The organism is Salinivibrio sp. ML323, from assembly GCF_001995745.1.
Taxonomy (GTDB): domain Bacteria; phylum Pseudomonadota; class Gammaproteobacteria; order Enterobacterales; family Vibrionaceae; genus Salinivibrio; species Salinivibrio kushneri.
Genome location: NZ_MUES01000013.1, coordinates 1 through 57,328 on the forward strand (window position 1 = coordinate 1; position 57,328 = coordinate 57,328).

At 51.2% G+C, this 57,328-nt stretch carries 55 protein-coding genes, 4 tRNA genes, 2 rRNA genes and 1 pseudogene (1 of these 62 cut by a window edge); 43 read left to right on the forward strand and 19 right to left on the reverse strand.

Annotated features, from left to right (window positions below; all coding sequences use genetic code 11):
- From BZG13_RS15360 to BZG13_RS09360, 4 genes are all read left to right on the forward strand, one after another.
- Positions 1–164, forward strand: a 23S ribosomal RNA gene (locus BZG13_RS15360); the annotation flags it as partial.
- Positions 165–251: 87 nt separating this feature from the next.
- Positions 252–367: ribosomal RNA gene (gene rrf, locus BZG13_RS09350) — 5S ribosomal RNA — on the forward strand.
- A 342-nt stretch (positions 368–709) separates the two neighbouring features.
- On the forward strand, positions 710–1,090 hold the full coding sequence (locus BZG13_RS09355; RefSeq protein WP_077486437.1) for a thiol-disulfide oxidoreductase DCC family protein: 381 nt from the start codon (positions 710–712) through the stop codon (positions 1,088–1,090).
- Between the two features lie 8 nt (positions 1,091–1,098).
- Positions 1,099–1,740, forward strand: a complete 642-nt coding sequence (locus BZG13_RS09360) for a flavin reductase family protein (RefSeq protein WP_077457632.1) — start codon at positions 1,099–1,101, stop codon at positions 1,738–1,740.
- Here the strand turns inward: BZG13_RS09360 and BZG13_RS09365 are convergent.
- Together BZG13_RS09365 and epmB are read right to left on the reverse strand one after the other, a co-directional pair.
- Positions 1,737–2,225 carry a GNAT family N-acetyltransferase gene (locus tag BZG13_RS09365; RefSeq protein ID WP_077486438.1) on the reverse strand — a complete coding sequence of 163 codons (489 nt, stop codon included), beginning with the start codon at positions 2,223–2,225 and terminating at the stop codon, positions 1,737–1,739. The genes BZG13_RS09360 and BZG13_RS09365 overlap by 4 nt on opposite strands.
- An 86-nt stretch (positions 2,226–2,311) precedes the next feature.
- Positions 2,312–3,334: an EF-P beta-lysylation protein EpmB gene (gene epmB, locus BZG13_RS09370; RefSeq protein ID WP_077486439.1), complete on the reverse strand. Its 1,023-nt coding sequence runs from the start codon at positions 3,332–3,334 to the stop codon at positions 2,312–2,314.
- 33 nt (positions 3,335–3,367) lie between these two features.
- Between epmB and efp the strand changes: the two genes are divergently transcribed.
- Positions 3,368–3,934, forward strand: a complete 567-nt coding sequence (gene efp, locus BZG13_RS09375; RefSeq protein ID WP_069361567.1) for an elongation factor P — start codon at positions 3,368–3,370, stop codon at positions 3,932–3,934.
- Positions 3,935–3,998: 64 nt separating this feature from the next.
- On the opposite strand, the gene frdD is transcribed toward efp, so the two are convergent.
- From frdD to frdA, 4 genes are read right to left on the reverse strand one after another with little or no spacing between them, the layout of a single operon-like run.
- Positions 3,999–4,361 carry a fumarate reductase subunit FrdD gene (gene frdD, locus BZG13_RS09380; RefSeq protein WP_077486440.1) on the reverse strand — a complete coding sequence of 121 codons (363 nt, stop codon included), beginning with the start codon at positions 4,359–4,361 and terminating at the stop codon, positions 3,999–4,001.
- A gap of 8 nt (positions 4,362–4,369) precedes the next feature.
- Positions 4,370–4,753 (reverse strand): fumarate reductase subunit FrdC, encoded by a 384-nt coding sequence (gene frdC, locus BZG13_RS09385; protein ID WP_077486441.1) that lies wholly within the window; start codon positions 4,751–4,753, stop codon positions 4,370–4,372.
- Positions 4,750–5,505, reverse strand: a complete 756-nt coding sequence (locus BZG13_RS09390) for a succinate dehydrogenase/fumarate reductase iron-sulfur subunit (RefSeq protein WP_069361570.1) — start codon at positions 5,503–5,505, stop codon at positions 4,750–4,752. The genes frdC and BZG13_RS09390 overlap by 4 nt, the downstream gene beginning before the upstream one ends.
- Complete coding sequence (frdA, locus tag BZG13_RS09395) at positions 5,502–7,307, reverse strand: fumarate reductase (quinol) flavoprotein subunit (protein WP_077486470.1); 1,806 nt, start codon at positions 7,305–7,307, stop codon at positions 5,502–5,504. The genes BZG13_RS09390 and frdA overlap by 4 nt, the downstream gene beginning before the upstream one ends.
- Before the next feature lie 317 nt (positions 7,308–7,624).
- On the opposite strand from frdA, the gene epmA reads away from it, so the two are divergent.
- Positions 7,625–8,593, forward strand: a complete 969-nt coding sequence (gene epmA, locus BZG13_RS09400; protein WP_077486442.1) for an elongation factor P--(R)-beta-lysine ligase — start codon at positions 7,625–7,627, stop codon at positions 8,591–8,593.
- Positions 8,594–8,655: 62 nt separating this feature from the next.
- On the opposite strand, the gene BZG13_RS09405 is transcribed toward epmA, so the two are convergent.
- From BZG13_RS09405 to rsgA, 5 genes are all read right to left on the reverse strand, one after another.
- Entirely contained in the window at positions 8,656–10,533 is a 1,878-nt protein-coding gene (locus tag BZG13_RS09405) for a methyl-accepting chemotaxis protein (RefSeq protein WP_077457622.1), read from the reverse strand.
- 181 nt (positions 10,534–10,714) lie between these two features.
- Positions 10,715–12,601 carry a methyl-accepting chemotaxis protein gene (locus tag BZG13_RS09410; protein WP_077486443.1) on the reverse strand — a complete coding sequence of 629 codons (1,887 nt, stop codon included), beginning with the start codon at positions 12,599–12,601 and terminating at the stop codon, positions 10,715–10,717.
- 239 nt (positions 12,602–12,840) lie between these two features.
- Positions 12,841–14,247 carry an SLC13 family permease gene (locus BZG13_RS09415; RefSeq protein WP_077486444.1) on the reverse strand — a complete coding sequence of 469 codons (1,407 nt, stop codon included), beginning with the start codon at positions 14,245–14,247 and terminating at the stop codon, positions 12,841–12,843.
- Positions 14,248–14,446: 199 nt separating this feature from the next.
- A complete protein-coding gene (gene asd / locus BZG13_RS09420) occupies positions 14,447–15,310 on the reverse strand; it encodes an archaetidylserine decarboxylase (RefSeq protein ID WP_077457620.1) in 864 nt (287 codons plus the stop codon).
- A 92-nt stretch (positions 15,311–15,402) separates the two neighbouring features.
- Positions 15,403–16,455, reverse strand: coding sequence for a small ribosomal subunit biogenesis GTPase RsgA (gene rsgA, locus BZG13_RS09425; RefSeq protein WP_077486445.1), 1,053 nt, complete (start codon positions 16,453–16,455; stop codon positions 15,403–15,405).
- Between the two features lie 79 nt (positions 16,456–16,534).
- On the opposite strand from rsgA, the gene orn reads away from it, so the two are divergent.
- From orn to BZG13_RS09450, 5 genes are all read left to right on the forward strand, one after another.
- Positions 16,535–17,080: an oligoribonuclease gene (gene orn, locus BZG13_RS09430; RefSeq protein ID WP_069361577.1), complete on the forward strand. Its 546-nt coding sequence runs from the start codon at positions 16,535–16,537 to the stop codon at positions 17,078–17,080.
- Between the two features lie 132 nt (positions 17,081–17,212).
- Positions 17,213–17,288, forward strand: a tRNA-Gly gene (locus BZG13_RS09435).
- A 38-nt stretch (positions 17,289–17,326) separates the two neighbouring features.
- Positions 17,327–17,402: transfer RNA gene (locus BZG13_RS09440), tRNA-Gly, on the forward strand.
- Between the two features lie 30 nt (positions 17,403–17,432).
- Positions 17,433–17,508: transfer RNA gene (locus tag BZG13_RS09445), tRNA-Gly, on the forward strand.
- A gap of 18 nt (positions 17,509–17,526) precedes the next feature.
- Positions 17,527–17,602, forward strand: a tRNA-Gly gene (locus BZG13_RS09450).
- A gap of 470 nt (positions 17,603–18,072) precedes the next feature.
- On the opposite strand, the gene queG is transcribed toward BZG13_RS09450, so the two are convergent.
- Positions 18,073–19,200, reverse strand: coding sequence for a tRNA epoxyqueuosine(34) reductase QueG (queG, locus tag BZG13_RS09455; RefSeq protein ID WP_146005620.1), 1,128 nt, complete (start codon positions 19,198–19,200; stop codon positions 18,073–18,075).
- An 80-nt stretch (positions 19,201–19,280) separates the two neighbouring features.
- On the opposite strand from queG, the gene BZG13_RS09460 reads away from it, so the two are divergent.
- From BZG13_RS09460 to rlmB, 14 genes are all read left to right on the forward strand, one after another.
- A complete protein-coding gene (locus BZG13_RS09460) occupies positions 19,281–20,753 on the forward strand; it encodes a bifunctional ADP-dependent NAD(P)H-hydrate dehydratase/NAD(P)H-hydrate epimerase (RefSeq protein ID WP_077486447.1) in 1,473 nt (490 codons plus the stop codon).
- Positions 20,754–20,820: 67 nt separating this feature from the next.
- Positions 20,821–21,291, forward strand: a complete 471-nt coding sequence (tsaE, locus tag BZG13_RS09465) for a tRNA (adenosine(37)-N6)-threonylcarbamoyltransferase complex ATPase subunit type 1 TsaE (RefSeq protein WP_077486448.1) — start codon at positions 20,821–20,823, stop codon at positions 21,289–21,291.
- Between the two features lies 1 nt (position 21,292).
- The gene (locus tag BZG13_RS09470; RefSeq protein WP_077486449.1) at positions 21,293–22,981 is read left to right on the forward strand and encodes a LysM peptidoglycan-binding domain-containing protein; all 1,689 of its coding nucleotides are present in this window, start codon (positions 21,293–21,295) and stop codon (positions 22,979–22,981) included.
- Between the two features lies 1 nt (position 22,982).
- Entirely contained in the window at positions 22,983–24,998 is a 2,016-nt protein-coding gene (gene mutL, locus BZG13_RS09475) for a DNA mismatch repair endonuclease MutL (protein ID WP_077486450.1), read from the forward strand.
- Entirely contained in the window at positions 24,991–25,932 is a 942-nt protein-coding gene (gene miaA / locus BZG13_RS09480) for a tRNA (adenosine(37)-N6)-dimethylallyltransferase MiaA (RefSeq protein ID WP_077457608.1), read from the forward strand. The genes mutL and miaA overlap by 8 nt, the downstream gene beginning before the upstream one ends.
- Before the next feature lie 77 nt (positions 25,933–26,009).
- Positions 26,010–26,288 (forward strand): RNA chaperone Hfq, encoded by a 279-nt coding sequence (gene hfq, locus BZG13_RS09485; protein ID WP_046074381.1) that lies wholly within the window; start codon positions 26,010–26,012, stop codon positions 26,286–26,288.
- A gap of 28 nt (positions 26,289–26,316) precedes the next feature.
- A complete protein-coding gene (gene hflX, locus BZG13_RS09490; protein WP_069361584.1) occupies positions 26,317–27,609 on the forward strand; it encodes a ribosome rescue GTPase HflX in 1,293 nt (430 codons plus the stop codon).
- A gap of 49 nt (positions 27,610–27,658) precedes the next feature.
- Positions 27,659–28,819 carry an FtsH protease activity modulator HflK gene (gene hflK / locus BZG13_RS09495; protein WP_069361585.1) on the forward strand — a complete coding sequence of 387 codons (1,161 nt, stop codon included), beginning with the start codon at positions 27,659–27,661 and terminating at the stop codon, positions 28,817–28,819.
- A gap of 2 nt (positions 28,820–28,821) precedes the next feature.
- Positions 28,822–29,712, forward strand: coding sequence for a protease modulator HflC (gene hflC / locus BZG13_RS09500; RefSeq protein ID WP_069361586.1), 891 nt, complete (start codon positions 28,822–28,824; stop codon positions 29,710–29,712).
- Positions 29,713–29,804: 92 nt separating this feature from the next.
- A complete protein-coding gene (locus tag BZG13_RS09505; RefSeq protein WP_077486451.1) occupies positions 29,805–29,990 on the forward strand; it encodes a DUF2065 domain-containing protein in 186 nt (61 codons plus the stop codon).
- A 117-nt stretch (positions 29,991–30,107) separates the two neighbouring features.
- Positions 30,108–31,406 carry an adenylosuccinate synthase gene (locus BZG13_RS09510; RefSeq protein ID WP_069361588.1) on the forward strand — a complete coding sequence of 433 codons (1,299 nt, stop codon included), beginning with the start codon at positions 30,108–30,110 and terminating at the stop codon, positions 31,404–31,406.
- 203 nt (positions 31,407–31,609) lie between these two features.
- Positions 31,610–32,245 (forward strand): flagellar protein MotX, encoded by a 636-nt coding sequence (gene motX, locus BZG13_RS09515; RefSeq protein WP_077486452.1) that lies wholly within the window; start codon positions 31,610–31,612, stop codon positions 32,243–32,245.
- Between the two features lie 217 nt (positions 32,246–32,462).
- Positions 32,463–34,958, forward strand: coding sequence for a ribonuclease R (gene rnr / locus BZG13_RS09520; RefSeq protein ID WP_077486453.1), 2,496 nt, complete (start codon positions 32,463–32,465; stop codon positions 34,956–34,958).
- A gap of 3 nt (positions 34,959–34,961) precedes the next feature.
- Complete coding sequence (gene rlmB / locus BZG13_RS09525) at positions 34,962–35,696, forward strand: 23S rRNA (guanosine(2251)-2'-O)-methyltransferase RlmB (protein WP_077486454.1); 735 nt, start codon at positions 34,962–34,964, stop codon at positions 35,694–35,696.
- 78 nt (positions 35,697–35,774) lie between these two features.
- On the opposite strand, the gene BZG13_RS09530 is transcribed toward rlmB, so the two are convergent.
- A complete protein-coding gene (locus tag BZG13_RS09530; RefSeq protein WP_077486455.1) occupies positions 35,775–36,503 on the reverse strand; it encodes an Ig-like domain-containing protein in 729 nt (242 codons plus the stop codon).
- 309 nt (positions 36,504–36,812) lie between these two features.
- Here BZG13_RS09530 and rpsF point away from each other — a divergent pair, with 309 nt between their 5' ends.
- From rpsF to rplI, 4 genes are read left to right on the forward strand one after another with little or no spacing between them, the layout of a single operon-like run.
- Positions 36,813–37,241 (forward strand): 30S ribosomal protein S6, encoded by a 429-nt coding sequence (gene rpsF, locus BZG13_RS09535; protein WP_069361595.1) that lies wholly within the window; start codon positions 36,813–36,815, stop codon positions 37,239–37,241.
- Between the two features lie 8 nt (positions 37,242–37,249).
- Positions 37,250–37,552, forward strand: coding sequence for a primosomal replication protein N (gene priB, locus BZG13_RS09540; protein WP_069361596.1), 303 nt, complete (start codon positions 37,250–37,252; stop codon positions 37,550–37,552).
- Between the two features lie 16 nt (positions 37,553–37,568).
- Positions 37,569–37,796, forward strand: coding sequence for a 30S ribosomal protein S18 (gene rpsR, locus BZG13_RS09545; RefSeq protein ID WP_021023493.1), 228 nt, complete (start codon positions 37,569–37,571; stop codon positions 37,794–37,796).
- 32 nt (positions 37,797–37,828) lie between these two features.
- Complete coding sequence (rplI, locus tag BZG13_RS09550) at positions 37,829–38,278, forward strand: 50S ribosomal protein L9 (protein ID WP_077486456.1); 450 nt, start codon at positions 37,829–37,831, stop codon at positions 38,276–38,278.
- 56 nt (positions 38,279–38,334) lie between these two features.
- Here rplI and BZG13_RS09555 read toward each other — a convergent pair whose 3' ends face one another.
- On the reverse strand, positions 38,335–39,081 hold the full coding sequence (locus BZG13_RS09555) for a DUF481 domain-containing protein (RefSeq protein ID WP_069361597.1): 747 nt from the start codon (positions 39,079–39,081) through the stop codon (positions 38,335–38,337).
- Between the two features lie 177 nt (positions 39,082–39,258).
- Here BZG13_RS09555 and BZG13_RS09560 point away from each other — a divergent pair, with 177 nt between their 5' ends.
- Entirely contained in the window at positions 39,259–40,650 is a 1,392-nt protein-coding gene (locus BZG13_RS09560) for a replicative DNA helicase (protein WP_046074366.1), read from the forward strand.
- Positions 40,640–41,770 carry an alanine racemase gene (alr, locus tag BZG13_RS09565; RefSeq protein ID WP_241824793.1) on the forward strand — a complete coding sequence of 377 codons (1,131 nt, stop codon included), beginning with the start codon at positions 40,640–40,642 and terminating at the stop codon, positions 41,768–41,770. The genes BZG13_RS09560 and alr overlap by 11 nt, the downstream gene beginning before the upstream one ends.
- 40 nt (positions 41,771–41,810) lie before the next feature.
- On the opposite strand, the gene BZG13_RS09570 is transcribed toward alr, so the two are convergent.
- Complete coding sequence (locus BZG13_RS09570; protein WP_046074364.1) at positions 41,811–42,245, reverse strand: secondary thiamine-phosphate synthase enzyme YjbQ; 435 nt, start codon at positions 42,243–42,245, stop codon at positions 41,811–41,813.
- A gap of 229 nt (positions 42,246–42,474) precedes the next feature.
- Here BZG13_RS09570 and pgi point away from each other — a divergent pair, with 229 nt between their 5' ends.
- Positions 42,475–44,130 (forward strand): glucose-6-phosphate isomerase, encoded by a 1,656-nt coding sequence (pgi, locus tag BZG13_RS09575; protein WP_077486457.1) that lies wholly within the window; start codon positions 42,475–42,477, stop codon positions 44,128–44,130.
- A gap of 89 nt (positions 44,131–44,219) precedes the next feature.
- Here the strand turns inward: pgi and BZG13_RS09580 are convergent, their stop codons facing one another.
- Positions 44,220–44,684 carry a chemotaxis protein CheX gene (locus BZG13_RS09580; protein ID WP_046074362.1) on the reverse strand — a complete coding sequence of 155 codons (465 nt, stop codon included), beginning with the start codon at positions 44,682–44,684 and terminating at the stop codon, positions 44,220–44,222.
- A 29-nt stretch (positions 44,685–44,713) separates the two neighbouring features.
- A complete protein-coding gene (gene zur / locus BZG13_RS09585) occupies positions 44,714–45,157 on the reverse strand; it encodes a zinc uptake transcriptional repressor Zur (protein WP_077486458.1) in 444 nt (147 codons plus the stop codon).
- A 282-nt stretch (positions 45,158–45,439) separates the two neighbouring features.
- On the opposite strand from zur, the gene azu reads away from it, so the two are divergent.
- The 3 genes from azu to BZG13_RS09600 all read left to right on the forward strand — a co-directional run bounded on the left by azu (position 45,440) and on the right by BZG13_RS09600 (position 48,299).
- Positions 45,440–45,886 carry an azurin gene (gene azu / locus BZG13_RS09590; RefSeq protein WP_077457588.1) on the forward strand — a complete coding sequence of 149 codons (447 nt, stop codon included), beginning with the start codon at positions 45,440–45,442 and terminating at the stop codon, positions 45,884–45,886.
- 189 nt (positions 45,887–46,075) lie between these two features.
- Entirely contained in the window at positions 46,076–46,981 is a 906-nt protein-coding gene (locus BZG13_RS09595) for a glycosyl transferase family 90 (protein WP_131825396.1), read from the forward strand.
- A 112-nt stretch (positions 46,982–47,093) separates the two neighbouring features.
- Positions 47,094–48,299, forward strand: a complete 1,206-nt coding sequence (locus BZG13_RS09600) for an IS256 family transposase (RefSeq protein WP_077486460.1) — start codon at positions 47,094–47,096, stop codon at positions 48,297–48,299.
- 270 nt (positions 48,300–48,569) lie between these two features.
- Here BZG13_RS09600 and BZG13_RS09605 read toward each other — a convergent pair whose 3' ends face one another.
- Together BZG13_RS09605 and BZG13_RS09610 are read right to left on the reverse strand one after the other, a co-directional pair.
- On the reverse strand, positions 48,570–48,950 hold the full coding sequence (locus tag BZG13_RS09605) for a type II toxin-antitoxin system PemK/MazF family toxin (RefSeq protein WP_274532382.1): 381 nt from the start codon (positions 48,948–48,950) through the stop codon (positions 48,570–48,572).
- An 87-nt stretch (positions 48,951–49,037) separates the two neighbouring features.
- Positions 49,038–49,524 (reverse strand): annotated as a pseudogene (locus BZG13_RS09610) (tyrosine-type recombinase/integrase); the annotation flags it as partial.
- 251 nt (positions 49,525–49,775) lie between these two features.
- On the opposite strand from BZG13_RS09610, the gene BZG13_RS09615 reads away from it, so the two are divergent.
- The 8 genes from BZG13_RS09615 to cysI form a co-directional block, all read left to right on the forward strand.
- Positions 49,776–50,147 carry a hypothetical protein gene (locus BZG13_RS09615; protein ID WP_131825165.1) on the forward strand — a complete coding sequence of 124 codons (372 nt, stop codon included), beginning with the start codon at positions 49,776–49,778 and terminating at the stop codon, positions 50,145–50,147.
- A 674-nt stretch (positions 50,148–50,821) separates the two neighbouring features.
- On the forward strand, positions 50,822–51,850 hold the full coding sequence (gene dusA, locus BZG13_RS09625) for a tRNA dihydrouridine(20/20a) synthase DusA (protein WP_077486462.1): 1,029 nt from the start codon (positions 50,822–50,824) through the stop codon (positions 51,848–51,850).
- Positions 51,851–52,008: 158 nt separating this feature from the next.
- Entirely contained in the window at positions 52,009–52,272 is a 264-nt protein-coding gene (gene pspG, locus BZG13_RS09630) for an envelope stress response protein PspG (RefSeq protein WP_069361642.1), read from the forward strand.
- A 161-nt stretch (positions 52,273–52,433) separates the two neighbouring features.
- Positions 52,434–53,087: a TIGR04219 family outer membrane beta-barrel protein gene (locus BZG13_RS09635; RefSeq protein ID WP_077486463.1), complete on the forward strand. Its 654-nt coding sequence runs from the start codon at positions 52,434–52,436 to the stop codon at positions 53,085–53,087.
- A 216-nt stretch (positions 53,088–53,303) separates the two neighbouring features.
- Complete coding sequence (exaC, locus tag BZG13_RS09640; protein WP_069361644.1) at positions 53,304–54,812, forward strand: acetaldehyde dehydrogenase ExaC; 1,509 nt, start codon at positions 53,304–53,306, stop codon at positions 54,810–54,812.
- A gap of 123 nt (positions 54,813–54,935) precedes the next feature.
- Positions 54,936–55,163, forward strand: coding sequence for a thymidylate kinase (locus BZG13_RS09645; protein ID WP_077486464.1), 228 nt, complete (start codon positions 54,936–54,938; stop codon positions 55,161–55,163).
- 140 nt (positions 55,164–55,303) lie between these two features.
- Positions 55,304–57,112, forward strand: coding sequence for an assimilatory sulfite reductase (NADPH) flavoprotein subunit (locus BZG13_RS09650; RefSeq protein WP_077486465.1), 1,809 nt, complete (start codon positions 55,304–55,306; stop codon positions 57,110–57,112).
- Positions 57,112–57,328: the start of an assimilatory sulfite reductase (NADPH) hemoprotein subunit gene (gene cysI, locus BZG13_RS09655; RefSeq protein WP_077486466.1), read on the forward strand. It continues 1,499 nt past the right edge of the window; 217 of the gene's 1,716 nt are visible here — the first part of the coding sequence; it begins with the start codon at positions 57,112–57,114; the stop codon falls past the right edge of the window. Before BZG13_RS09650 ends, cysI begins: the two co-directional genes overlap by 1 nt.

Consider the following 57,328-nt stretch of genomic DNA (forward strand, 5'->3'; position numbering starts at 1 on the left):
GCTGCTGAAAGCATCTAAGCGCGAAGCTGGCCCCGAGATGAGTCATCCCTAGAGCTTCGAGCTCTCTAAAGGGTTGTCGTAGACGACGACGTTGATAGGCAGGGTGTGTAAGCGCTGTGAGGCGTTGAGCTAACCTGTACTAATGGCCCGTGAGGCTTAACCATACAACACCCAAGAGGTTTTGGGTTGGACTCGAAATAAGCCAGTTGATTGTGGCGAGAACGAACAGCTTTCTAGATTACAAAATTTTGCTTGGCGACCATAGCGCTYTGGACCCACCTGACTCCATGCCGAACTCAGTAGTGAAACGAAGCAGCGCCGATGGTAGTGTGGGGTCTCCCCATGTGAGAGTAGGACATCGCCAGGCTTGCTTTCTTGTTTTCAGATTTTTGGAAAAATCTGAAGGCAAAAACGCTTATATTGCTGATTGCTCGATGCTTTTGATAACGATGATGCTCACGTATTGGCATACACTGTGCTTATCGCTTCAAAACTCCCTACGCATAACTCGCAATTTAAGCATCAAAGCAAATAGATGTAAGACTTTGATGAGAAAACACCAAGCCCTGACCTCACGGTCGGGGCTTTTTTGTGTTTGTCATTTTTGTACTGAGCTTTATGCTTTCCCTTCCTGCTAGCTTTTCTACCGTGCGTTTCTCTGATCTTCTTTTCCCTTCTGTCCGTAGTCTCTACGTCAGGAGGTGTGACTATGGTGACTGTATTTTACGACAGTATGTGTCCTTTATGCGTGAAAGAAATGCGTAAGCTATCTCGCTGGGATACCGAGGGTGCGTTGCAGCTGGTTGATATTCATCAAGGCGATTTTTGTGATCGGTTTCCTCATGTCGATCCCAGTGCCGCCAATCGCATTCTGCACGCACAAGATAGCAGCGGGCAGATGGTGTATGGTTTAGATGCAACTTATGTAGCTTGGCGGGCTGTGAATAAAGGATATTGGGTGAAGTGGCTACGCTGGCCTGGTATTGCTTGGTTTGCTGATAAACTGTATCTGTTCTTTGCCCAACACCGTTATCGCCTATCCGCGCTGTTAACGGGGCAAGCTCGCTGTCAACAATGCCAACTTAAGTAAGGATGGATATGGCTCTGAGTGTGTATGAGAGAGACGATATACTGGCGATGGAAAAGCGTTATCGCGCGGCGTTCGTGAATAGCCTGTCCGGCTTTAAATCGGCGAACCTGTTGGGCACCAGTGACTCAAATCGACAGACAAACTTGTGCATTGTGAGTTCTGCGTTTCATCTAGGGGCCAACCCAGCGTTAATGGGTGTGATTATCCGCCCTGATACCGTACCGCGTGATACCTTAGAAAACATTCGCGAAACCGGGGTTTATACACTCAACCATGTTCAAAAAGAGATGGTTGTCGCGGCGCATCAAACGTCAGCACGCTACCCACACGGGGTGTCTGAATTTGAGCAAGTGGGGTTGACGCCCTTATGGCGTGAGCGAATCAATGCGCCTTATGTTCAAGAAGCGGCAATACGTCTTGGTCTCATTCTTCGTGAGGAGCATACCATGGCCATTAATGGCACCCACCTATTAGTTGGTGAGATCATTGAGGCGCATGTTCCAGATAGCTGCATCAGCCATGATGGTTTTGTCGATATTGAGCAAGCAGGCACCGTCGCATTGAGTGGCTTAGACAGCTACCACTGCACCGACCGTGTGGGACGGCTCAGTTACGCTAAACCCGACAGCATGCCTGAGTGGCTTGATTAGCGGGTACGCGACATATAATAGGCATCAACAAACTCGCCGTTACGGAACGCAAACTGTTTGGCGGTGCCTTCAATTTCAAAGCCAAATTTTTGATAGAGGCGGGTCGCAGCAGCGTTATCTGTATAAACGGTCAGCTCTGTCCGTGATACGTTCAACCAGTTTTCGGCTAAATCGATCGCTTTTTCCATGAGCGCACTACCAATGCCGCGGCCTTGATAGGCATCGTGAACGCCCATGCCAATATCTGCAACGTGGCGACGGCGAGGATTCGCGGCAATGACCAAGCTGAGGTTGCCGACCACTTTCCCCTCCAGCTCAGCAACCAATGGGTATACGCCATCAGGTACCTGATTAAGTCGCTTTTCCCACATGGCAAGGCTCGGCATCGGCAATTGCAAGGTGCCCGCTTGGGCCTTGGGTTGCGCATAGATGTCACGTATCGCCGGAATGTCGTCGGCGTGGTATTGACGAATAATCAGAGACATAACACATCCTTGTGGTGAGTTTTCTTTTAATAAGCCATGGAATTAATAATAAATCAACAGCTTATATTGAATAAGTTTCTGATTATTCACTCTAAATGGAGATCCAGCGGCGTTTTACTTGCTCGGCCACCGGTTTCCCGTGTCAGTCGAGGGACCAAATAGCCGGAGAGCTGCTCGATAATCTCCTGCATTAAGGTGCGCGCTTCATCGTCTGAGACTAAAAAGTGAGCGGCGCCCTGGACTTTATCCAATACATGCAGGTAGTAAGGCAAAACGCCAGCCTCAAACAGTCGTTGGCTCAGTGCCACCAACGCATCCGCACTATCATTCACGCCTTTGAGAAGCACGCTTTGGTTAAGCAGAGTGATACCCGCTTGTCGCAGCATGTGGAGTTTGTCGCTTAGCTCGTCATCGACCTCATTGGCATGGTTGATGTGGGTGACCATCACCACTTGTAAACGCGAGTGCGATAAGCGCTCGGTCAGCGCTGAGGTGATGCGTGCGGGGAGCACGACGGGCAAGCGAGAGTGGATACGCAGCCGTTTAACATGTGTTATTGGCTCGATAGCACTGATGAGCCAATCGAGCTCCTCATCTTTGGCCATCAGCGGGTCGCCACCCGATAAAATCACTTCGTCTATCTCTGCATGAGCGGCGATATAATCCAGCGCCCCTTGCCACACGCGTTTGCTGCCTTTGTTATCTTGATACGGGAAGTGGCGGCGGAAGCAATAACGGCAATTTATTGCACAGCCTCCCTTAACGATCAGCAACACACGGTTGTGGTACTTGTGTAACAAACCAGGAATCGCATTGTCTTGCTCTTCCAGTGGGTCAGCGCTGAACCCGTCAACCTCATTAAATTCTTCCGCAATCGGCAGTACTTGCTTTAGTAATGGATCATTAGGGTTGCCCTTTTCCATTCTGGCGACAAAACTGCGTGGGACACGCTGTGAAAACAAACGGCGCGCCTTAAAACCGGATTCCCATCCCTGTGGTGAAATATCAAGCATTTGCAGCAGTTCATTGGGATCTGTGATCGCCTCTGCGAGTTCTTTGATCCAGTTTCGCTCAACAGCAGGTTGGATTCGGGTTATGATGTGCGACATTTGTGAAAACTCGAAGATGTTAAGAGGATCAAGATGGCGTCTTTCAGCACTAATGAATTCCGCGGCGGTTTGAAAATTATGCTCGATAACGAGCCGTGTGTCATTACCGAAAATGAATTCGTAAAGCCAGGCAAAGGTCAGGCGTTTAACCGTGTCAAAATCCGTAAGTTGATCTCCGGTAAAGTACTAGAGAAAACATTTAAATCGGGTGACAGCGTTGAAGCGGCCGACGTGATTGAAGTCGAGATGGATTACCTGTACACAGACGGTGAATTCTATCACTTCATGAACAATGAAACCTTTGAGCAAATTGCGTCTAATGAGAGCGCAGTGGGTGATAACGTCAAGTGGCTAGTCGAGAACAACACTTGTACGCTTACGCTTTGGAATGGTGACCCTATCGTGGTTACCCCACCTAACTTTGTTGAACTCGAAGTGACGGAAACTGATCCTGGTTTGAAAGGTGATACGCAAGGCACGGGTGGTAAGCCAGCGACACTGAGCACAGGCGCTGTGGTTCGCGTGCCTTTATTTATTCAAATCGGCGAAGTTATTAAAGTCGATACCCGTACGGGTGAGTACGTTGGACGGGTTAAGTAACCTTTGCAAAAAAGCCCTGCGCTTCTTCAGCCAGGGCTTTTTTTATGCCTCGTTTTTACTGGGATTAAACAATCAATACCAACAGCACGGCGGCAATGCTGACGGCAAAAGCGATGGCATAGCACACCACTTTGCCTGCTAACCCCACATGCAGCTTCAAATCATGCAGCCCGTGATGAATGCGGTGCATGGCGTGCCACATTGGTAGCGCCAGCGTGGCGAGGATCAGCAGTTTGCCCAGCCAGTGATCAGCAAACATCATCACGCGGTCATAGCTCAATGCGGATGGGTCAATAATGCCAAGTGGGATGAGCACCCCTAGAATCAAGACAGTCACCGGGGTAAACATCGCGAACCAGGTCCCCCCGGCGCCAAATAAACTCCACCAAATGGGCTCATCAGAACGTTTGGGTTTGGGATCGATCATAACACCTCCTAAATGAGCACCAGAGCAATCAGTGATATCACCGCCACCGCGGCCCATTGCGCACCAATCACCCATTTACCGTCGAGCAGTTTGCCTTTAATGCGAATCGGCATCACTTGCGGCATCATGCTGAAAAATGTGGTGGCATGAAACAGGCTGGCGACCAAGGCAACCAGGTTCAAGAGAATCACAACCGGGTGGGCCATGTAATCCAGCCAGCTTTGCCATGCTTGCGGTCCCTGAACCAAGCAGATTAACCCAGCGGTGAGACTAAGCGTGAAGAAGACCAAAGGCAGTACTGTCGCTTCTCGCACCATATAAAAGCGGTAGAACGGATGGTCGAGCCACCAAGTACGCGGCATGGGGCGTGTATAGGGTTTGCGATTACTCATCCTCTTACCTCCTGCCCATCTTTATTGGGATTAAACATGGCAATCACCATATCTTGGGTGGAAGCCACCTTGCCTTGGTTGACTGCACCTGCAGGATCAACACTCTTCGGACACACTTTTGAGCAGTAGCCGACGAAAGTGCACCCCCATGCGCCGTTATCACTATTAATCAGAGGCATGCGTTGGGCTTTCCCCTTGTCGCGGCTGTCAAGATTATAGCGGTGTGCCAGCGCGATCGCGGCAGGACCAAGAAAGTCGGGATTGAGACCAAACTGAGGACAAGCGGCGTAGCATAAGCCGCAATTGATACAAGCGGCAAACTGTTTGTAGCGTGCCATTTGTTCAGGCGTTTGCGTATTGGGCCCGTCTTCAGGGCGGCGATCATTGCCCAAAATATAAGGTTTGATCGCTTCAAGACGCTCGATAAAGGGCGTCATATCGACAACGAGGTCTTTTTCGATGGCAAAATTAGCCAAAGGCTCAATCACCACCCCTTTGGCGTAATCACGTAAAAACGCTTTGCAAGCGAGCTTGGGCACACCATTGACCATCATCCCGCATGAGCCACAAATGGCCATGCGACACGACCAGCGATAAGAGAGCGACTTATCGAGGTTGTCTTTGATATACCCCAGCGCATCCAAGACCGACATGGTTTCATCGCCGGGTACAACGAAAGATTGCGAGTAAGGCGCATCATCCGTTGCCGGATCGTATCTGAGCACTGAGACCTGGTAGGTAGTTTGCGTCATGATGCGGGCTCCTCTTGTTGATCCACATTGCCACCATTGGCGTGTTCCGCCGCATCGCCATATAGGCGCGCTTTTGGTTGTGATTTGGTGATTTTGACATCGCCATAGTCAATGCGAGGACCGCTTTCGGGTTGATAGAACGCCAAGGTGTGTTTGAGGTAGTTATCATCATCACGCTCGGTGCAGCCTTCATCTAGCCGTTGGTGAGCGCCACGAGACTCCTTACGCTGGATGGCAGAATGTGCCATGGCTTCTGCGACTTCCAAGCCATAGCCGACCTCAATGGCGTAGAGCAGATCGGTATTGAACACACTGCCTTGGTCTTGGATGGCAACATCTTGATAGCGTGCTTTGAGTTCAGCAATTTTATCAATGGTTGCTTGCATTAGATCGTGGCGACGATAAATACCGCAGCCGGCTTCCATTGTCTCGCCCAGCTCTTTGCGAATATCCGCCCAGTTTTCTTCGCCTTGGTGGCTCAAGAGCTTATCAATGCGCGCTTTGACGTTCTGAATCTGGGCATCAATAGCCGCTTGATTCCAACCTGTGAAGGCCGCTGCCCGTTTTGCGGCGCCTTCACCCGCTAAACGACCAAATACCGCCAATTCAGCGAGCGAGTTTGAGCCGAGTCGATTAGCGCCGTGCAAGCCGACGGAGGAGCACTCACCAACCGCAAATAATCCGTTAACGCGCGTTTCGGTTTGGGCATCCGTTTCAATGCCACCCATGGTGTAGTGCACGGTGGGACGAATTGGGATCGGCTCTTTGGCAGGGTCAACATTGACATAGGCTTTGGCGAGCTCACAAATAAACGGTAGTCGTTCTTGAATGTAATCTTCGCCGAGGTGACGCAAATCAAGGTGCACAACGTCACCGAGCGTGTGCTTGATGGTATTGCCTTTTTGTTGCTCATGCCAAAAGGCTTGCGAGACTTTATCGCGTGGGCCGAGCTCCATGTATTTGTTTTTTGGCTGCCCGACCGGTGTTTCTGGCCCGAGACCATAATCTTGCAGGTAACGATAGCCGTCTTTGTTGACAATAATACCACCTTCGCCACGGCAGCCTTCTGTCATTAAAATTCCCGTACCAGGCAGTCCTGTGGGGTGATATTGGACAAATTCCATATCACGCAGCGGGATGCCGTGGCGATAAGCCATGGCCATGCCATCACCGGTGACAATGCCACCATTGGTATTACAGCTATAAACGCGTCCCGCGCCGCCAGTGGCTAGCACCACTGATTTGGCTTTAATACAGACCAGCTCGCCTTCCGCCATATGGAGGGCAATCAAACCTTGTACTTGGCCGTCATCGACAATCAAATCAATCACAAAGTATTCATCGAGACGCTGGATTTGCGGGTATTTGGTCGAGGTTTGAAACAGGGTGTGGAGCATATGGAAGCCGGTTTTATCGGCGGCAAACCAGGTGCGCTCGACTTTCATACCGCCAAACCGACGAACATTGATACTGCCATCGTCTTTTCGACTCCAAGGGCAGCCCCATTGCTCGAGTTGTACCATTTCATGGGCACAATGTTTGACAAAGTAATCGACGACATCTTGTTCGCATAACCAGTCGCCACCGCTCACGGTATCATTGAAGTGGTTGTCTAGGCTGTCTTCGTCCTTGATGACGGCAGCCGATCCACCTTCTGCGGCCACGGTGTGGGAGCGCATGGGGTAGACCTTAGACACCAGCGCAATATTGAGAGAAGGGTCAGCTTCAGCGGCCGCAATGGCCGTGCGCAGTCCAGCGCCACCAGCGCCAATCACTGCAATATCTGTGGTAAGGATCTGCACGTTCATCCTCCAGTGTAGGGAAAGCCAGTGCTTGGCTTGTTTATTGTTCTGCTGTCATGGTAGGCAATCTGTGCAAAGCAAAAATTGACTCAGTCGGGGAATTGTCGCGATTTTGCGGGCATGGGTGTTAAATTGCATAAAAGTGTGATGTTAGTTGTTAAGTGCCTGCCTCTCTTGTAAAAAGGGAAAATGCTGACAAAGAAAATGCGGCATGTGACACATGTGTGTCGTGCGACATCGGTTGTGAGTACTTGTCATTCCAGACGGCAGCGATAGACTGGCGTCACCAGAAAGCGCAAGAGTAACGAATGAGTGAGATGAAGCAGTGGCAGCCAACGGCAAGCGTGTCACAATTAAAAAAACGCGCTGCGATCATAGCCCGTATCCGTCAATTTTTTGCTGAACGTGAGGTATGGGAAGTGGATACCCCGGCACTGAGTCAAGCGGCGGTGACCGATGTGCATCTTCATAGTTTCAAAACGTCTTTGGTTGGGCCGGGTTTTGCTGACGGCGTCGCCTTGCACCTCATGACCAGTCCAGAATTCCATATGAAGCGGTTATTGGCCGCTGGAAGTGGTGCCATCTATCAGATCAGCAAAGCGTTTCGAAATGAAGAAGCCGGGCGCTACCACAACCCTGAGTTTACGATGTTGGAGTGGTACCAACCTGGCTATACCCACCATGACCTAATGGATGAAATGGATGCCTTGTTGCAAGCGGTACTCAGGTGCCAAGGTGCGACACGGATGAGCTATCAAACGGCATTTGCATCCTTCACCGGACTGTGCCCGTTAACCGCGGATATTATTCAGCTGCGTGCACTTGCCGCGACCCAAGGGCTTGCCGATATCACTGAGGATGAAACTGACAAAGACACCTTGCTGCAGCTGCTTTTCTCCGTGATGGTAGAGCCGAATATTGGCCAGCAGGCGCCCGCCTTTATTTATGACTTTCCTGCATCGCAAGCCGCGCTGGCAAAAATCAGCGAAGCAGACGCGCGTGTTGCGCATCGGTTTGAGGTGTATTACCAAGGCATTGAACTGGCTAATGGCTTTTATGAGTTGCAAGACGCCAACGAGCAACGACAGCGGTTTGAGGCGGATAATATCGCACGAGTCGCGCGCGGTTTATCGCCACAGCCTATCGATGAGCACTTACTGTCCGCGCTGGAAAGTGGTTTACCTGATTGCGCTGGGGTAGCATTGGGCGTCGACCGTTTAGTGATGTTGGCACTCGGTTGCCACCACATTGATGCGGTCACCGCTTTTCCGGTATCACGTGCGTAGAAGCGGGCAAAACAACGCCGCCCGAAGGCGGCGTTCGTCGTTAGGGGCGTGACGACAAGACGTTAGACTTTAAACTTGGATAAGTCTTGATGCATATCCCGCGCGGCTTGTGCCATGCTTTCACCTTGATCGCCGGTGGCACTGGCTTGCTGGTGGATCTCATAGGAGAGATCTTTTACCGCTTGGGTATTGCGGTTGATGTCGTCGGTCACCGCGCGCTGCTCTTCTGCGGCGCTGGCAATTTGAATCGCCATTTCCGAGATAGTACCAATCGCGCTGGTGATTTGATTGAGACGCTCACTGGCCGCTTCGGCGCGCTCCACACTTGATGTCGCCATTTCGTTACTTTGGGTCATATCATCGACCGCGCGTTGCGTGGTGTGCTGCAGCGTCTCAATCATATTGCGAATCTCTTCGGTGGAGCTATGCGTCCGTTGACTTAATACGCGCACTTCATCGGCAACCACTGCAAAGCCGCGCCCTTGCTCACCCGCCCGGGCCGCCTCAATCGCCGCGTTAAGGGCAAGCAAGTTGGTTTGTTCGGCCACTCCTTGAATGGTCGCGATGATTTGGTTAATGCTTTGTGCATTTTCATCCAGCTCACGGATCACATTGGTGGCACGCTCCACTTGCTCGGCGAGTTGAGTAATGGCATTGCGGTTATCACCGACCACACTTAACCCCTCTTGGCAAGATTGCTCGGCTTGTTGTGCGGATGAGGCTGTATCTTCAGCATGGCTTGCCACTTCGTTGGCCGTGGTTGACATTTCGTGGATAGCCGTCGCTATTTGGTCAACATCATTTTGCTGTTTATCAACCAACTGGCTGGATTGCAGGGCGTGGGTTCGGCACTCCTCAGCACTTTCYGACAATGTCATGCTCTGACTAACCGCTTTACCTACCATTTGCTGAAGCTGGGCAAGGAAGGCATTGACGTACCCAGCCAATTCGCCAATTTCATCTTGGCGGGCGATGTTGATCCTTTGCGTGAGATCGCCTTCACCGGCAGAGAGGGTACGCACAGCGCCTGTCAGCTCGCCTAATGGCTTAAGTAGTTGTTTGATTAACGCGCCGGCGACAAAGGCAATCACGATAAACAAGATCACGGAGGCAATCACCACAAAGGTAATTTGCTCTGATACCGAGGCATAGGCTTGCGCCTTATCTTCGACGATACCCAAGGTCCAATCGGTATTCGGGACCTCGATAGCGGCGATGAGCTTTTCTTTGCCATTGAGTTGAAAGGTGGTGAGCTGACGTTGTGCGCTCGCGCTAGCCATAAATGTGGGCGTGAGCTCTTCATCCAGCTCAGTGAGGGGTTGGCGACTGAGATCGGTATCGCGATAGGCCACTAAGCGGTTGTCACCATCGACGAGAAAGGCAAAGCCATTACTGAGTTTTAAGTTTAACACTTGCTCGACAATATCGGTGACGGTGACATCGGCAGCCAGTACCCCTTGATATTGACCATTAAAGGCCTTGGCGAGACTGACCACCAAACTGCCATCGAAATCTTGATAGGGCTCGGTAATGATTAAGCCATTCGCGTTACTGGCGCTTTGATACCAAGGGCGAGTGCGCGGGTCATAGTCGGCGGGCCAATCTTCGCTTTTATCACCGTAGGCGATGCGGCCATCTTCAAAGCCGGCATACACGGAGAGGAAATGCCCCGCTCGCTTGGTCACCAAAAGCTCGCGATCGACATTGGCCTGATTGGCGATCAGTGATTCGTTTGCTAATAGCATATCGGCACGCGTACTCAGCCAGCTGTCGATAAACTGAACAGTGGCATCCCCGACATCATGCATTTGTTTGGTAATACTGCTGGTCGTCTCGCTTTGGAGTTGACGCACAGAAATGCTGGCAAGCACTGCACTGACCAGAGCCACAATAAAGGCAATGGCCACAATGATTTTCAGCTTAATTGTCGGCTTGGGCATAGACACATTTCCATCTCGTTGAAAAGTGTCACAAGTGTATACGCAACGTTTGCACTATAGTTGGATCGATCAGACAAAATGTGGTCACAAAAGCGGTGAAGAGAGAGAAGAAGGATGAATTTGTGATCTTTCTACCAGTGACAGTCTGCCTACCTCGGCAGGCAGACTGCGGTGGCTCAAGTTATACTTTGAACTTGGAGAGATCGTTGTGCATTTCTTGCGCGTCTTGCGCCATTTGCTCACCTTGCTCGCCCGTTTCATTGGATTTTTGGTGGATCTCTAACGAGAGATCACGCACCGCTTGGGTATTGCGGTTGATATCTTCGGTCACTGCACGCTGCTCTTCAGCCGCGCTAGCAATTTGTGCAGCCATCTCCGAAATATCGCCAATGGCACGGGTAATTTCGTTGAGTTTCTCGCTCGCAGAGGCGGCGCGCTCGACGCTCGAGGTCGCCATATCATTACTTTGGGTCATGCCATCCACCGCGCGTTGAGTGGTGTTTTGCAGCGTTTCAATCATGTTACGGATCTCTTCCGTGGAGTCATGAGTGCGCTGGCTCAACACACGCACTTCATCGGCGACCACAGCAAAGCCACGCCCTTGTTCACCGGCACGAGCTGCCTCAATGGCGGCGTTAAGCGCGAGTAGGTTGGTTTGTTCGGCAATATCCTGAATGGTGGAGATAATTTGGTTGATGCTTTGTGAGTTGGTATCCAATTCACGGATCACATCCGTCGCTTGCTCGACTTGCTCTGCCAGTTGGGTAATAGCATCACGGTTGTTCTCCACCACTTCTAGGCCGTCACGGCATGAGCCCTCTGCCTCTTGGGCTGAGCGAGCGGTTTGTTCGGCGTTACTGGCCACTTCGTTGGCCGTGGTCGACATCTCATGGATGGCGGTAGCAATTTGATCCACATCGCCTTGCTGCTGACCCACCAAGCTACTGGATTGGTGGGCGAGATTGCGGCATTGGTCGGCTCTGTCAGACAAGGTCACACTCTGGGTGACGCTGCGGCCTATCATCGCTTGTAACTGTTCCAGGAACGCATTGACGTGCCCGGCTAACTCACCGATTTCATCTTTACGGACAATATCAAGGCGCTGAGTCAGATCCCCACTGCCTTTTGACAGCGAGCTTACTGCATGGGTGAGTTGGGTTAGCGGTGCCAACATCCGGTGAATAAGGGCACCGGCAATCAATGCAATGATCACAAAGAGAATCACTGACGTCACCAAGGTGGAAACAATCTGCTCTGAGACAGACGCAAACGCCAGCTTTTTGTCTTGCACCACGCCAAGGCTCCAGTCAGCGCCTTCAACGGGCGTCACGGCGAGCAGTTTTTCTCTGTCATCACCGTCAAAGGTAATGGTCGCGAGTGCATCACTGTTACGTGCCTGTTGGATAAAGGCGGGGGTAAGCTCATCGTCAACCTCGGTGAGTGCCTTGGTACTGAGCGCGGTATCCCGATAAGCCACGACATTGTTGTTACTATCCACTAAAAAGGCAAAGCCTTGGTTGGGCAAACGTACGTTGAGCACTTCTTGCACAATGGCGTCAACCGAGAGGTCTGCAGCAATGACGCCCTCGAAGCGTTGATTGAACGATTTGGCAAAACTTATCACCATGCCAGCGCCATTGGCATCGACATAAGGTGGGGTGATGATTAGCTCATTAGCGGCGTTGGCTTGTTTGTACCAAGGTCGAGTCCGTGGGTCATAATTGGTCGGCCAGCTTTCTGTTTTGTCACCATAAGCAATCGAGCCGTCTGCAAAGCCGGCGTAAACGGTGAGAAAGTTACCCTGGCGTTTGGTTAATAAGAGTTCTCGATCAACATTGGGTTGTGTCGCAATCAATGGCACATTGGCAACCAGCATGTCGCTGCGAATATCTAGCCACTCTTCGATAAAGTTGCTGGTGGAAAGACCGACATCGCGCATTTGCTCAGTGACGTTTTGCTGCGTCTCTTGTTCCAATTGGTTAACGGAAAACCATGCCTGTACGGCACTGACTAAGGCAACGACCAAAGCAACAGCAAGCAATATTTTGGTCTTGATGGTGAATTTCATTAAAGATCCCTCGTACTACCACGTATTGATGATACTTTCTTATTGAGTATCTGCTTAATTGTAGAAAGCTTGAGTCAATGAGGGATAAAGAATTTTGCAAAAAATGGGTTATCCTCAACGCTCAGCTGGCTTTCTTACTCACATCATCAGTGTTATCCCATTTTTACTCGATGAAAAATATCCACTTACACAGAATGAGGCGAATTTATCGCTTTTATTTCTCAATTGTTAAGCGCATGTCACGTAAGTAAGACAACCGCGCTGTAAACTAGGACTAAGCCACTTATGCCTAAGATCAGACCGACTTTGACCAAATCTTGACTGCTGATAAAGCCAGTTGAATACGCCAAGGAGTTGGGTGGCGTCGAAACCGGCAGTATCATCCCCAAGGAGGCCGAGAAGGCGACGACAATTAATAGACCTTGCATACCGCCAATGCTTGCCAGTGCGGGCATGGAGGAAGCAATGGCTGCGGCTATCGGCATTAAGAGGTTAGCGGTCGCGGTATTAGACATAAAGTTTGCCATCAGCCAGCAGATAATCGACAAGGTAACCAGCACTGTCATTGCGGTAAGCAGGCTGTAGTCGACCGCATGGGCGAGCGCCGCGGCGAGACCGGTTTGGTCGAGCGCGATCCCCATCGCAATCCCGCCGGCAACCAGCCACAATACATCCCAGTTGATTTGTTTAAGTTCTGGCTTACCAATAATGCCGGTGAGGGTAAAAATCGCCAGTGGGATTACCGCCACCACATAAGTGTTCATGCCATGCAAACTGGTGGTGAGCCACAGCACGATCGTGAGGGCGAAGGTGATATAGACAGTATACGCCTGCCAACTTTGTAGAAAGCGTCCCTCTAAAGCAAGATTCACGCGGGTATGTTGACTCTGAAAGAGCCGTTGTAATAGCCACCAGGCGAAGGTGAGTTGAACAATGACAAAAGGCAGCCCCATTTGCATCCAGCCCAGAAAAGAGACTTTATATTCCCCGGTTAGATACTGTAACGCAATGGCGTTAGGCGGTGTGCCGATAGGGGTGGCAATACCACCGGTATTYGCCGCCACGGGAATACACAGCACGAGGGCCTTGACCAAAGGATCCCCTTTGGGTAACACCGCGATAATGGGGGTTAATAGGGCCAGCATCATCACCGTGGTGGCCGTATTGGACATAAACATCGAAAATACCGCGGTAATCAGCATCAGGCCAAGCATGATAAATTTAGGGTGTTGACCAAACGGCCTTAACAGCACACGTGCCAAATTGATGTCGAGTTCATATTTTGACGCGGCAATAGCCAGTGAAAACCCGCCCATAAACAGAATAATGATAGGGGATGAAAAGGCGCTGAGAATGTCGGTATAAGGAATTAAGTCTCCGCGGGGGTGATGCTGTGTGATACCGCGAAACCAGTGTAAGCCTTTATCAGATATCATCACTAGTTGTAGTGTGATTATCAATAAAGACGTCGAAAAAACAGGCACAGGCTCAAGAACCCACAGCAAGGCCGCCATCAGAAAGATCGCCAATAAACGGTGCTGAATGATAGTGAGGTTAGCAATGGGTAACCAATCGGTAGGGGCTAACAGTAATAACAGCGGTAAGCCGAGGGCGACCAGCAATTTGATAAGACGAGCATTGACCACAAATACGCTCCTTCGTCATGGGTGGGCGAGCGCGTTCCGCCTGAGACGCGAAGACTCGCGTGCGCCTTGTTATCAGAAATAGAATATCTTTATGATACGGTGCTTTATCTTGAATTAACGGGAAAAATATCCGAATTTCCACACAAAAAAGGGRCATAAATGCCCCATATTTCACATTTTTCTAGATTTTTAGCGGGAGCTAGTGCTGGCGATGTGCGTAAGCTTGCCCTAATTGTGTCGGCTCACCGGGTAAGACGGCATCATCAAAGCGTACCGCCCCTTTGGGGAAGAGGTTAATCACGGTAGAGCCCAGTTTGAATCGGCCCATTTCCTCTCCTTGAGCAAAGTGCATCGCCTGCTCACCGTCGGTTGGATATTGCCAACGACGAATACTGCCACCAGTTGGCGGGGTCACCGTCCCGGCCCAGGTGGTTTCGATACTGCCAACAATGGTGGCGCCGACCAATATTTGCGCCATGGGGCCAAATGCAGTATCAAAGACGCACACCACGCGCTCATTCCGCGCAAAGAGGTTTGGTACGTTTTCTGCCGTCAGTGGATTCACTGAAAACAAATCGCCAGGAATATAGATCATCTCTCGCAATACGCCGTCACAAGGCATGTGGACGCGGTGATAATCGCGGGGAGAGAGGTATAAGGTGGCGAACTCTCCCTGATCAAACTTTGCTGCTAAGCTGTCATCGCCACCGATAAGTTCAGTCAGTGAGAAGCTATGGCCTTTCGCTTGAATCAAACGACCCTGTTCAATCGCGCCTGCTTGGCTGACACAGGCGTCAGCCGGAAAGATCAGTGTTGTCTCGTCGCCATCGATTGGGCGTAGTGCGGGCTTCAGCTCACGGACGAAAAAATCGTTGAAGGTGCGATAGTAACTCGGATCGCTGACTTTCGCTTCGCTCATATCGACGTGATATTGCTTGATAAACCACTTGATGACTGCAGTGGTTAACCAGCCACCTTTTAAGCTCGCAAGCTTGCCCATTAATCGGGTTAACGCGTGTTTCGGCGTAAGATATTGTAGGCCGACTTTCAAATCGTCTCGCACAGTGTAGTCCTAACCATTTATTGGGTTGATGATGCCAGTGACGCGCTTATACGGGCGCGCCGTGTCGCGGATCTGAGTGAAGTGACAGTCGCTCAGTGTTGCTTATTACGAGAGAACTGACGGTTGTCTTTGGCTTCTTTYATGCTCTCAATGATGCGGTGGTAGCTATCAAAACGTTCGACACTAATGTGTCCGTCTTCGACCGCTTGTCGCAGTAGACACCCCGGATCATCGCCATGTTTGCAATCGCGGAACTTACAGCCACCCAAATAATCACGAAATTCGACAAAGCCATGAGCAATTTGTTCCGGCTCTAAATGCCACAAGCCAAACTCACGGACGCCGGGGGAGTCAATCAGATCGCCGCCTTGATCAAAATGATACAAGCGTGCGGCGGTAGTGGTGTGTTGACCAAGCCCTGAATTTTCTGACACCTGATGCGTATGTGCGTGCACATCAGGGAGTAGGGTATTGACCAAACTGGATTTCCCGACGCCGGATTGCCCAACAAAAACACTCACATGCTGGTCTAGGTGTGTCATCAACGCTGACATGCCTTCGCCCGAGTCCGCACTGACCATCACGAGGGGATAACCAATATCTCGATAAATATCGAGCAGATCATCGACCATCTCATGGCCTTCTTCATCCAACAAATCGACCTTGTTAATCACAATCAGGGGGGCGATATCCAGTGCTTCACAGGCAATCAGATAACGGTCGATAATGTTGGTCGACAGCTCGGGTAAAATAGCGGCCACGATCACCACTTGATCAATGTTTGCGGCTACTGGCTTGACCCCATCGTAATAGTCGGGACGAGTGAGCACGGAGTCACGCTCATGCACCGCTTCTACAACGCCGGCAAAGCCATCGAGCGCTTCTTTACCGGGTCGCCATACGACACGATCGCCAGTGACCAAACTATGGACAGTGCGGCGAATATTGCATCTATGTATCTTACCTGTGTCGGGATCTTCAATATCGGCATGCTGGCCAAACCGCGTGATAACCCGCCCTTCCCGTGCGGATTCTAGCGCGGCATCGTCCCATTGCCGATCGGTATCTTTGTCTTTGATTCGGCGTTGTTGGTTGGATCTTACCCGTCGCAGTTGACCCTTCGTCAGTTTTTTCTTTTTTGCCACGTTGACTCTTATCGGTTAAGTTGGCTTTCATATCAAGCACAGTATGATACATGGTTTATCGATAAAAAAGGCAAGTTCAATGGCGTTCAGTGAAAACAATTTAATCTGGATTGATCTGGAAATGACAGGGCTAGATCCGGATACCCATAAGATCATTGAGATCGCGACCGTTGTGACGGACGCACAGTTGAATATTCTGGCGGAAGGGCCCGTGCTGGCGATACATCAACCGCAAAGTGAGCTCGACAAAATGGATGATTGGTGCACGCGAACACATAGCCAGTCTGGCTTAGTGGCGCGCGTACAACAGAGTGATATTGATGAACAAACCGCCATTGAGCAAACCATCGCATTCTTATCGCAATGGGTGCCGTCTGGCGCGTCACCGATTTGCGGTAATAGTGTGGGACAGGATCGGCGCTTCCTCTATCGACACATGCCAGCACTTGAGCGCTATTTTCATTACCGCACCGTGGATGTGAGCACGTTAAAAGAGCTGGTACGTCGATGGCAACCAGAGGTGTTGAATGATTTCTCTAAACAGGGAACCCATTTAGCGCTTGACGACATCCGAGAATCAATTGCAGAATTACGCTTCTATCGCGAGAGGATCTTAACGATCTGATGAGCCAGTCATCGATCTGATGCTCTTTTGAGCGATTAAAAGAAAAAACCAAAATTTTGCTCATCAGCACTTGCAACCCGGTTTTTTCTTCGTATAATTCGCAGCCCTAACGACGTGAAACGTCTGTTGAAAGCGACATTAGCTCAGCTGGTAGAGCGCAACCTTGCCAAGGTTGAGGTCACGAGTTCGAACCTCGTATGTCGCTCCAAATTTAGTCTCGATCTGAGATTGATCAGGTCGATCTAAGCGACACTAGCTCAGCTGGTAGAGCGCAACCTTGCCAAGGTTGAGGTCACGGGTTCGAACCCCGTGTGTCGCTCCAAATTAAAATGCGATGTAATGCATCAGCAATGCGACATTAGCTCAGCTGGTAGAGCGCAACCTTGCCAAGGTTGAGGTCACGAGTTCGAACCTCGTATGTCGCTCCAAACAACAATTCGGAATAAGCGACACTAGCTCAGCTGGTAGAGCGCAACCTTGCCAAGGTTGAGGTCACGGGTTCGAACCCCGTGTGTCGCTCCAATCACTTGGTTAACCACCAGTGTGGCGTTTAAGATAGCGCCATCTTTAATGCTGTGAAGCATCATTTCTTACACAAATCCCATCTGTCCATGCTTTCTCTGAAAGCGCATGGTGGCGCGGTTTTTTACCAACACTGCACAGACTTATCCACAGGTCAAGCGCTGTGGATAAACCAGTTAATGGATTTGTTGCTGTGTATATTGCTGGTTATCTTATCATCAGGCACGGTATCTATGTTGCACACGTGCAATAAACGCAAAAATACCTTAACTGATTGTAAAGAAAGGGAAATTTAGGCTTTTCTTTCAGGTTAGCTAACGCTTTTCCACAGTGTTATTCACTTACGTGATCTTGCTCGCTTAATGCACCATCAATGTGTTTAACTATCAAAAAGCGCATCATAAATGCGCATTGCGTGACGGTTTTCCACATTATGTGAATAGCGTCATCTTTCTGCTTGTAAGCCCTGATTAAGCGTCACGAGGCAATCCTTTTTCTATGATGCGCACGAGACGACGCGTCCCTGTGGGTAGCGTTTTGACATCAATACGCTGTCGTTTTTTCTCTTGCTCGCTGAGCGCCCAGTGAATATGTTCGTCAACCAGCTCGTCCTCACCGAGCCGCGCCTTGAGACTATCGATGATCGCCTGATCGAAGGGGGCATTACCCATCGCAATAGCCAAGTTGCGCCGCCATTTTTTTATCCCTATCCGGCGTACTGCTGAGCCCTGGGTTAGCGATAAAAAAGTGTCCTCATCCCAGTTGAAAAGCGTGGTGAGCGCCTGCTGATCGAGGCTGGGGCGACAGTGGAAGTCGGCTTCTAAGGTCAGTTCGGCCTCCCGGTTAAATGGGCAAACCAACTGGCAGTCATCGCAACCATAGATACGGTTACCGATGGCATGGCGAAATTCTAAGGGGATCACGCCGTCATATTCGATGGTCAGGTAGGAAATGCAGCGACGGGCGTCGACCACGCCTTCTGCGATGATTGCTTGAGTGGGGCAACTGGTCATGCAGGCCACGCATTTACCGCATTGATTCTCGACAGGGGTGTCGACAGGTAAAGGAAGATCCACCAATAACTCACCGAGGAAGAACCAGGATCCCGTTTCATCATTGAGGATCAGGGAGTGTTTGCCTGTCCAGCCCAATCCTGCCTTTTCCGCTAAAGGACGCTCAAGGACTGGCGCGGAGTCGACGAAAGGGCGGTAACCATAGGGGCCGACCGCTTGTTCAATCTGTTGTCCAAGCTTTTTTAAGCGGTTGCGGATCAATTTATGGTAGTCCCGCCCCAGAGAGTAACGGCTAATGTACCCAAGCTCTGGATGCGCCAGCGTATGCGCAAAACCGGCATTGGGGGGTAAGTAGTTCATCCGCACACTGATCACGCGTACCGTGCCTGGCACTAACTCATCGGGGCGCGCGCGCATCATGCCATGTCTGGCCATCCACGCCATCTCACCGTGATAGCCGTTATCAAGCCAGCGCTGTAATTGCGCTTCATGTTGCTTGAGATCAACATCCGTGATCCCCACCTGCTGGAAGCCTAGCGCTTGCCCCCATTGCTTGATACGTTGGGCGAGGTGGTCGAAATCAATGGATGCATCGGACTTGGGTTGCGACATAGCGGTAGATCCTGAGGCCTTGGGTGGTGCAGAACAATCAATGGAGGCACTTAATGGCAACAAGTTTACCACAGAGTTTCTATCGCGCAGAGCAAGTTCGAGAAGGCGAGCAAGCGGTCGCGCGTGCATTGTCGATTCCCCTGTATCAGTTAATGCTACGCGCGGGACAGTCAGTGTTTGACTGTATCAATCAACATTATCCCAATGCGGCCAGACTATTAATCGTATGTGGCGCCGGGAATAACGCGGGTGATGGTTATGTGATTGCGCGGCTTGCCAAATCCGCAGGGTTGAACGTTACCGTCTGGTCGTTAGTGACCCCAAATAAACTGGAGGGGGATGCGGCGACTGCTTGGCAAGAGTGGCAAGATTGTGGTGGTAGCTATGTGGAACACCCACCCACTATCAGCCAGTTTGATGTCGTGGTCGATGCTATCTTGGGCACTGGATTATCGCGTGCCGTGGAGGGAGCGTTTGCGCAGGCGATCAGCGCTATCAACCTCGCGGATGTACCTGTGGTGGCGGTAGATATTCCTTCTGGGCTTTGTGCCAATAGTGGCTGCGTGAAAGGCGTGGCCATTGATGCGGATATGACCGTCACCTTTATTGCGTTAAAACAAGGATTGCTCACCGGCCAAGCTGTCTCTTATCGCGGTAAATTATTGTTCGCGGGCTTGAACGTGGCGACGGCGTTCTCGCGTCAGTGCACACCCGCCGGCTACCTTGTTTGCGACGACTGGATTGAACAGCATTTACCAAAGCGCGCGCGTAGTGCACACAAAGGCCAGTTTGGGCGTGTACTGTGTTTAGGTGGCGATCAAGGTATGGCGGGTGCGGTGACCTTATCAGCGCAAGCGGCGTTAAGAGCCGGTGCTGGACTTGTCAAAGTAGTGACACAAAAAGCGCATACGTTGATGCTGGTCACCCGTCAGCCGGAGTTGATGACACAAGATTGGGCACCGGGCCAATCACTCAGCGAGACGCTCGCATGGGCAACCCATTTGGTTATTGGCCCAGGACTGGGCCAGAGTGCGTGGTCGGATGCGTTGTGGACGATCGCCGTGAGTGCTCGGACGCCCAAGGTGATTGATGCCGATGGCCTTAATAAGTTAGCGCGGCAGCCACAACACCGTGATGACTGGATCCTCACCCCCCATCCCGGAGAGGCGGCGCGCTTATTAGGTTGTGACACCAAAGATGTGGAACTTGACCGCTTTGCTGCCGTCAAAGCGATACACACTCGTTATGGTGGCGTTGCCGTACTTAAAGGCGCGGGAACAATCGTATATGATGGCACAAATTATGCTGTTGCTAATGTCGGCAACCCTGGCATGGCGTCAGGGGGAATGGGCGATGTGCTGTCGGGTGTAATAGGCAGTCTACTTGCGCAAGGCGTGGACTTATTTCCTGCCGCGGCTCTGGGGTGCTATCTTCATGGCAAAGCGGGTGATAAGGCAGCCGAGGCAGGAGAACGGGGATTATTGGCCAGCGATTTACTCCCCTATTTGCAACAATTAGTTGATTAGCGCACGGGTGGCGGTAGCCATGCAAGGTGCGACGAATACCCATATAAAGATGAGATCCCTTTGTAGTATGACCCAGACTTTTACCACCTCATTGACGGATGCCGATCGCACCGTGGCGTTTGGTGCCGCGTTGGCGCGTGCATGTACGCAAAGTACCACTTGTTACTTGCACGGTGATCTTGGCGCCGGCAAAACCACGTTCTGTCGCGGCTTTGTGCAAGCAATGGGACATACCGGTAATGTGAAAAGCCCGACCTATACGCTCGTGGAGCCTTACTTGTTAACGCCATGGCAGGTTTATCACTTTGATCTTTATCGACTGGGCGACCCAGAAGAGTTGGAGTTTATGGGGATCCGTGATTATTTTAATGATCAGGCGCTTTGCTTGATTGAGTGGCCGGAAAAAGGCCAAGGCTGGTTACCGCGCGCCGATCTAGACATTAGGCTGCGCTATGACGGCGAGCAACGTGAACTGGTTATTGACGCGAATACCCATGTTGGGGGAGCAATTATCGACCGTCTAGAATGGGAAGACTAGCATGATGTGGCAGCGGCTTTGCATCTTGATGATCGCCAGTTTGTTGAGTGCAACAAGTTGGGCCAATAAGATTGAAAATATTCGCGTATGGCCCGCCCCCAATGAGACACGGGTGGTGGTGGATCTTGAAGATAAACCGGATTTTAGCTATTTCTCACTGTCACGCCCCGATAGGTTGGTGGTTGACTTAAAGCAGAGCCAGCTGGCGACGCGCTTACCTAAGCCGGTTAAAGGCAGCGATATCCTGGGTAAAATCCGTAAAAGTAGTCCGCCCGAGGCATCGACGTATCGATTAGTCTTTGAGTTAAAAGAAGGTGCCAAACCACATATCTTCTCGCTCGCCCCTGGGGGAGAATATGGCCACCGGCTGGTGGTTGATTTACCCCATCCTAAGAAAGTGGATAAAAATAAACCGGCATTGTCTGTTGCTGAAAAAAAGCGGCGTGAGACGGTGGCCGCATTGCCTTTTGGCACCGAGGATATCGTGGTGGCCATTGATGCCGGGCATGGCGGTAACGATCCCGGTGCGGTGGGGCCGAGCCGCAAATTTGAAAAATATGTCACGCTCTCCATCGCTAAGCAAGCGGCGGCACGTATTAATGCTGTTCCTGGCATGCGTGCGGTCTTAACCCGTACGGGCGATTATTTTGTCGACTTGAACCGTCGTTCCGAAATTGCACGTAAACACAAAGCCCATTTATTGGTCTCGGTACACGCGGATGGCTTCCATAAGCCACAGCCTCGTGGCGCGTCAGTATGGGTACTCTCTCGTCGCCGGGCGAACAGTGAGATTGGTCGCTGGATTGAAAAACACGAAGAGCAGTCCAACTTGTTGGGTGGTGGCTCTTTGCTGGCACAGAATAATGAAGACGAGTATCTAAGCCGTGCGGTGTTGGATTTGCAGTTTAGTAACTCGCAAAAAGAAGGTTTTAATGTCGCGAAACGGGTATTAAAGGAGCTCGGCAAAGTCACTAAATTGCATAAATCGAGTCCAGAGCACGCCAGTCTGGCCGTATTAAAATCACCAGACATACCGTCTTTGCTCGTCGAGGTGGGCTTTATCTCGAATCCGCAAGAAGAACGCCTGCTATTTCAGCGTGATCACCAGCGCCGGCTCGCGGATGCGGTCTATCATGGTATTCGCAATTATTTTGAGCGTTTCCCGCCGGATGGCACCTTGTTTGCTGCGCGCAAAAACGGCGTCAAACATAAAGTCAGTGCCGGTCAGTCACTGTCGGTCATCGCTAAAAAATATAAGAGTTCCGTCGCCGCGATAAAATCGGCGAATGGGTTGACCTCTAATACGTTGCGGGTGGGCCAAGTGTTATCGATCCCCAATGTGGATGTCGCCAAATTAGCAGGAAAGACAAGTAAAGCAACATCAACGCGTACGCTGACGCACACCGTGAGCCGCGGCGAGTTTCTCGGCAAAATTGCCGAGCAGTATCACGTCTCGGTGGCGACGCTGCGCCGCGCGAATAACTTGAAGTCTGACACGCTCTGGGTGGGGCAAAAGCTGAAAGTGCCGGGCGCAACACCGCCAGCGGTGAAGCACAAAGTCAAACGCGGTGAATACCTTGGCAAAATTGCCAGCAATTACGGGGTGACGATTGAGAGCCTTCGTCGCGCCAATGAATTACGCTCTGATACGCTGGCGGTCGGGCAAACTCTGATCATCCCAGGAAGCTGATATGGCGATTGAGATTTTACCCGCGCGCCTTGCCAACCAGATTGCAGCAGGGGAAGTGGTCGAACGTCCTGCCTCGGTAGTGAAAGAGCTGGTAGAAAACAGCATTGATGCCGGGGCGACCCGCATTGATGTGGATATTGAAAAAGGCGGCAGCAAACTGATCCGGGTGCGTGATAATGGTGGTGGGATCAGCAAAGCCGATCTGCAGCTTGCCCTGAGTCGACACGCCACGTCTAAGATCCATAGCCTTGACGATCTTGAGGCGATCATGAGCCTCGGCTTTCGCGGCGAGGCGCTGGCGAGTATTAGCTCGGTATCACGTCTTACCATCACCTCGCGTCCAGCTGACCAGCAAGAAGCATGGTCGGCGTTTGCCGAAGGGCGAGAGATGGCGGTGAATGTCAAACCCGCTGCCCACCCGGTTGGCTGTACCGTGGAAGTGGTGGACTTATTCTTTAATACCCCAGCACGGCGCAAATTTTTACGCACCGACAAAACCGAGTTTGGTCACATCGATGAGCTATTACGCCGCATTGCATTGAGTCGGTTTGATATCACCATCAATCTGCGCCATAACGGCACGCAAGTGCGCCAATATCGACGTGTACCAGAAAATGGTGACCCGTTACGCCGCGTTAAGGCGATTTGTGGGCAAAAATTTGTTGAGCATGCGTTGCGGATTGACCTACATCACCACGACATGACACTGACAGGCTGGATCTGCACACCGGCAGGCGCACGACAACAAAACGATATGCAGCATTGTTTTGTTAATCAGCGAATGATGAAAGATAAGCTGATTAACCACGCGATTCGTCAAGGCTATGAACAAAGCCTTGCCCAGGATCAGTATGCTGCTTTCGTGCTGTATATTGATGTCGATCCGCATCAAGTGGATGTCAATGTGCACCCGGCCAAACATGAAGTCCGTTTTCATCAGGCGCGCTTGGTGCATGATTTTATCTATCAAGCCATTTATGACGGCTTACAACAAGCGTTGTTCTCTGAAGACCACAGTGTGGACCCTGAGACGGGCGAAGTGAGAGAAGCCGTCACTTATCAGCCGCGAGCCTCCGCGACTGCCAACCCCAACCCTTATCAACAAGCGGTTGACGCGTTTCCTGATTACCCGGGTAAGCGCGAGGGGAGCGGTGGGTCACAGGCCACGTTGCCGCGTGATACGGTATCGTATCAGCACGACGCCAGTGACCGCTCACGTAGTGGCCGGCCCTCTCACGGCTCAGACTGGCCGGGAAGACCGTCTGCTCCCTCAAGCTCACCTTCAAAGCAGGCGACGCAAGCGTATCAAGCATTGATGACCCCCCAATCTGATGCCGGGGCTGACCTTGGTGAGGCCACGCCAGCGCGTTCGACGACGTTGTCGCATTTTGACAGCGTCCCAGCAACGCTCGATACCGCCTCAACAGTGGCGAGCACGGGTCAGTCTGGATTAGGCAAGGTGCTTGCAGTGGTTGAGCAGCACTATGTGTTGATGTCCTGGGGCGAGGGATTATGGTTAGCCGATCATCACCGCTTGGCATGCTGGCGTCATCAAGGGGCGTTACAACCCGCTCTGGATGAGGGGTTAGTCACTCAACCCTTATTGATCCCACAACGGTTATCAGCCTCTGAAGAGGAGTGTCAGCGCGTGATCCAGTATCAGGCGTTACTTGGCCAGTTTGGCATTCATATTCGCCCCAAAGGGCAGCAATTAATGGTGATGTCAGTCTGTCAGCCGCTACGCCAACATAACTTGCAAGCGTTTATACCGGCACTGTTGGATTGTTTGGGTGGGTTAGACCCCGACCAATCCCACACGGATCACAGCGAGAGTATGTGCAGTTGGCTGGCAAAGCAGTTGACAGTAGCATCGGATCCAGTCAGCCTTGCGCAAGCGGTACAAACCGTATCGGACATTGAACAATATTGGCAGGGGGATGCGTTAGAAAAGGGGCGCCAGCGCTACTTTAAACGCCTCGACCTGACCTCAGTGATAGAAGCATTACAGCATGACTAACCCGCTGCCTAAAGCGATTTTTTTGATGGGGCCGACTGCATCCGGGAAAACGGATTTGGCCATTGCAATACGCCAGACTTTGCCAGTGGAAATCATTAGTGTTGATTCGGCACTGATTTATCGCGGGATGGATATTGGGACAGCTAAGCCAACCGCGGAGGAATTAGCGCAAGCCCCCCATCGTTTGATCGACATTCGTGATCCGTCTCAGGCCTACTCGGCGGCAGACTTTCGTGACGATGCGCTCACAGAAATGGCGCGGATCGTCGCGGATGGTAAGATCCCACTGTTGGTGGGAGGCACCATGCTGTATTTTAAAGCATTGCTAGAAGGACTATCACCGTTGCCGAGTGCGGATCCTGACATCCGTGAAGCGTTAGAAAATGAGGCGCAACAGCATGGGTGGGAAGCATTACATGCTCAGTTGTGCGAGGTTGATCCCGTGTCGGGGGCGCGGATCCATCCTAACGATCCGCAGCGAATTACGCGGGCGTTAGAAGTTTATCGGATCAGTGGTCAGACCCTAACAGCATTAACAGAAAAAAAAGGTGAACCTTTGCCGTATCAGGTACACCAATTTGCAATAGCGCCTCAGGATCGAGGTGAATTGCATCGCCGCATCGAGCGTCGTTTCGATAAAATGATCGACGCGGGGTTTGAAAAAGAGGTACGCACACTATACGAACGCGAAGATCTGCATGTCGATCTGCCCTCGATTCGTTGTGTCGGGTACCGTCAGATGTGGGACTATTTGGCCGGACGTTGCACCCATGATGAAGCCGTTTACCGTGGGATTTGCGCGACGCGCCAGTTAGCCAAGCGTCAGATAACCTGGCTAAGAGGCTGGGATAATGTGACTTGGCTTGATAGCGACACGCCGTCGCTGTCTTTACAAACGGTGACAAAAGCGTTGACGGCAGGGACGGAAACTTGATGTATACTGTCACTGACAAGGACGCTGCTTAACCGCGACAATTGACTACAATTACAAACAAATAAGGAAAAGAAATAATGGCTAAGGGGCAATCATTACAAGACCCATTCCTGAACGCGTTACGTCGTGAACGCATTCCTGTTTCCATTTACTTAGTAAATGGTATTAAGTTGCAAGGCCAAATCGAATCGTTTGATCAGTTCGTGATCCTGCTAAAAAATACGGTTAATCAAATGGTGTATAAACACGCGATTTCAACCGTTGTGCCGGCACGAGCTGTGAGCCACCACAACAATAACCAAGGAGCTGGTGAGCGTCCACAGGGCGAACGTCAGCAAGAAAAACCTGAGGAATAAAGCATTCTATTGCTAAGGAGTCTATCGCTTGTTTGACCGTTACGAGGCCGGTGAACAGGCTGTACTCGTTCATATAAATTTTACCCATGATGGCGAGTGGGATGATCTCAGCGAATTTCAAATGCTGGTGTCATCCTCGGGTGTCGACGCCTTGCAAGTTGTTGTCGGCAGCCGTCAGTCCCCTCATCCCAAATATTTTGTTGGAGAGGGAAAAGCCCAAGAAATAGCAGATACAGTGCAACAAGTCGGCGCGGACATTGTGATTTTTAATCACACCTTATCCGCGGCGCAAGAGCGCAACCTAGAGCAACGGTTTAAATGCCGAGTGTTAGACCGAACCGGATTAATCCTCGATATTTTTGCCCAGCGCGCGCGTACCCATGAGGGTAAGTTGCAAGTTGAGCTGGCACAGTTACGTCACTTATCTACCCGGCTTGTGCGAGGCTGGACTCACCTTGAGCGTCAAAAAGGCGGGATTGGCTTGCGTGGCCCGGGTGAAACTCAGTTAGAAACAGACCGTCGCTTAGTGCGTGATCGGGTAAAAGCGATTTTAAAGCGACTGGATAAAGTGGCGAAACAGCGAGAGCAAGGGCGGCGCGCTCGCGCACGGGCAGAAGTACCGACTGTGTCATTGGTGGGGTATACCAATGCGGGCAAATCGACCTTGTTTAATCGGATCACCGAAGCGGGGGTATATTCGGCCGATCAGCTGTTTGCCACCTTGGATCCGACATTACGCCGTATTGAAGTCGACGACGTCGGTACCGCAATATTGGCGGACACCGTTGGCTTTATTCGTCACTTACCGCATGACTTGGTCGCGGCATTTAAAGCAACGCTTCAAGAAACACAAGAAGCGAGCTTGTTGTTACACGTGGTCGATGCCAGTGATGAACGCTTTGGTGACAACATTGAGGCGGTCAACAGTGTGTTGGATGAAATCGATGCGGCGGATGTGCCTCATCTTATCATTATGAACAAAATAGATAGTCTGGATCAGGCTGAGCCTCGTATTGAACGGGACGAAGAGGGCGTTCCGAAAGCAGTCTGGGTGTCAGCGTTGTCTGGTCAGGGTATCGCGCTCATATTTGAAGCCCTTACCGAGCGTTTGTCTGGCACCATGGTGCGGCATCAATTACGGCTACCACCCAGCATGGCCGGACGAATGCAAAGTAAATTTCACCAGATGCGATGCATTGTCAGTGAAGAGTACCAAGATGATGGGCATCTACTTGTCGATGTCAGGCTGCCACAAACAGACTGGTATCGACTAGAAAAAAGAGAAGGCAACCAGCTCGGCGACTTTATCGTCAGTGATTAGGCTGCTAGAGTAAAAAATTATCGTCAGATCAATTTGATGGAGTGCGCGAATGGCGTGGAATGAGCCAGGAAACAATGGCGGTCCCGACAAAGACCCCTGGGGGAATCGTGGAGGCCGTAATCAAGGGCCACCGGATCTTGATGAATTGTTTAACAAACTAAGTCGCAAACTGGGCGGCTTAGGTGGCCGCAAAGGTAAAGGACCATCGTTCGGCGGTGGTATGGCAGGGCTAGGCGTCCTCGCGCTAGTGGGCATCATTGTTTGGGGGATTTCCGGGTTCTATACCATCGGAGAAGCTCAGCGTGGTGTGGTCTTACGGTTTGGTCAGTATGATCGTATCGTTCAACCGGGCCTGAACTGGAAACCAACTTTTGTGGATACGGTAAGCACGGTGGACGTGGAGTCGATTCGTTCGCTCAACAGCTCTGGCCTGATGCTGACCAAAGATGAAAACGTGGTCAACGTCGAGATGGACGTTCAGTACCGCGTGATGGATCCACAGCAGTATTTGTATAGCGTGACCAACGCCGATGATAGTTTGCGTCAAGCAACCGATTCGGCATTGCGTGCGGTCGTGGGTGACTCTTTGATGGATGACATCATCACCCGTGGTCGTCAAGAAGTGCGTGAGCGCACCCAAGTTGAGCTGAACGACATCATCGACAAGTACAAAATGGGCTTGTTGGTGGTGGATGTTAACTTCCAGTATGCGCGCCCACCTGAGCAGGTCAAAGACGCCTTTGATGATGCGATTGCAGCGCGAGAGGATGAGGCCCGCTTTATCCGTGAAGCCGAAGCGTATCGCAATGATGTGTTGCCGAAAGCAACGGGTCGTGCAGAAACGCTGAAAAAAGCGGCACTGGGTTACAAAGAGCGTACGGTTAACGAAGCTGAGGGTGAAGTCTCTCAATTTGAGAAACTGCTGCCTGAGTATCGTGATGCACCACGCGTGACGCGTAACCGGCTATACATCCAGACCATGGAAGAAGTATATAGCAATACCAGTAAGGTGATGGTGGATTCGCAAAGCGGAAACAGCAACCTCATGTATCTCCCACTGGATAAGTTAATGGGAGGCGCAGCCGTTGGCGCTAACCAGCGTAAAGAAACGTCGAGCAGCCAGTACGGTATTGAGCTTGAGCAAAGCTCGCAGCCTAAACAGCAAGAGTCGGCGCCGCGTTCTGGTTCATCACGAGAAGGGAGATACTAAGCATGCGTAAGATGATGATCCCCGTTGTCGTCCTAGCGGCAGTGGTCTTTTTGATGTCGATCTTCGTGGTGAGTGAAGGTGAGCGCAGCATTGTTATCCGTTTTGGACGCGTGCTAAAAGCGGACAATGATATTGCCAAGATCTACCAACCGGGTCTGCACTTCAAACTGCCATTGTTTGATCGCGTTAAGACCTTGGATGCGCGTATTCAAACCATGGATGATCGCGCTGATCGCTTTGTCACCGCAGAGAAAAAAGACGTTATTATCGACTCTTACGTCAAATGGCGTATTAAAGACTTTGGTCAGTATTATCTGTCCACAGGGGGCGGTAATAAATTGACGGCTGAATCTCTGTTGCAACGTCGTGTTGCCGATGGCCTGCGTGCCGAAATTGGTAATAAGACCATCAAAGAGATTGTGTCTGAAAAACGTGATCAAGTGATGGAAAGCGTCCTTGAGCGTGCGGCCAGCGAGGGCTCGCGTGATTTAGGGATTGAGTTGATTGACTTGCGTATCAAGCGTATCAACCTCCCGAGTGAAATCAGTGAGTCGATTTATGCCCGTATGCGTGCTGAGCGTGAGGCCGTTGCCCGTCGTCATCGTGCACAAGGTCGCGAGCAAGCGGAAATTATTCGAGCGCAAGCCGAGCTAGAAGTAGCGACAATTCTGTCCAAAGCAGAACGTCAAGCGCGGATCACTCGTGGTGAAGCTGACGCAGAAGTGGCGAAGCTATTTGCCAGTGCGTTCAAAAAAGAGCCTGAGTTCTATAGCTTTGTTCGCTCGCTACAAGCGTATCGTAAGAGCTTTGACAGTAAGAGCGATATGCTCGTTGTGGATCCGAAGAGTGATTTCTTCAAATACATGAAGCAACCTGAGGCGATAGAAAAGTAAATCGTTAGATGGGTAGCGACGCATAAAAGACAAGGTCCCGGCCTTGTCTTTTTTTATGTCGTCATCCCCTGTTTTCGACGTAGGAGGTAAGGATGACTAGCTTGTGGGGCGCGCTAGCGCTGGTATTAGYGGTTGAGGGGTTAGGGCCGATGTTACTGCCCAAACAGTGGSGACAAATGGTCATGGCTTTAGGTGAGCAATCTGACACCCAGTTGCGGCGTATTGGCGGTTGCTTGGTGGTGATTGGGTGTGTGTTGGCTTACCAGTTTTTAACCTAGCATTCAGTCACCTGGTACCGAGAAGAGCGGTGAAAATGTCAATACGGTTAAAAAATGACTGCAACCGAGTTTTTAAGGTGCTAGAATCCATTTTTAACTAGCTGCATATCGAAGAAGATGGGTAATAACGTAGTCGTTCTCGGCACCCAATGGGGTGACGAAGGTAAGGGAAAGATCGTTGATCTTTTGACTGAAGATGCAAAATACGTGGTGCGCTATCAAGGCGGTCACAACGCAGGTCATACTCTTGTCATTGACGGTGAAAAGACCGTCCTACACTTGATTCCTTCTGGTATCCTCCGCAACAACGTTAAATGCATTATCGGCAACGGCGTGGTGCTGTCCCCGGACGCCTTGCTGAAAGAAATGGGTGAGCTGGAAGCACGTGGCGTGCCGGTTCGTGAGCGCCTATTCCTGTCAGAAGCTTGTCCACTGATCCTGCCTTATCACATTGCGCTTGACGCGGCACGTGAGCAAGCACGCGGTAAGAAAGCTATCGGTACCACAGGCCGTGGTATTGGTCCTGCATACGAAGACAAGGTTGCCCGTCGTGGCCTACGCGTTGGCGACTTGTTTGATAAAGAAGCTTTTGCTGAAAAACTCAAAGAAGTGATGGAATTCCATAACTTCCAGCTCGAGCATTTTTACAAAACTGAGCCGGTGAGCTACGAAGAGACCTTGGCGAAAGTCATGGAGCAAGCGGACATTCTCACTGGTATGGTGATGGACGTCACCCAAGAGCTGGATGATGCCCGCAAGCGTGGTGACAAAATCATGTTTGAAGGCGCACAAGGCACCTTGCTTGATATCGACCACGGCACCTATCCGTATGTGACTTCATCGAACACCACCGCTGGTGGTGTCGCGGCAGGCTCTGGCTTTGGTCCGCGTCATCTTGGTTATGTGCTGGGTATCGCCAAAGCCTATTGCACGCGAGTAGGCGCAGGCCCATTCCCGACTGAGCTGGATGACGAGATTGGCATGCATCTCGGCACCAAGGGCGCTGAGTTCGGTGCGACCACTGGCCGTAAGCGTCGTTGTGGTTGGTTTGATGCGGTGGCAATGCGTCGTGCTGTGCAGATTAACTCGGTATCAGGCTTCTGCTTAACCAAGCTAGACGTGATGGACGGTTTGGAAGAAATCAAAATCTGCACCGGTTACAAGATGGCAGACGGTTCCACGGTTGAGGTGTCTCCACTAGCAGCTGACGCGTATGAGCACATCGAGCCTATCTATGAAAGCATGCCGGGCTGGAGTGAAAACACCTTTGGAGTGAAATCTCTCGACGAACTGCCGCAAGCAGCGCTCGATTACATCAAGCGTATCGAAGAGCTGACGGGTGTGCCTATCGATGTGATCTCGACCGGTCCAGACCGTAACGAAACCATCATCAAAGTGCATCCTTTTAATAGCTAAGCACGTGAGACGGTTCGATACTAAAAGCCAGCGTTGATCGCTGGCTTTTTTACTATTTTGGTGTGGCGTTGGAAGCCAGATCGCGTGAAAGCGGAAAAAACTTGCCGCCTTTGCTAAAGTCAGTATGCAAGGTGCCGATACAAAAAAGCACAAGGCGAGCGTGCGCGTTGCTGTTGGGTTTCTTGGTTGAATAGCGAGTAGGCATGAAGTTTCGAACGCTGATTTTTTCACTTTCTCTGACGACAGCGACGCTGACGACAGCAACGGCTCACGCGGACGTCGGGGCGGCTGTGCCATTATACGAAGAAAGTGAACTTATCACGCTGTTTGAAACCAACACTCACCTTGAGCGCGTCGAACAAGACGAATGCCAGCTCGTGCAAGACATCGAAGCCCGAGCTACCCGTGTCGGCTCTCCCGCCTACGAGTTTTTATATGGCGATATGCTGGCGTGGGGAGTGTGTGTGGATCAAGACGCGGATCTCGGTGTTTACTACATGAAGCAAGCGGCGCAGCAAGGGCTACCCGCTGCGCTAGAGCAAATTGGCCGTTACTACGCCAATGGCACGCTGGTCCAACAGGATCAACGTCGGGCGATTCCTTACCTGCGCGAAGCCGCTTCATTGGGTGATACGCGTGCCCGGATCCAACTGGCTGAGTTGCTAGTGGATGATGTCGGGTCGCCACTTGATTATGAAGACGCTTATCGCTGGTTATATCAAACCATCACCGCAGACTCTCGTACCCGCAACCGTATTTCAGAGCTTCGTGCCGCACTTGAAGCACGGATGCCACAGAATATTATCGCCCGCGCCAAACGGCGTACCAGCTATTGGTGACCGCGAAAGGCGCCAGTAGGCGACTTTATGCGCAAAATCCGTTACACTCTCTATACACATCTGTTCCCAATCTGATTTGATATGGCCGATGCGCCATGTTCCTCTCGTTGCCTGCAAGCAAGGCGCTGAAACAAAACGTCAAACTGCGATCATCGCGGCGCAATAGCGACAGTTTACAGATATAATGAAATCAACATACGCCAATAGGAAAAGGTCTATGTCGCAAGACACAGGTTCGACAAATAATACCTCAAACAACATCGCTGCGGATCCACACCAGGCACGCGAAGCGGAGAAATACGACAATCCGGTCCCCAGCCGAGAGCATTTGCTGGAAGTGATCCGCAGCTTCAAGGCGCCAGTGAGCCGCGATAATCTGTTTTCACACCTTGGCTTAGCTGGTGATGAGCAGTATGAAGGGCTACGTCGACGCCTGCGCGCCATGGAGCGTGATGGACAATTGGTGTTCACCCGTCGTCAATGCTATGCCTTACCCGAGCGGTTAGACTTGGTCAAAGGCACCGTGATTGGTCACCGTGACGGCTTTGGTTTTCTGCGCCCAGAAAGCAAAGGCAACCACGATGACTGGATTCTCCCTCACCACCAAATGCGTAGTGTGATGCACGGTGATGTGATTTTAGCCCAAGGTGTTGGCACCGATAAGCGCGGCCGTAAAGAAGCCCGTGTGGTGCGCGTAACCGAAGCGCGCCAAGGTCAGATTGTAGGCCGTTACTTTGTGGAAGATGGTATGGGCTTTGTCGTGCCTGACGATAGCCGCCTGGGCCAAGATATCGTGATTGATAAAGATCATACTCAGGGCGCGCGTATGGGCAATGTGGTGGTGGTTGAGATCATGCAGCGTCCGACCCGACAAACCAATCCTGTCGGTAAGATTGTTGAAGTGCTGGGGGAGAACATGGCACCCGGCATGGAAATCGAGATCGCGATGCGCACCCACGATATTCCTCATCAATGGCCGGATGCGGTGCTCAAGCAAGTGAAAAGCTTGAGTGAAGAGGTCCCAGAAAAAGCCAAAGAGGGTCGTGTCGATCTGCGTGATTTGCCACTGGTGACCATCGATGGTGAAGATGCCCGCGACTTTGATGATGCGGTCTATTGCGAACGTAAACGCTCGGGCGGCTGGCGCCTGTGGGTGGCGATTGCCGACGTCAGTTACTATGTGCGCCCTGATTCGGCGCTGGATAAAGAAGCGCAAAACCGCGGTAACTCGGTGTACTTCCCGAACCAAGTGGTGCCTATGTTGCCGGAAGTGCTTTCTAATGGCTTATGCTCGCTGAATCCGCAAGTCGACCGCCTATGTATGGTGTGTGAGATGACGATTTCAGAATCAGGGGCGTTATCTGGTTACAAACATTACGAAGCGGTGATGAACTCCCACGCGCGTCTGACCTATACCAAGGTGTCTCATATTCTGGAAGGCGATGAGGAACTGCGTGAGCGCTACCGCTCTTTGGTGCCGCACTTAGAAACGTTACACGATATGTACAAAGTGCTCAGTGGTGCGCGTCAGCAGCGTGGGGCGATTGAATTTGAGACGGTGGAAACCCAATTTATTTTCAACGCGCAGCGCAAAATCGACCGTATTGTGCCGGTGGAGCGCAACGATGCACACAAGATCATCGAAGAATGTATGATCTTGGCCAACGTTGCTTCGGCGCGCTTTGTGGAAAAACATAAAGAGCCGGCGCTCTTTCGTGTTCACGAAGCGCCAGGAGAGGAACGTCTTAGCGGCTTTAAAGACTTTTTAGGCGAGTTAGGCTTAAGCCTGAGCGGTGGTCTAGAGCCGACGCCGAAAGATTACGCGGCACTGATGCATGTGGTCCATGGTCGTGCTGACAGTGAACTGATCCAAACCATGTTGCTCCGCTCGATGAAACAAGCGGTGTATCAGGGGGATAACCAAGGCCACTTTGGTTTGGCGCTCAAGCAATACGCACATTTTACCTCGCCTATTCGTCGCTATCCAGATTTGCTGTTGCACCGAGCGCTTAAATACCTGGTTGCCAAGCAAGCGGGTAAAAACCAAGACCGTTGGACACCCACTGGCGGCTACCACTACTCGTTTGATGATATAGATGTGCTGGGTGAACAATGCTCGAAAACAGAGCGCCGTGCCGATGATGCCACCCGTGATGTGTCAGACTGGCTTAAATGTGAGTACATGCAAGATCACGTTGGCGATGAGCTAGAGGGCGTGATTGCTAATGTCACTGGTTTTGGTTTCTTTGTCCGCCTTAATGAGCTACATATCGATGGCTTGGTGCATATTTCTAACCTCGATAACGATTACTATCGCTTTGATATGGTAGGTCAGCGTCTGGTGGGCGAAGGCTCGGGTCGTGTGTTCCGGCTCGGCGATCAGGTGACCGTTAAAGTCTTGGCGGTGAACTTGGATGAGCGACAAATCGACTTTGAGCTGGTAGGCTCTGAGCGCAAAGCCCGTCGCCCGGGCAAAACCGCGCGCGATAAACGCAAGAAAGGCCGTGCGGAGTCGAATAAAGACCCGCAAGCCCGTCGTGAGCGAACCTCGGTTCGCCAACAGCTCAAACGCGGTGCGGTGCCAAATGTTGAAGCCGATAAGGCGCCTGCAGATAAAAACGGCAAAAAGCGTAAAGTGAAATCGCCAGCGGAAAAAGCGCGTAAGAAAAAGGCGAAGAAACAAAAAGTCAAAGCGGGTCAGAAAAAGAAGTAAATCATGAGTAATGAAGTAATTTACGGTATTCATGCCGTTAAAGCGATTTTAGCGACCGATCCTTCCCGCTTTATTGAAGTGATGGTGTTAAAGGGGCGCCAGGATGAACGTCTGGTACCTGTGCTCAATGAGATTGCGATGCTGGGTGTCAGTATTCAGCAAGTCGGCCGCAAAGCGTTAGACGACAAAACCCAAGGTGCATCGCATCAGGGGATTGTTGCCCGTGTCAAACCGGGTCGTCAGTACAACGAGAATGACTTGGAGGCGATCCTCGCCAATACCGAGAACCCCTTGTTGCTGGTGCTTGACGGTGTCACCGACCCGCACAATTTGGGGGCGTGCTTACGTACCGCGGATGCGGCGGGAGTCAGTGCGGTGATTGTCCCGAAAGACAAATCCGCGCAGCTCAATGCCACGGCGCGAAAAGTGGCCTGTGGCGCGGCTGAAGTCGTGCCCTTCGTGCGCGTCACCAACTTGGCGCGAACCATGCGTGCGCTCAAAGAGCAGGGCGTGTGGTTTGTGGGCACCGCAGGTGAGGCCGATCATGATGTCTACGGCACCAAATTAGTGGGGCCGTTGGCCTTAGTGATGGGCGCAGAAGGAGATGGCATGCGCCGTTTGACCCGTGAAACCTGTGATGAGCTGATCCGGGTACCAATGGCGGGCAGCGTGTCGAGCTTGAACGTGTCTGTCGCGACGGGCGTCTGTTTGTATGAAGCGGTGCGTCAGCGTCGCTAAATACCGCCTCTCTTGTTTACCGTTGAAGAAAAACGCCCCGGCTTGGGGCGTTTTGTCATTTTGGGAAGTGAAAAACCATTACAGTAATTGCCAGACCGCGGCGCTGCCTGGCTTTTCGCCTCGGGTCCACCACTTGGCACGATACTCAACCCCTTGATACAGGACGCGATCGCCGCCCACATACACGGTGTTTTCATCCCACGTTGGCAAGCCACTGGCCGGCGTCACGGTGACCGTGAATTGTGCTTGCGTGGTTTTGTCGCCATCGCTGACCTCGACCGTGACCACATAGTCGCGATTCTCCGTCACTGTGGGTGCGGTTAGCGATACTTGATCCCCGGTGCCAGAAACGGCCAGATCGCCGGATGCACGATAGGTGTAGCTGAGTGTATCGCCATCTGGGTCGTTCGCCTCAACCGTCACGCGGGTTTGCTCACCGCTTTTCAGGCTAACCGGGGCGATAGGTGCCACGGTAGGGGCTTGGTTTTCACCCGGTACCACCACCTCGATAGTCGCATTGGCCTCGGCATTGGCTTGGCCATCCGATACCGTCACCGACAGAGAATAGTCGGTGCTGGTGCTCACATCGGGGGCGGTCACTGTGACCGAATCCGTGTCGCTATTGGTCAGCGCCAACGCCGCATCACCTTGCCAGAGATAGGTCAGGGTATCGCCATCCCGATCGCGCCCATTGGCGGCAATGGTTAACGACGTTCCGGGCGCCACCGTATAGCTTTGCTGCGCAAGCGTGACTGTAGGAGCACTATTGACGGGTGGTTGACCATCCTGTGCTAAGCCCTCGTGCATCGCATTTAGGATATCGCCATTGTCGAGCGTGTAGGTTGTTGTTTTAATAGAATTAAGTGGCCTGCATACTCTATGTTTTAAGGGTGAGGGTAAGGAGCGTGTTACGATAAAAACGCAGCGAGGGCCTTGTGACGTTGTGGTGACACGGTGACAGAAAGATTGGCGGATAAAGAGAAAATCTGTTTGCTTATACCGCTGCAATTCTGTACTATCTCGCGCCTGATTCTCGGTCTTTTACTTTTCGTTCCTTGCTTCCGCTGGACGACCGAGCCAATTGTGGAAGCTGATTAATCCGTAAGGAGCAACTCAATGCGTCATTACGAAATCGTATTCATGGTGCACCCTGATCAGAGCGAGCAAGTTGCTGGCATGATCGAGCGTTACACTGCGTCTATCAAAGATGCAGGCGGTCAGATTCACCGTCTAGAAGACTGGGGCCGTCGTCAACTGGCTTACCCAATCAACAAACTGCACAAAGCACACTATGTTCTGATGAACGTAGAAGCTGAGCAGGCTGTGATTGATGAGCTGGAAAGCATGTTCCGCTTCAACGACGCGGTGATCCGTAACATGATCATGCGTACCAAAGACGCTATCACTGAGCCATCTGTGATGATGAAGGCTAAAGAAGAGCGTACCGCTAAGCGTGAAGATCGCCCTGAGCGCGAAGAGCGTGCAGAAGCGAAACCAGAAGCAAAAGCTGAAGCGCAAGCTGAAGGCGAAAACGCAGCTGAGTAATTGCTGTGATGACCAATCGGTTGGAGCTTGCTGGTGTTATCAGTAAAGGTCCGGTCCGTCGCCAAAGCCCCGCTGGAATTCCGCACTGTCACTTTGTGCTAGAGCATCGTTCCACGCAGGTTGAAGCTGACCTACCTCGACAAGTGTTTTGTCGCTTATCAGTGGTAGCCAGCGGGCAAGTGTCAACACAACAAACGCAACATTTAGCTTTAGGCAGCCATATCAAGGTAAGCGGGTTTCTCGCCTACCAAACCAGCCGACAAGGCGAGGGAAAATTGGTATTGCACGCCGACAACATCATAGACATTTAGATCAGGAGATAAGCCCATGGCACGTTTCTTCCGTCGTCGTAAATTCTGCCGTTTCACTGCAGAAGGCGTTACAGAGATCGACTACAAAGATGTAGCGACTCTAAAAAACTACATTACCGAATCAGGTAAAATCGTACCTAGCCGTATCACTGGTACTCGTGCTAAGTATCAGCGTCAACTGGCTCGTGCTATCAAGCGCGCTCGTTACCTGGCCCTGCTGCCGTACACTGACAAGCATCAGTAATCGGAACTGTCCAAGTTAGAGAGGATTGAAGAATGCAAGTTATTCTACTTGATAAAATCGGTAACCTGGGTGGCCTAGGTGATCAGGTAACTGTTAAATCTGGTTATGCGCGTAACTTCCTTATCCCTCAGGGTAAAGCAGTTATGGCAACCAAAGCCAACATCGAACATTTTGAAGCACGTCGTGCTGAGCTAGAAGCAAAAGTTGCTGAGCAACTGGCCGCTGCTCAAGCGCGTGCAGAGAAAGTTGAAGCACTAGAAGCGGTTGAAGTCGCTTCTAAAGCGGGTGATGAAGGTAAACTGTTTGGTTCTATCGGTACCCGTGACATCGCTGATGCTGTGACTGCAGCCGGCGTTGAAATTGCGAAAAACGAAGTTCGTCTACCAGAGGGCGCACTGCGTCACACTGGCGAGTACGAAATCAGCGTACAGCTGCACTATGACGTGTTCGCAACGGTAAAAGTAAACGTTGTTGCTGCGTAATTGCGCATCAATACGTTGATAAAAGACCAGCCTTCGGGCTGGTTTTTTTTCGTCTTTTATAGCCACTGATAACGAAGACCGAGTGTGAGCACGCTATCGTGATTTTTGAGTCCTGGTGGTACATCCGTCATATAATTGTGTTTGCTGGTTATTTTTATCGAAAGCTTCTCAGTAATGGTGGAAGCCAGAGTGACGGCGCCTTCCACGCTGGTATTACTGGCACCTGATATCACTATGCTTCTCCCCTCTAAGCGAACACTGTCGACCAGTTGCCATTCTCCTTTGGCCTGTGCACGAATCACCGGCTCGCGAACCGAGTAAGGCATGATGAGATCGTCATCGTCGATTTCATCAAGGTTGGGGCGCTGGTAGCGATACCCTGGCCCCACTTCTGTGCTCAGTGAGAGTGTGTCACTTTGCCACCATTGATGACCGAGTCCTGTCGCTAGCATAAAATCATCGAAATAAGGACCGTAGCGATCTGCGACATAGGTAGCGTTGAGTAAAACATAGCTGCGTGCGCTAATACCGCGGTTTGCTTGGGTTTCTAACTCGGTTTTACGTTTATCTTCTTCTCCATCTTTTTCCACTTGTAGCACGCTCGCGCTGGCTTGATAACGTGTTTGTTCGCCATCATATTGACCATTGACTTCCCCGTTGACTGTCTGTGAATCGGCATTGCCGCTCAACTGTTGTAGGCCTAAAGACAGCTCGCTTTGCCAAGGCGACGAATCGGCTTCCGCGGCGTGGCTATATGGCATAGACAGTGCGGACATCAGAAGAAAAAGAGACGGCGTTTTCATTATGAATCACCTATTGACAATATCGCGCCTTATCCTAGGTGCATGGGCGCCATAAGCGGTCAAATTTCCGTTAAAATCGCGGCGACTTCTTCAGCGTTGGGAAAAAAATGCTGCGTGGGGCAGCGTCTTGCGAGGACAGCGGGTATAATGACCTCCAGTAGCAATAGGTGAGTTTTTATGGCAGACAATCGTAAACCCGCAAAAGATCAGCAAGTCGCTAACCTTAAAGTGCCCCCGCATTCCATCGAAGCCGAGCAGTCTGTGCTGGGTGGCTTGATGTTGGATAACGAGCGCTGGGATGCGGTTGCGGAAAAAGTGGTTGGCCATGACTTTTACAGCCGCCCGCATCGATTGATTTATGAGTCTACCAAGTCGTTGCTCGATGAAGGCAAGCCGCTGGATTTAATCACCCTGTCTGAGCATTTAGAAAAAGGCGGACATTTGGATGATGTGGGTGGGTTTGCCTATCTCGCAGAGTTGGCGAAAAACACCCCAAGTGCAGCGAATATCGTCGCTTATGCGGATATTGTCCGTGAACGGGCTATGGTGCGTAATTTGATTGGGGTGGCGAATGAAATTGCGGACGCCGGTTATGATACCCAAGGTCGCACATCAGAAGATCTGCTCGATATGGCAGAGAGTAAGGTGTTTGCCATTGCTGAGTCGCGCACCAGCGAGACAGAAGGGCCGCAACATATCGACTCGGTGCTCAGTAAAACCCTTGAACGTATCGAAGAGCTTTTTAAAACCCCACAAGATGGCGTCACGGGCGTATCGACAGGCTTTACTGATCTGAACAAGAAGACGGCAGGTTTGCAGCCTTCTGATCTGGTGATCGTGGCGGCTCGTCCTTCAATGGGTAAAACCACCTTTGCGATGAACCTGTGTGAAAACGCGGCGATGGATCAAGAAAAGCCGGTACTCATTTTCTCGCTCGAGATGCCAGCGGAACAGCTGATGATGCGTATGTTGGCCTCGCTATCACGGGTTGACCAAACCAAGATCCGTACCGGCCAGCTTGATGATGAAGACTGGGCGCGTATTTCCTCATCGATGGGGATCTTAATGCAGAAAAAGAACATGTACATCGATGATAGCTCCGGCTTGACGCCCACCGATGTGCGCTCGCGAGCGCGCCGCGTTGCCCGTGAACACGGTGGGGTCAGCATGATCATGGTCGACTATCTGCAGCTGATGCGGGTGCCTGGTTTGCAAGAGAACCGAACCCTTGAGATTGCTGAGATTTCTCGCTCGCTCAAAGCGCTCGCCAAAGAGCTGAATGTGCCTGTGGTCGCGCTATCACAGCTTAACCGCTCGTTGGAGCAGCGCGCCGACAAACGCCCGGTAAACTCAGACTTGCGTGAATCAGGCGCGATTGAGCAGGATGCTGACTTGATCATGTTTATTTACCGTGACGAAGTCTATAACCCGGAAAGTGCGATGAAAGGAATTGCAGAAATCCTGATTGGTAAACAGCGTAACGGCCCGATTGGCTCGGTGCGGCTGACGTTCCAAGGCCAGTATTCGCGATTTGATAATTATGCAGGGCCGGCGTTTGATGACGAGTAATCCTTTTATCATGACCAATGCCGCCAAAGCCGTTATCGACCCGGAGGCGATGGTACACAACATCCAGGTGATGCGTCGCCAAGCGCCCAATAGCAAAGTGATGACAGTGGTGAAGTCCGATGGTTACGGCCACGGGTTAGTGTCGGTTGCCACCACACTTGCGCCTTATAGCGATGCCTTTGGGGTGGCACGGATTGAAGAAGCACTGACGTTACGCCAGGCCGGTATACGCTTGCCTATTGTCTTGCTGGAAGGTTTCTATGAAGCCGACGAGCTACCGCTATTGGTTGAACACCAGCTGACCGCCACGGTGCACTGCCATGAGCAAGTTACCATGCTGACCAACGCGGCACTGAGTGAGCCTTTACCTGTGTGGTTAAAGGTCGACTCTGGGATGCATCGCTTAGGCTTTGAGCCTGAGCAAGTGCCAGACGCACTCTCTGCCTTGAAAGCGTGTGACAATGTGGCGCCGCAAATTGGCTTTCTCAGTCACTTTGGCTGTGCCGACGAGCTGGATAATCCCATTACGCAAGCGCAAATAGATACCTTCACACAAGTGACGGAAGGGCTGCCTGGAGAACGCTCTCTGGCAGCGTCATCGGGGACCTTGTTTTGGCCGCAGAGTCACTTTGATTGGGTGCGTCCCGGTATTTGCCTATACGGCATTTCGTCGCGGATTGAACTGACGGGTGAACAGCTGGGCCTGAAACCAGCGATGCGCTTAACCTCAAGGGTGATGGCCGTTCGCAAGCTAAAAGCCGGTGAACCGGTAGGCTACGGCGCACGCTGGCGTAGCGAGCGCGACACGCTGATTGGTGTAATAGCCATCGGTTATGGCGATGGCTACCCTCGACTGGCTCCCGATGGCACCCCTGTTTGGTTGAATGGCCGTGAAGTGCCACTCGCCGGGCGGGTATCGATGGATATGATCACTGTTGATCTTGGCCCAGATGCGACCGATAGCGTGGGCGACGAAGCGGTACTGTGGGGGCCTGAGCTACCAGTTGAACGGATTGCACGTCTCGTCGACACCATCGGCTATGAGCTCGTATGCCAAGTAACTGGCCGTGTGCCGCGCCAATACCTGACTATCCCCTCTGATCAGCGGGCGACGGGTTAGGCGGCGTCACCCCTCTCTGAACGCATGCTGGCCAGCGAGACTAGACGTTGGCTTGTGGTGCGCCTTGCAGGGTCACTACCAAGGTACGCATGCCGCCCTCATCGCGATGCTCGCCCAGATAAATCCCTTGCCACGTGCCTAAATTCAGCCGGCCTTGGCTGATGGGCACCGTGACGCTTGCGCCTAACAATGACGCTTTGATATGCGCTGGCATGTCATCGTCCCCTTCGTAGGTGTGGCGATAATAAGGCGCTCGCTCAGGCACTGAGTGATTAAAGTGCGCCTCCATATCTTGGCGCACGGTCGGGTCGGCGTTTTCATTGAGGGTTAAGCTCGCCGAGGTGTGCTTGATAAACACTTGCACCATACCTACATCCATGTCGCCCAACATGGGGAGCGCGTGCACGATCTCGTCGGTGATTAGGTGAAAGCCGCGCGGCCGGGCACGTAGACGAATCTCAGTTTGATACCACATAAGCAATCCTTGTTGTGATCTTTATCGTATGCAGTTGGCTCAAAGGCGATCCAACTATTCTATGATTGATCGCAACCTACTCACAGCGATTGCATGTGAGAATCGAGCCATGATTATGTAATATTACACCAATGACCGCTGCGTACAGCGTGGTGGTGCTGACGTTATACAGGATCCTTGCCTGCTGTGATACCCACAGCAGCACTCACAACGCGATTTGGATGACATGATGCTAAAGACAACGAATCCCACTCAGACCGTGGCGTGGCAATCACTGACCGCCCATTTTGAAGAAGCGCAGGACTATACACTGGCTGATCTGTTTGCTGATAATCCAGAGCGATTTGCCCACTTCTCAACGCAATTCGAAGACAGCATTCTGTTGGATTATTCCAAAAACCTGATCAGTGAAGAGACGCTGACTAAGTTATTGGCACTCGCCGACGAAACCGGGGTGGCTGAAGCGATAGAGTCAATGTTTAGCGGTGAGAAAATCAACCGTACAGAAGATCGCGCGGTACTCCACACAGCACTACGGAATCGCAGCAACACGCCTATAATGGTTGACGGCGAAGATGTGATGCCTAAGGTCAACGCGGTATTGGCACAGATGCAGTCTTTCTCCGAGCGCGTGATCAGTGGCGAATGGAAAGGTTATACCGGTAAAGCGATCACCGATGTAGTGAATATTGGTATCGGGGGATCAGATTTGGGCCCTTATATGGTGACCGAGGCACTCGCCCCTTATAAGAACCATCTCAACCTGCACTTTGTCTCTAACGTCGATGGCACTCACATGGCCGAGACGTTAAAAGCCCTTAACCCGGAAACCACCTTGTTCTTGGTGGCGTCAAAAACCTTTACCACCCAAGAAACCATGACCAACGCGCACACGGCGCGTGACTGGTTAATGAACGCTGCAGGCGATGACAGCCAGGTGGCGAAGCACTTTGCTGCGCTTTCTACCAACGCAAAGGCGGTGTCTGAATTTGGTATCGATACCGCCAACATGTTCGAATTCTGGGACTGGGTTGGCGGCCGCTATTCACTGTGGTCAGCGATTGGTCTTTCTATCTGCTTGGGCGTAGGTTACGACAACTTTGTCACCTTACTCGATGGCGCGCACCAAATGGATAACCACTTCAAAACCGCACCCATGGCACAAAACATGCCGGTGTTATTGGCGTTGATTGGTATTTGGTACAACAACTTCCACGGGGCGGAATCAGAAGCGATTTTACCGTATGACCAATACATGCACCGTTTTGCCGCGTATTTCCAACAAGGCAATATGGAATCAAACGGTAAGTATGTCGACCGCAACGGTAATCCTGTTGACTACCAAACCGGCCCAATCATCTGGGGTGAACCAGGCACCAATGGTCAGCATGCTTTCTATCAGCTGATTCACCAAGGCACCAAGCTGATCCCATGTGACTTCATTGCCCCTGTGCACAGCCACAATGCGATTGGCGATCATCACGCAAAATTGATGGCGAACTTCTTCGCCCAGACGGAAGCGCTCGCGTTTGGTAAGAGCCGTGAGCAAGTCGAAGCCGAGTTAATGCAAGCGGGCAAATCGGCCGAAGACGTGGCTGCGATTGCGCCATTTAAAGTGTTTGAAGGTAACCGCCCAACCAACTCGATCTTGGTAGAGAAAATGACCCCTTATACACTCGGCGCTTTGATTGCCATGTATGAGCACAAGATTTTCACCCAAGGGGTAATTTGGAATATCTTCAGCTTTGATCAGTGGGGTGTTGAGCTGGGTAAACAGCTGGCGAGTAACATCCTGCCAGAGCTCGGAGATGCACAACAGGTTGAGAGCCACGATAGCTCGACCAATGGATTGATCAACGCGTTTAAGCAGTGGCGCCAAGCCTAAGCTGAGCTAACCGCGATTGAGAAAGTCAAACGCCGCGATGGTTATCGCGGCGTTTTTATATTTTGTGGCCGTCAGCGACGTACGCCCGCTTAGTGATCGAAACAGATCTCAATAAAGGCAGTGCCGTGTGGGGATTTAAATGGCATGATGATCACTGGACCATCACTTTTGTGATTGATGGTATGGCCTTTGCCGGATACGACCACAGGGGTCGCCATCTCAAATTCGAAGCCCTTTTCTGACAAAATACGCTTCGCGCCACCTGTCACCATATTGGTGATCTCACCGACCATATCCGTCACTTCTTCATCAATCGACTCGGACCGCTCTCCGAGCATACGCTGCATGATTTCAAGCGCCATATCTTCATCAAAGGTAACGGAAAAGGAGCCCTTAGTCTGTGGGCCGACCATACCAATTAACCCAGAAACGTCCCCTTTGGCGATCTCTGACTTTTTCAAGTGAGGCTTCTCTGGCTGGATTTCCAGCTGTGCCATCGTCTGTAGCACATTGATCAGTGAAGTAAGAAATGGGTTGACGAATTGTGCTTCCATAAAGAATGTCCGTCCTAATCAATTCAGTATTAGTGGGCTAGGCATTGTGCGCAGGTACCATGGGTTTCAATCACGTGATGTTGAACCTTAAACCCCATTGTTTGCGCCTTTTCACGCAACGCCTCAGAAAGCTCCTCAGTGTGACACTCTTCCACGGTGCCGCATTGATCACAGATGAGCAGTTGGGAGCAGTGCCCCTGGTGGCCAAGATGACAACAAGCGATATAGCTATTGGTTGACTCCACCTTATGCRCAAACCCCTGCGCTAACAGAAAGTCTAGCGCACGATAAACCGTTGGTGGTTTGGCTTGTGGCTCTGTTTCACGCAGCTCGTCTAGCAGCTCATAGGCGCTGATCGCACGTGAATAGTTGGCGATAATCTCGTAAACGCGCGTCCGCTGCGGCGTTAATCGCACGCCGCGTTGCTCGCAAAGCTGCTGTGCGCGGTGCAGTAACCCAGTGGTGTTGGTCATAGCGCCTCAAAGTGCTAACAGTCAGTCAGTTATCTTATCATAGCTGTATAACATCGCACCCCACCTATCGTCATCCTATGCGCTTTGCCACAAGTGTAAATAGGTAGTCCAATATCACTTGATCGCGATCAGTCACCCTACAGTAATGATACAAGTAAAAATAAAAACCAATCAGTCGATTTTTGAATCGGCTAACTGTTTTGCGCTGTTATGTCAGTATGATGACAGCGTGCCACAGGCATTAAAAACATACCTTTACATCCATAATAGGAGTATGTACCGATGAAAAAACTGTTAGCCCTCGCCGCCCTGGCGTTCGCGTCTGTTTCAACGCAAGCGGCTGCCAATGAGTGTGAGTTAACTGTCACCACCGGCGATAAAATGGCCTACGACCAGTCATCGTTGTCCGTACCAGCAAGCTGCAGCGAAGTCACGCTAACACTTGAGCATCAAGGCTCAATGCCTGTGACCTCTATGGGCCACAACTGGGTGCTGTCGGAAACGTCTAACTTGCAAGATATCGCCATGAAAGGCGCCGGTGCAGGGGCAGATAACGACTATCTACCACAAGGCGACGACCGCATCTTGGCACACACTAAGCTGATAGGCGGCGGTGAAAGCACCAGCATCACCTTCTCAACTGAAGGCTTGCAAGGTAAAGACTTAACCTATTTCTGCTCTTTCCCAGGTCACTGGACGGTAATGAAAGGCAAATTCACCATCGAATAAGTCTTGTTGCGAGAGAGCAGAGTAACTGGCTCTCTCGCCCATTTCATTTGCTCGTCATCTTGCTCGGTTAGGCTTTGCTGTAAACCGACATCCGCCAACGGATTGACGGAGCAAGAGGGTGAAAAACTCCGCTACTATAGCTACAATTTGGCCGTCAATGCGATCCCAAATCACTGGTATCGCACTTGGATGCGTCGGCAACTTTTACCCATTTATCAGCAGCATCAATCCGATATCGACCAGCGCGTCAGCTACTACAACCGTATGGCTGCACCATTTTGCTTGTCCGAGCAATACTGTGATCACCAGACGGGCCGAGTGAGACAAGACCACGGCTCGGTGTATTTTTTCGATATATTGCGGGTAATGCGCTGGTTCCCAAATGGCTTGTTTCTACATTACTTAGGCGGCGATGTGACACAACCACCATTCACGCCAGCATTTGTAAAAAGCCGACCGATTCATGGCGACAATCAAAACGCCGTCCTGCTCAAGCTCAACGCGGTGCGTCACTTCCAATTTATTAATGATCCTGTGCCGTTTGGGCAAAAACGCGATAGCGCGGTATGGCGCGGGCGCTGTTTCAATGACAAGCGCCGCCAGCTTCTTCAGCGCTTTTACACGCATCCAACCATTGATGTCGGGGATACCCGCCCAGCGAGTGATACTGACCAAGCTTACCGAAAAGCCCCGCTGACACCGCAAGCGCAGCTACAGCATAAGTTTATTCTCAGTGTGGAAGGGAAAGACGTTGCCACCAATTTAAAATGGATCATGTCCTCCAACTCGCTTTGCTTGTCCCCTCCAATGGAATATGAAACTTGGTTTATGGAGGGCCGATTGATTCCCGGTGTTCACTATGCCGAGGTCAACGCCGATTTCTCCAACCTAGAGGCAGTCATCGACTATTACCTCACTCATCCGCATGAAGCACAAGCGATCATCAACAATGCTCACCAATGGGTGAATCAATTCCGCGACCGACAAAAAGAGGCGGTGATCAGCTACTTAGTGGCAGAGAAATACTTTCGGCTTTCGCAGCAAGTCAGAGAAAGAACTGACCATGCTTTTGGACTGAGCGTGTATGCAAAATGAGAAAGTGATGGAGGCATAGGTTACTGACATATAGTACAGTTGAGTGCGGCTCAGCACGGTAGTGTTCAGAATTCTGTGTCACTTCGTTAGACTGTACAAAAAGGGATGACACATGACCAAACCAACATTCGATATGGATGCCGCCTTGCAAGCTTTGCGTGAAGGTAAAGACCTCACCGGCAAAGACGGCATCTTAACCCCTCTCATCAAGCAGCTCACTGAAGCAGCCATGCAAGCTGAGCTTGATGAACACCTCGCTGATGAAAAGCAGCCTAACCGTAAGAACGGCTCTACATCCAAGTCCGTTAAGAGCCCTGCTGGCAGCTTTGAACTCAGTACACCACGCGACCGAGCAGGCTCGTTCGAGCCGCAATTAGTGAAAAAGCATCAAACGCATTTAACCGATGAGCTGGAGCGTAAAATCCTTGCGCTGTTTTCGCTGGGTACCAGTTACCAAGATATCCGCATGCACATCGAAGAGTTGTACGGTATTAATGTATCCAACGGTAACCTCAATGCCGTGACTGATAAGCTACTGCCTGAGCTTCAGGCTTGGCGTGAGCGGCAATTAGAAGCGGTCTATCCGATTGTCTGGCTCGATGCCATTCACTATAAAATCAAAGAGAAGGGGCGCTTTATTACTAAAGCGGTGTACACCATTCTCGGCCTCAACGTTGAGGGGAAAAAAGAGCTGCTGGGCCTTTACCTGTCAGAGTCTGAAGGTGCCCATCACTGGCTCAGCGTGCTGACCGACCTGCACAATCGTGGTGTACAAGATATCCTTATTGCGTGCGTTGATGGCCTTAAGGGCTTCCCTGAAGCGATTGAAAGTATCTATCCGAAGACGGAAGTACAGCACTGCATTATTCATCAAATTCGCCACTCAATGAAATACGTGGCCAGCAAGCACCAAAAAGCCTTCATGGCCGACTTGAAGTGCGTGTACAAGGCAGTCACATTATCCGCCGCAGAGAGCGCGCTGGATGACTTAGAAGCCAAGTGGGGTGACAAATACCCCATCGTTATTAAGTCCTGGCGCAATAAATGGTCCACGCTCTCTACTTACTTCAAATATCCGGAATACGTGCGTACCGCCATTTATACGACGAACGCCGTTGAGGCCGTGCACCGCCAGTTCCGCAAACTGACCAAAACCAAGGGCGGTTTTGCGAACGAGAACAGCTTGCTCAAGCTACTCTACGCGGGTATGTTAAAGGCGTCTGAGCGTTGGTCGCATCCGGTGCAGAACTGGAGCCTGACGCTATCGCAGCTGGCCATTCACTTCGAAGGCCGACTGGATGATTACATAGACCTATGAAACATTGGCTGACACAGAATATTGAACACCCTCTCTTTGAAAAACAAAAACCCCCGCCGAGGCGAGGGTTTGCTATCAAGCAGCACCATGTAGGCTTGTTATCGCCATCTTATGGGCTGGCTACACTCCATCAAGTGTAGTCTTAGAGCATCGCTACGGCAGAGCCGTACGTGCGGGAACAATTAAATGATATGCCTGAGTGGTACTGTAGTCAACCGAGTTTGGTTAACTTTTGTTAACTCGCGCCAACTCTACGCAATTCGCAAAGCATCAGAGATGCTCTATCAAACGGTGTAAGTTCATGCCGTGAAGCATGCAGGCATAAACTTGCCTCATATTGTCTCGGTTTAGCTTTTGCTTAAAGTACACGCGCTTACCATTGTCCATTCCTGCTCTTATATAGTCTAAACGGTCAAAGCTGACGGTGTAGACCATGTCGCCTTTTAGCCATGTCTCTTTACCCATGAAAAACTTGTCTCGAGGGAGGTAGCGATCGTGTATCCGCATGTGGCAACCCATTATCGGTTCCGGCTCTACAGTGCTCAAGCAAACAACCTGCGCAAGCTTGGGACCTCTCCTTGCTGAATTGGTGATAATGACAGGTCGGCGTTTTACCATTTCAGGTGGCACCATTCCTTTGAAATCGCACATCAAAATCTGACCGATGCTTGGGGCGTATTTTACGGGCAAAGTAACGTCCTCTTTCTGTTAGTCCTTTTTATACAGGTGCTTATTATTTTACGTAAGCTGCTTGTTATGCAACTTATGCGGAAACAATTCCGTGTACACCGTCCACAGCACGTTCAAGTTCCGGTGGTCTGTCACTTGCGCCACTTCCTCAATCGAGTAGCCTTTCTCAAACAATCGGCTGGCCCCCCTCGCGGCGTAAATCGTGATAGCGTAAATCGGTAATGCTTAGCGCATTTCGCACACGCTGAAACCCGGCAGTGACTGAACGCGGGTTGTACGGAAATATCCGATCGCTTTCTCTTGGCTGGCGCATCACAATATCAAAGCTTTCACCCAGCAAGGGGACCAACATGTGGTTGCCACTTTTCTTGCGCGGGTCTTTGCGGTTACGCACTAGCACTTGCTTGTTTTTTTCGTCTAAGTCTTCCCAGGTGATCGCGCACACTTCGCCAATGCGCATACATTTGAGCACGTAAAAATCGAGAATAGCAATAAACGGAATACGCACGTTGCCATTCGGGCGCTCGCCCTGCTCGATATCTTCCTGTCTAAATGAATTGGATAGCTGCTCAAAGATACCTTTTCGATTTCCCACGTTTCCAAGCGGTAGCGTGGAAACGATTAATGTGTGATTTTGTTCCAAGAGATAACCGAAATGACGTATCAAGCATATAAAGCGAGTCATAAATCACATATCGTAGTCCCTATTTTTTGGTGAGCAGTTATTCAGTTAAACTGAATTTTCAGTATAAGGGCATCAATTGTATGGCGATTTGCCGATTTAACGTGGATAAATTCACACACAATATCGAAAGTAATTTAGAGCTAATGGGGCTTCCTGTACCCAAAACAGTGTTTGGTAGTATGGCAACAATGTCAGGTGCGCTAGCGAGTATTGAAGCGGCTTTAATGACTAAAGCTGCTGATGTCTCGATTAGCGTAGTCGCTAGTCGAGCCGCAGGAACCACAGTCGCAGGTGTCACAGCTTCTTTTTATGCTGGGGCGATTATTGGTTCAGCACTGAGAGCGTCAACAAGTGCGACGTCATGTAGTGGTGAAGAGCTTAAAAAAGCTTTTCAAGAGCTTGGTTTACCTTTATGGGCTGCGGATGATGCTTTACGCCAACCAAACAGCCACAACTTGCTAAGGAATCAATAATCATGCGCCGATTAAAGGATCGATCGTTATTAATCCTCGTTGCATTGGCGGCAGCGTTAGGTGCTTATGCCTTTTGGAATACGTTAGGAGAGTTCGCGTTAATAATCTTCCCACTGATCGCGTTATATGCCTATATAGTCGAGCGGCCGAAGTTCAAACAATGATCTTTCGCGTGAATGAGTGCACAGTAAACATCACTGCGCTCGCCCTGGGGATCACGCCCCTTTTTCATGCAACTTATGCGGGAACGATTCCGTGTACATCGCCCACAGCACGTTTAAGTTACGGTGGTCTGCTACCTGCGACATCTCCTCAATCTTTTCAAATAGCCGGCAGATACTGTATTGCTACAGCCCAAACACTTCGTTTATTCAAGAACATATCAATGTTACCACTAATCTTTGCTGACACCTTTTAGCTGATAACGTTGGTTTCTCACTGACTGGGAGGCTTGTTTGCTCACGTTACTGCATGTGGATTCTGCTTAAATGTCTTGGACACTCTGTGTATAATCCGCGTCCGCCTGTTGCGTGTATCTACAGGTGGTGCCTTTCAGTATTTAAGGCATTCGCGGGTGTTCGTCTATATTTGTTCCTCTGCTCTGAGGCGTACTATGGGCGTACCGCCTGTCGAAAACGACTGTCGTTTAACGTAATTTGCAGAGATTCGAGACCATGACTACCCCCAGCAAAACCGCCGCCAGCCCTGATATGACGCCAAAAACGGTGATGCAGCGTTTCTCTGTTGCGCCCATGCTTGATTGGACCGATCGTCACTGCCGTTATTTTCATCGCTTACTATCAGATCACACGTTGCTGTTTACCGAGATGGTCACCACGGGTGCGATCATTCATGGTAAAGCGGATTACCTTGCTTACCACGAGCAGGAGCATCCGGTGGCGTTGCAGCTGGGGGGATCGGATCCGGCGGATTTGGCAACATGCGCTAAGCTGGCGGCCGAGCGTGGTTATGATGAAATTAACCTCAACGTTGGTTGCCCATCGGATCGGGTGCAAAACGGGCGATTTGGGGCATGCTTAATGGCTGAACCTGAGCTGGTGGCGCAGTGCGTGGCCGCGATGCGTGAAGTCACCGATGTGCCTATTACGGTGAAAACTCGCATTGGTATTGATGAACAAGACAGCTATGAATTTTTGACTGACTTTGTGGGTATCGTCAGTGAAAAGAGTGGCTGCGATATGTTTACCGTGCATGCACGTAAGGCGTGGTTGAAAGGTCTGAGCCCTAAAGAAAATCGGGAGATCCCGCCGCTGGATTACCCGCGTGTGTACCAGCTGAAAAAAGATTTTCCGCACCTGACGCTTGCCATCAATGGCGGCGTGAAAAGCCTTGAGGAGGCGGAGCAGCACCTTGCGTATCTTGATGGTGTGATGGTTGGCCGCCAAGCCTATCAAAGCCCGTTTATGTTGGCCGACGTCGATCAGCGTTTATTTGGTAAGACAACCCCTCGCATTACACGTCGCCAAGCCGTCGAGGCGATGTTCCCATACATCGAGCAGCAGCTTACTCACGGGGCGCAACTCAATCATATCAGCCGCCATATGTTAGGTCTGTTCCAAAATATGCCAGGCGCGCGGCAGTGGCGCCGTTATATCAGCGAGAATGCGCACAAGCCGGGCGCTGGGATTGAGGTACTGACCACTGCAATGGGTCATATCCCCGAGCAATGGCTTGACGCCTGATCCGGTGAAAATCACCACTCGTTGGTTTCAATCTAACCGCACCTTCATTTCATCTTGAAGGCATTTCTGTAATCTATTGAATTAATGATCAATTATCGAGTGACAAATTGGCCTAAAACCTGCAAAGTCTGTCTCGCTATCAAGACAAGGAGATCGCAATGATCGAAATACTCTTTCTGATTGGCTTTGCTGTTGTATTGTTCATGACAGGCGTGAGCATCATGGGCATGGTGCTGGCCATGCTGGCAGGCTTTGCTGTGATGATGTTGGCCGGGATGATAGGGACCCTGCTTAAGCTACTACCATGGCTTTTGGTGATCGCTTTGGTCGTTTGGCTGGTTAAACGCCAGCGTCGCGGCCGCAAAGGTGAGCCTGAAGTGATTATCAATGAAAAGCGCTGGGCACGATTCCGTCGCCGCTAAGCGCACAAAATTTGCGCGTTGACACAGCAAACGCATGCTGTTGCGGTTTTTTCTCTTCACCTCGGCACAAAGCTTGCTATTATTCTAAGCAATCGGCGACAAGGCATGGCTTTGCCGCCTCCGCGTGACGACCTTTTTTAATCGACAATGTGGAGAGTTTCATGAAAACCACTTCAATGACGCTTGCCGCCGCAGCGTTTACCGCGCTACTGGCCATGCCGTCTCAAGCAGCCACCCTTGCCGGGGGAAAAGTCGGCGCCGATGCCTGGTTTATGGATGCTGATGTCGACAATGTAGAAGCCGATGATGCGAGCACGGCTGGCTCTTACTATGCGGCAATTGAGCACCCACTTCCGCTGATCCCCAATGCAAAAATTCGTCAAACCTCGGTGAGTGTTGATGGAACAGATACGGGAAAAGTCGATTTTGACCAAATCGATTTTGTTGCCTATTACGAGTTTCTCGATAACGATCTCGTATCGGTGGATGCCGGCGTTAATTTACAGCGTTTCCAATCTGGTAAATTCAACGGGGAGAGCTTCGACGAATGGCAGCCAAACCTGTATGCCGATGCACGTGTAGGTCTAGTCGGCACGCCTTTATTTGTATTTGCCACCGTGAGCAAAGGCGAGTTTGATGGTACCAGCACCTTGGATGCCGAAGCGGGCTTGCAATATCAGTTAGGTTTAGTGGCCGCTGATTTGAACGTACGAGGCGGGTATCGGATGATTGATCACGATTTCGATTATTTTGACAATAACAAAGGTGAGCTTGATCTGACTGGCTTCTTTGTTGGTGCAGAGCTCGACTTTTAGTCGGTTGAACGTCAAGGCAACGAGTAAAAACCGCGCATAGGCGCGGTTTTTTTATACCTGAAGATTCCGCCTATTCGCTTCTGTCGCCCATGTCTCACTGCGACTTTCGCCTAATACCCAGCGATAAAAAACTCTGCCACGCTTTTTGAGTAATAACGGCAAGGAGAGAGCAGTACGTGCTCCGCCATCAACTCAAACATGGAATAAGGAAAGAGTATGATTTACGCAAAACCAGGAACAGATGGGTCAGTGGTGAGTTTTAAGTCGCGTTATCAAAACTTTATTGGAGGTGATTGGGTGCCGCCGGTGAAAGGCCAGTATTTTGCCAATACGTCACCGTGCACTGGCGAAACCCTTGCTGAAGTGCCGCGCTCAAGTAGCGATGATGTCGATCTGGCACTGGATGCGGCTCATGGCGCCAAAGACGCATGGGGCAAAACCTCTGTCACTGATCGCGCCAATATTCTGTTAAAAATTGCTGATCGGATTGAAGCGAACCTCGAAATGCTCGCGGTGGCGGAAACCTGGGAAAACGGTAAAGCGGTGCGTGAAACTCTGGCGGCCGATATTCCGCTTTGCGCCGACCACTTCCGCTACTTTGCCGGCTGTATTCGTGCTCAAGAGGGCACCGCGGCGGAGCTGGATGCGGGCACAGTGGCGTATCATATTTACGAGCCATTGGGAGTGGTAGGACAAATCATTCCGTGGAATTTTCCTTTGCTGATGGCGTCATGGAAACTGGCACCGGCCTTGGCGGCAGGCAACTGCGTGGTACTCAAGCCGGCGGAGCAAACGCCGACGACCATTTTGCTATTGATGGAGTTGATTGGCGATCTGCTGCCAGCTGGTGTGGTGAACGTGGTCAATGGTTATGGCGCCGAAGCCGGACAAGCACTTGCCACATCGCCCCGGATTGCCAAACTGGCGTTCACAGGCTCTACGCCAGTGGGTCATCACATTCTACGTTGCGCGGCGGAAAACCTCATTCCTTCAACCGTGGAGCTGGGTGGAAAATCGCCCAACATCTATTTTGAAGACGTGATGCAGCAAGAAGAAGCCTATATCAATAAAGCGGTAGAAGGCCTGTTGCTTGGCTTTTTCAACCAAGGCGAAGTATGCACCTGTCCGTCGCGCGCGCTGATCCAGGAAAGCATCTACGACGACTTTATCGCACGCGTGATTGAGCGCGCAGGCACGATAAAACAAGGTAATCCGCTTGATACCGAGACCCAAGTGGGCGCGCAAGCATCGGACGAACAGTTCGATAAGATCATGAGCTATTTGAAGGTCGGGCAAGAAGAAGGCGCGAAGGTCTTAATTGGCGGTAGCCATCAGGATTTGGGCGGCGGCTATTACGTGCAGCCGACCTTACTGCAAGGGCACAATGACATGCGTGTGTTCCAAGAAGAGATCTTTGGGCCCGTAATTGGAGTGACCACCTTCAAAGATGAGGCGGAAGCGTTGGCGATTGCCAACCACACCGAGTACGGGTTGGGCGCAGGGCTTTGGACACGTGATATGAACCGCGCTTATCGTGTAGGACGTGCGATTGAAGCAGGGCGGGTCTGGACCAACTGCTATCACCTTTATCCGGCCCATGCTGCCTTTGGTGGCTACAAAAAATCCGGTATTGGACGAGAGACACATAAAATGATGCTGGGTCACTATCAACAAACGAAGAACTTACTCGTTAGCTACGACATTGATCCATTGGGCTTCTTTTAATAGAGAACCCCTCAAAGCAGGGGCGGTGATAACATCGCCTCTGCGCATCAAGCTTCCCGCATGGCAGCTTTGCTTATCTGAGACTAAACTCAATAAGTGATCCAATTGAGTGGGCAAAGCATCATGACAGCCGAACAGCTCCGTGCTTTATACCGTCAACAGCTTTTGATTGAAGCGGTCGTTGAGCCTTCGTTAGATAGCGAAGGGTGGGTGGTTGAGTGTCGACACACCAGTGGCGGTTTAATGGCGCTTACCAATGCTGAAGGGATGGAACAATGCTTTACCGATATTGACCAAGCGACCTTGAACGCGCTTGAGATTGGTTTTCAGCAAGTACGTATTGCTGACTAACATTATTTTCCCGCTCAATGACACGCGACTACGCACCTACCATACAAAAAGTTATAAAACATTCGTATCTATTCTTTATTGTTATTAATTGGTGAGGGTACGCTAGCATTCACGCAATGTTAGCAAGGAATGTCGTCACCATGTTACTCAAGGATCTCTCCGGGTTAACCAGCCCGCTTAATGATCAGCAAATAGGCCAGTTGCAACAAGCGGTGGCGGAGTTGTCACCGCAGCAACTGGCCTGGATTAGTGGTTATTTTTGGGGGTTAAGCCAAACACCTGCTGGTGAAGCGGCGGCACCCAATGCTATGCCACAAGCCAGTTCTGCCCCCAACCAGACTCTGACCATTTTGTATGCGTCACAAACCGGCAACGCTAAAGGCGTCGCGGAGGCGCTGCATCAGGAAGCGGAAGCGGCTGGGATCCCAGCCAAGTTGGTTGCGACCGATAACTATAAAGGCAAGCAGCTGGGCAAAGAAACCCACTTGGTGATAGTGGCTTCCACCAATGGTGAAGGCGAGCCGCCTGATAATGCCATTGAGCTGCATGAATTTTTACAATCTAAAAAAGCGCCTAAGCTTGACCATCTTCACTACGCCGTTTTGAGCTTAGGAGACTCGAGTTACGAGTACTTTTGCCAAACAGGTAAAGATTTTGACGCCTTTTTACAAAAACTCGGCGCTAAGCCCATGGTCGCCCGTCTTGATTGCGATGTGGATTATGAAGCCACAGCCAGTGCCTGGCGCGAGCAAACCTTAGCCGAGGTCAAGCAACAATTTCAGGCCAGCGGGGACGCGCAAGTGGTGCCACTCCATCAAGCCACCTCGCACGCTAAATATACTAAGCAGTCTCCTTACACAGCCGAACTACTCACCTGTCAGCGTATTACTGGACGTGGGTCAGATAAAGCGGTTTACCACATTGAATTTGATCTGGATGAGTCCGGCATTCAATACCAACCGGGCGATGCCTTGGGGGTGTGGTATCAAAACGATCCTGTATTAGCCGATGCCATTTTAGCCCAAGTAGGACTGAGTGGTGACGAGTCGGTAGCGGTGGATGGCAGTGCCGTTTCGTTGCGCGAGGCGCTGATCACTGACTATGAAATCACCGCTTCTAACCCGCAGCAGATCACTGCGCTGGCGGCGTTGTCGGAAAGCGACACACTCACCGCCTTGACGGAAGACAAAGCTGCACTGCGTGAGTTTGCTAATCGCACTCAGCTCATTGATGCATTGACGCTGGCCGATGTCACTCTCAATGTCGAGCAATTTCAATCGATATTGCGCCGGCTTACCCCGCGTTTGTACTCAATTGCTTCCAGCCAGGCAGAAGTAGAAGACGAAGTGCACCTCACCGTCGGGCTGGTGGAGTATCAGCATGAGAGCGGAGCGTCACGCCAAGGCGGCGCATCGAGCTTTCTTGCCCACCGCGCTGAAGCGGCCGAGACGGTTAAGGTGTTTGTTGAGCACAACGATAACTTCAAACTGCCAACCAGTGATGACACCCCCATCATTATGATTGGTCCAGGTACCGGTATCGCGCCGTTCCGCGCCTTCTTGCAAGAGCGAGAGCAACGCGAGGCGAAAGGCGATAACTGGTTGTTCTTTGGCGATCGCACCTTCACTGACGATTTTCTCTATCAGGTTGAATGGCAGCAATACCTTAAATCTGGCCTGCTGACGCGGATGGATGTGGCCTTTAGCCGCGATCAGGCAGAGAAAGTGTATGTCCAGCACCGGTTGCTCGCGCGTGCTGAGACAGTGTGGCAATGGCTATCGAACGGCGCTTACATCTATGTATGTGGTGATGCCAACCAAATGGCGAAAGATGTCCATGAAGCCTTAATTGAGATTGCCCAGACACAGGGTCAACAAAGCCGTGAGCAAGCGGAAACCTTTATTAATGAATTGCGCAAAGATAAGCGCTATCAAAGGGATGTGTACTAATGAGTGAACAGAAATTTGCGGGCGATACACTGGGCCCACTGGCCGATAATGAGCGTTTGAAAGAGCAAAGTGATTACTTGCGTGGCACCATTGATCAAGACTTACAGGATCCTATTACGGGGGGGTTTACCGATGATAACTTCCAGCTGATTCGTTTTCACGGCATGTATCAGCAAGACGATCGCGATATTCGCGCGGAGCGGCAAAAACAAAAAC

Bases quoted from the DNA above. Each gene is read 5' to 3' on its own strand.
- BZG13_RS09355 (WP_077486437.1), top strand. From the start codon at position 710: ATGGTGACTGTATTTTACGACAGTATGTGTCCTTTATGCGTGAAAGAA.
- BZG13_RS09360 (WP_077457632.1), top strand. From the start codon at position 1,099: ATGGCTCTGAGTGTGTATGAGAGAGACGATATACTGGCGATGGAAAAG.
- BZG13_RS09365 (WP_077486438.1), bottom strand. From the start codon at position 2,225: ATGTCTCTGATTATTCGTCAATACCACGCCGACGACATTCCGGCGATA.
- epmB (WP_077486439.1), bottom strand. From the start codon at position 3,334: ATGTCGCACATCATAACCCGAATCCAACCTGCTGTTGAGCGAAACTGG.
- efp (WP_069361567.1), top strand. From the start codon at position 3,368: ATGGCGTCTTTCAGCACTAATGAATTCCGCGGCGGTTTGAAAATTATG.
- frdD (WP_077486440.1), bottom strand. From the start codon at position 4,361: ATGATCGATCCCAAACCCAAACGTTCTGATGAGCCCATTTGGTGGAGT.
- frdC (WP_077486441.1), bottom strand. From the start codon at position 4,753: ATGAGTAATCGCAAACCCTATACACGCCCCATGCCGCGTACTTGGTGG.
- BZG13_RS09390 (WP_069361570.1), bottom strand. From the start codon at position 5,505: ATGACGCAAACTACCTACCAGGTCTCAGTGCTCAGATACGATCCGGCA.
- epmA (WP_077486442.1), top strand. From the start codon at position 7,625: ATGAAGCAGTGGCAGCCAACGGCAAGCGTGTCACAATTAAAAAAACGC.
- BZG13_RS09410 (WP_077486443.1), bottom strand. From the start codon at position 12,601: ATGAAATTCACCATCAAGACCAAAATATTGCTTGCTGTTGCTTTGGTC.
- orn (WP_069361577.1), top strand. From the start codon at position 16,535: ATGGCGTTCAGTGAAAACAATTTAATCTGGATTGATCTGGAAATGACA.
- BZG13_RS09460 (WP_077486447.1), top strand. From the start codon at position 19,281: ATGGCAACAAGTTTACCACAGAGTTTCTATCGCGCAGAGCAAGTTCGA.
- tsaE (WP_077486448.1), top strand. From the start codon at position 20,821: ATGACCCAGACTTTTACCACCTCATTGACGGATGCCGATCGCACCGTG.
- BZG13_RS09470 (WP_077486449.1), top strand. From the start codon at position 21,293: ATGATGTGGCAGCGGCTTTGCATCTTGATGATCGCCAGTTTGTTGAGT.
- mutL (WP_077486450.1), top strand. From the start codon at position 22,983: ATGGCGATTGAGATTTTACCCGCGCGCCTTGCCAACCAGATTGCAGCA.
- miaA (WP_077457608.1), top strand. From the start codon at position 24,991: ATGACTAACCCGCTGCCTAAAGCGATTTTTTTGATGGGGCCGACTGCA.
- hfq (WP_046074381.1), top strand. From the start codon at position 26,010: ATGGCTAAGGGGCAATCATTACAAGACCCATTCCTGAACGCGTTACGT.
- hflK (WP_069361585.1), top strand. From the start codon at position 27,659: ATGGCGTGGAATGAGCCAGGAAACAATGGCGGTCCCGACAAAGACCCC.
- hflC (WP_069361586.1), top strand. From the start codon at position 28,822: ATGCGTAAGATGATGATCCCCGTTGTCGTCCTAGCGGCAGTGGTCTTT.
- BZG13_RS09510 (WP_069361588.1), top strand. From the start codon at position 30,108: ATGGGTAATAACGTAGTCGTTCTCGGCACCCAATGGGGTGACGAAGGT.
- motX (WP_077486452.1), top strand. From the start codon at position 31,610: ATGAAGTTTCGAACGCTGATTTTTTCACTTTCTCTGACGACAGCGACG.
- rnr (WP_077486453.1), top strand. From the start codon at position 32,463: ATGTCGCAAGACACAGGTTCGACAAATAATACCTCAAACAACATCGCT.
- rlmB (WP_077486454.1), top strand. From the start codon at position 34,962: ATGAGTAATGAAGTAATTTACGGTATTCATGCCGTTAAAGCGATTTTA.
- BZG13_RS09530 (WP_077486455.1), bottom strand. From the start codon at position 36,503: ATGCACGAGGGCTTAGCACAGGATGGTCAACCACCCGTCAATAGTGCT.
- rpsF (WP_069361595.1), top strand. From the start codon at position 36,813: ATGCGTCATTACGAAATCGTATTCATGGTGCACCCTGATCAGAGCGAG.
- priB (WP_069361596.1), top strand. From the start codon at position 37,250: ATGACCAATCGGTTGGAGCTTGCTGGTGTTATCAGTAAAGGTCCGGTC.
- rpsR (WP_021023493.1), top strand. From the start codon at position 37,569: ATGGCACGTTTCTTCCGTCGTCGTAAATTCTGCCGTTTCACTGCAGAA.
- rplI (WP_077486456.1), top strand. From the start codon at position 37,829: ATGCAAGTTATTCTACTTGATAAAATCGGTAACCTGGGTGGCCTAGGT.
- BZG13_RS09555 (WP_069361597.1), bottom strand. From the start codon at position 39,081: ATGAAAACGCCGTCTCTTTTTCTTCTGATGTCCGCACTGTCTATGCCA.
- BZG13_RS09560 (WP_046074366.1), top strand. From the start codon at position 39,259: ATGGCAGACAATCGTAAACCCGCAAAAGATCAGCAAGTCGCTAACCTT.
- alr (WP_241824793.1), top strand. From the start codon at position 40,640: ATGACGAGTAATCCTTTTATCATGACCAATGCCGCCAAAGCCGTTATC.
- BZG13_RS09570 (WP_046074364.1), bottom strand. From the start codon at position 42,245: ATGTGGTATCAAACTGAGATTCGTCTACGTGCCCGGCCGCGCGGCTTT.
- pgi (WP_077486457.1), top strand. From the start codon at position 42,475: ATGCTAAAGACAACGAATCCCACTCAGACCGTGGCGTGGCAATCACTG.
- BZG13_RS09580 (WP_046074362.1), bottom strand. From the start codon at position 44,684: ATGGAAGCACAATTCGTCAACCCATTTCTTACTTCACTGATCAATGTG.
- azu (WP_077457588.1), top strand. From the start codon at position 45,440: ATGAAAAAACTGTTAGCCCTCGCCGCCCTGGCGTTCGCGTCTGTTTCA.
- BZG13_RS09595 (WP_131825396.1), top strand. From the start codon at position 46,076: ATGCGTCGGCAACTTTTACCCATTTATCAGCAGCATCAATCCGATATC.
- BZG13_RS09600 (WP_077486460.1), top strand. From the start codon at position 47,094: ATGACCAAACCAACATTCGATATGGATGCCGCCTTGCAAGCTTTGCGT.
- BZG13_RS09605 (WP_274532382.1), bottom strand. From the start codon at position 48,950: ATGTGCGATTTCAAAGGAATGGTGCCACCTGAAATGGTAAAACGCCGA.
- dusA (WP_077486462.1), top strand. From the start codon at position 50,822: ATGACTACCCCCAGCAAAACCGCCGCCAGCCCTGATATGACGCCAAAA.
- pspG (WP_069361642.1), top strand. From the start codon at position 52,009: ATGATCGAAATACTCTTTCTGATTGGCTTTGCTGTTGTATTGTTCATG.
- BZG13_RS09635 (WP_077486463.1), top strand. From the start codon at position 52,434: ATGAAAACCACTTCAATGACGCTTGCCGCCGCAGCGTTTACCGCGCTA.
- exaC (WP_069361644.1), top strand. From the start codon at position 53,304: ATGATTTACGCAAAACCAGGAACAGATGGGTCAGTGGTGAGTTTTAAG.
- BZG13_RS09645 (WP_077486464.1), top strand. From the start codon at position 54,936: ATGACAGCCGAACAGCTCCGTGCTTTATACCGTCAACAGCTTTTGATT.
- BZG13_RS09650 (WP_077486465.1), top strand. From the start codon at position 55,304: ATGTTACTCAAGGATCTCTCCGGGTTAACCAGCCCGCTTAATGATCAG.